The following is a 55802-nucleotide window of genomic DNA, read 5'->3' on the forward strand; positions in this document are numbered from 1 at the left end:
AATTTCATTTTTCACGGCGGAATCCTCAGCAACGGCCGCCCTAACTTTGAACGCCACATTAGGTTCCGCTAAATATTTGGCGGCTCGCTCGTCGTACTGAAAACTTCGCCTTCGCGCTGGTGGGTCATGCGAACGCACGAAGCTTGTTTAGGAAAATTGAAATCTATTTCGCGCGCACATCCAGAAAGGAGGCCGCGATGGGCGATCTTCACGGTCATGTTTTGGCCGAGCAGTCATTTGAAGGAAGCGCTTATACCGATTACCGATCGAGCCATCAGACCACAGGCTATGGGACCGACTACCTCAAAACTTTCCGCTCCGGCTATTATGCCGCGTTGTGGTTGCGCGTCGAACGCCCCCTCATCGAAAGCATTCTGAAGCCTCTTGGCGGGCCGGGCCTTAGCTGCCTCGACTTCGCATGCGGCACAGGCCGCGTAACGAATGTAGCAGCCACACTGTTTGGCGAGGTCGTCGGCGTCGATGTCTCTCAATCCATGCTCGCTTGCGCGCATGTTGCTGGCAACGTCAAGCTGGTTAAAGCGGATCTGACCGTTCACCCCCTGGCCAGACGATTCGACGTGGTGACGGCTTTCCGATTCTTCTTAAACGCAGAAGACTCTCTTAGGCAGGCCGCCCTGTCGGCCATTCATGAGCATTTGAAGGACGGCGGGTTGCTGGTCTCGAACATCCACATGAACGCAACCTCGCCGATGGGGCTGGTCTGCCGCTTTCTCAACCGATGTAGTGGGCGCGTCGTGCGTAGTACGTTGAGCATCCACGCATATCGCCAGTTGCTGGTTGCCAACGGCTTTGCAGTCGAGCGGGTCATCGGCTACGGCTTCTTACCGCGGCCCGGGTGGCTGCTACCAAAGCTTTGCGAAAAGTTGGTCGGACCTGTTGAGACGCTAAGCAGGAGAGCCGGTGTCCCGGCGCGCTCTGCTCAAAATTTCTTAGTGGTCGCCAGAAAGCAATAGTCGCTGATCCCGGTTGCCTCCACCAGGATCGCGGCCCCGCGGATGCGGTGCCAAACGATCTCGCCGGCTAGATGGCCGCGCACTTGCGCCGCGAGGATGACCTGCGGCATGCATCGCTGCAGGATTTCCGCGAGGGCGAGGATCAATAGGCATTTGCTTTTTTGGCGGAACCGAGGGTTTGATTCCGCGTTGCTGCAGACTTAAGTTCTATCTTGGGTAGGACCTTAGTCTGATTCGATGATTTCAAGAAAACTTGCCGCCAGTGCCAAAACCGTCTCCGCCTTTCTCAACTTGATGGGAAATGAGAAGCGGCTTTTGATCATGAACCACCTGGCCGGCGGCGAACTTTCGGTCGGTGTCCTCGCCGAGAAAGTTCAACTCAGCCAGTCGGCTTTGTCGCAGCATCTTGCCAAGCTCCGCGCCTTCGGCCTTGTCGACACCCGACGCGAGGGTCAAGTAATCTACTACTACTGCTCATCCGGCGCAGCGCGCGATTTGCTAGCTACGCTGGACGGCTTCCTGACGACCGGACGACCGCTCGCGGGGCCAGGTCCGCACTACGTTGCCCAAAGACTTCGCAGGGTGCGAATGGCCTGAGAAGGCAAATCTACGACCTAAACGGGGCGACCCGAACCAAGTGGATCGCTAAGGTTCGATGGACCTCACGGGACACGGGCGGCCCGCGTCAGCCTGTGAAGCGGAGCGCGGGCCTCAACCGTCGACATCGGTTGGCAGCGGGACACGCTGCAACCACTCAACTCACGCGCCCGAGGCCTGTTCCCCGGACAGACAAAAAGCCCGCCGCCTATGCTTTTGCGCGCAAATAGTTCGCCCAGTTCACTGGCGCTAGTCGACCATGTCGCGCAGCGGCTTCTTGCGCTTCGGCGGCACGTAGGCCTGCACCAGCCTGACCTTGTCGATGTCGACCGTGACCGGCGGTCCTAGGATAATTGTCACCTTGCCGCCTTCCTCGTCGACATAGGTGACGTTGCCGACGAGTTCGATCTGCTGCCCGCGCTTCACCTTCGTCGTGCGATCGACGATCGAATGCGGGAAGTTGTAGCTGGGTATGCTGACGCTGACGTGGTCCTCGTCGACCCGCCTGCGCACCGTGGCCGTTATCGCCACCTCGTCGCCAATGCCTATTCCCCGAGCCATAAGAGGGATTCTGGAGCTGGCAGCCTGTTAGTCAAGAGATTGCTAATATGCAACCGGAGGCGCAAAGTGTCAGATAGATGAAGCTCTTCTTGATCGCGCTCGCCGTCGCTCATAACTGGTATACCGGCTACCATGATCCGGTCACCGGTTATGAATGCTGCGACAAGAAGGATTGTAGGGTCATCAGCTCGCGCTATGTCGAGCCTTTGCCGGGCGGCGATTTCAACATCTGCACTGGGTCCAAGAGCCGATATTTCATCTCTAAGAAGCGCGTTTTAGAGAGCGAAGATAGCCAGTATCACATCTGCACGTCGCCCCCGAATACGACTATCCGCTGCTTCTTTGCGCCCCACGTGGAGGCGAGCCGATAGCGGCCGATTTCGGTTTCGGGAACCGCAACGAACCAAGGCTCAAGTGTTGCACGAATGAGACAGTAAATCTGTCGAACTCTGGTACATATTAGATCCGGTTAATGTGGGGACGATGATGCGCAGCCTTTCAATTGCAATTGCAGGTATTTTGACGATGCTGGCCGGAGCGGCATTTGCCGCAGACCCGATGGCCATCGTTCCATCTGAAAGCAGCGCCATCAACTGGTCAGGAGCCTATATTGGCGCCGTAGCCGGATATGGTTGGAACAGCGATCACTACGATTTCGGCCCCCCCGGTGTCGATGTTGATTCGGATGGCTTCATTGGCGGCCTGACCGCAGGGTACAATTGGCAGCGGGGCCAGATCGTGTTCGGCGTTGAGGGCGACGTGTCATACGCCAATATTCACGGCAGCGCCCTTGAGGTTCCGTTTGTGCCGCCATGCGGCAATGAAGGCTGTACAGCCGATGTCGACTGGTACGGGACTGGCCGCGTGCGCGTTGGCTATGCGTTCGAGAATTTCCTCCCATATCTCACGGGCGGCTTTGCTGTCGGTAAGGTCAAGGGCACAGCTGACCTGGGAGCCTGCGGCTTTACGCCAACATGCGGCTATGACGAGACCAGGTGGGGCTGGGCGGCCGGCGCAGGACTTGAATGGGCGCTGAACCAGCAGCTGTCGTTCAAGGCTGAGTATATGCACGTCGACCTGGGCACTCCCGAGTTCAACACGCCTTCTTCTGTCCCATCGACCGACAATATCGATTTCGACACGGTCCGCGTAGGCATCAACTATCATTTCTGAGGCTCTATGCCTTTCTGTGGTCGGTTTATTTTGAAGGAGAAAACCTTGGTGAAGAAAATCTATTTGAAGCCGACGTTGGCGAAGCGCGGTAAACTGTCGGCTGTGATCGCTGGCGGTCTATCCTCCCCGGGCCCCGTGGCAACATAAGTTCTGTTACCGCCACATTCCGGGCCCCTTGCGTCCAGCTTGGCGGATTGACTGCTTTACCCCAGCGTGCCAGGAGCTTGAACTGGTGAAGCTCCGCGACCGTTTCGGCCCAGAGGCGCCGGCCATGAGCCGATGACCTCATTCCCAAGCTGAAATGCGCCTAGTGCGGCAGCAAGAAAGTCGGGCTGATCTTCGCGGCCGAACGCCTATGGCAAGGCGAAGGGCAGCTAACGAGCCAGCGCCATTCCAGGGCCAACACCCACGGCCTATGGCGAGGCCAAGGAACAGCTTTGCCGACGAGGTCGAGGGCAATGGCTCGGACAGGGCGCCACACGTCCTGGCGGGGAGCTTTGAGTGCTTCGGAGAGATCGTCAAACATCGTTTCATCGGTCGAGTCTAGATCGAGACAGCGAATCTATGAATCCCCTTGGAACATCGTCGCCTCGAAACTCTTCGGGCGGTCGCACTGTTCCCTTTTCAGTGTCTCCCAAAACTGCCCACTACCTGAACGGTGGTGGGCTTTTTTGTACATTAGCGGAACCTGAAATTTGGGGGCTTGTTGATAGAACGGCAGCGAGTGGGTGATCGCTGCTGGTCGAGGTCCCGCAAGACTCGGCCGGGCTCGCATCACCTGCCCCGGTCGGTGCGAGCCCACCATCGCGCGACCAAGCGAGACTCCCCTGTGTCGGTCCCTATTTGATACTAGGGGGCATCGGCTTCATCATCGCGCTGGTTTATGTCACGTTGTCGAACATGCCGAGCGCCGGGCTCGGGCTGCAGCAAGTGCTGGTCGATAGCGGCGGCCTTGAACGCCGCAAATGCTACGGCCGGACTGCAGCTTCCATCCCTGGCCTCCGCGATCAATCGGCACGCATCCCTATAGCGCCGTGGCACGAGTTCGACTTCATCACCAAGGTCGGCCGCATAGACCACGCCGGAGCTCTCGCAATGTTGCAGAGACATATGGGAGATATAGAGGCGGTCTTTTTCGGAACTGATGTTTTGGCTAAAGCGCTAGACCAGCCTGCCGAGTGACGCTCAGTTAATCCCTATCGCGGCGCCCAGCCTGCCTTTCCGTTGCCGCTCAGTAAGCCGGCACAAGGCGCGTGTTTCGCAACGGCAAGGCCATGGTGAACTGCAAGCCGTCACGATGGTAGTTCAATTCGATCTTGGCGTTGCATTGCACGGTCACGACTTTTTCCAGAAGTGTCGTGCCAAACCCGCGGCGACTGGGCTGCTCGACTTTCGGCCCATCTCGTTCCCGCCAGTCAAGATTGACGATCTGTGTATCGCCGGACCCGCCTAACGACCAGCGGACATCAAGGCGGCCTCCCGTTTGCGAAAGCGCGCCAAACTTCGACGAATTGGAGGCCAGTTCGTGGAAAGCCATCCCGACAGGGACCGCAATGTCGGCGACTAGCGCTACGTTCGGGCCTTCCATAACGATACGCGGCCTGTCGCGCGTCTCATAGTGGGCAAGCTCGCTTTCGAGCAGCTTGTGCAGGGAGGCAGTCTGCCAATAATCGTCGGTAAGCATCGAATGGGTCTGGGCCAGGGAAACGAGCCTGGCTGAAAAATCGCGTACGAAATCATCGACGTTGCCGCTCGACTTGGCCGTCGCGCCCATCATGGCGCGAACGTTGGCCAGCGTGTTCTTGACGCGGTGATGCAGCTCGCGGATGAGCAATTTCTGCCGATCGGCGACCTCCCGCTTCTGTTCGATGTAGGACTGGACCTCGCGCTGGCGGGCGCGGGCACGCACGGCGGAGCGCACCGAGTTGGCGAGGCTCGAAGCCAGAAATGGCCGTTCAAGCACGATCAGATAGCGGTCCAGAAATGCCATCCGCGTGTCGAGTTCGTTCCCCCGCATCGTCAGAAGCACGATCGGAAAATCCGACCATGCGGGTTGGGCTTCAAGCCAGGCCGCAAACTGCGTTCGATCGGAACTGAGCAGGGCCTCCTCGGCCACGACAAGGCACTGAGCCTCGTCGAGAAGCGGCACTGCCTCTTCCAAGCTGCCGCACACACGCGAGGCAATCTGGTTTGTCGCCAGGATGGAGGCCGCGATCCTCGCGTCACGGCCAAGCGGCGCCAGCACGAGAACGGCGGGGCTGGACGACATCACAGCGCCTTGTCCCTCAGAAGGTCTGTCTGCTTGCCTTCAAATTCCGGAGATCCCATCAGGATGCCGCGGAATTGTTCCAGTGGCTCACCTACGGCCACGCCGTTACCGCCGATTTTAAACTCACGAATCGTCTCTTCGTGGGGGCCGACACGTTTCTTGACAACCGAAATCGCGCGTCTCAACTGACCTGCGTTCTCGAAGAAGCGCAGAAGCATGATGGAATCGCAGAGATAGGTCATGTCGACCGGCGCTGCCGTTTGCCCAAACAGCCCGTGATTGGCCAACAGCAGGATCGTCGCCACTGCCTTCTGATTGAGATAGGTGAGGATCTCGTGCATCTGAAGCACCAGATGTTGTTCTTCGGACATGGCATTGAGATAGCCAGTTAGGCTGTCGATCACGACGATCCGCACATTGGATTCTTCGACGGCCGCTTGGATGCGCGAAGACAATTCGCCTGGTGAAAGCTCAGCCGGATTGACAGATTCAAGCATCAGCGTGCCGTCCTCGGCAAACGGCTCCAGGTGCATGCCGAGCCCGGCTGCGCGCGCCAAGAAGATGCGCTTTGTCTCGTCAAACAACAGCACCAGCACACGCTCGCCACGCTTGAGTGCGGCATAGCAATAGGTGCAGGCAATGGTAGACTTGCCAACGCCAGACGGCCCCATCAGCATCGTGCTGGTACCACGGGCCAGCCCGCCGCCAATCAGGGTGTCGATCCGGTTGTTGCTCATGGCCGGCGTATCATGCTCGGCCACCTCATGCTCGGCTGCAACGAGCCGCGGATAGGCGATAACGCCGCCTGGGCGAATTACGAAATCGTGAAAGCCGCCCCGGATCTGCACGCCGCGCATTTTGATCACGCGTAGCCGCCGGCGCTCTCCACCATAGACGGGCGACAGCTGCTCCATCCGAATGACGCCGTGACTGATCGAATGCAAATTGAGGTCATCCTGCTCAGCGGTCAGGTCGTCGAGCATAAGCACCGTCACATTGTTGAGCATGAAGAAGCTCTTCAATGCCAACACCTGGCGCCGATACCGCAGTGACCCTTGCGATAAAAGTCGAATTTCAGAGAGCGAATCGAACACCACGCGATCGGGTCTGACGCGTCCGATCTCGGCCATGGCAGACTGCACGGTTTCGCCGAGTTCCAATTCCGAGGAATGGATCAATGTCTGTAGCTGCGCCGGATCGAAACTGAGCTCCGGCGGCACAAGTTCAAGAATTTGCACCCCCTTCAGGTCCCAGCCGTGACGGCCAGCAACCGAGAGCAGTTCGCGCTTGCTTTCTGACAAAGTGATGTAAAGGCATGTCTCGCCATTCTTGGCGCCCTCGATCAAAAACTGGAGGCCAAGAGTGGTTTTTCCAGAACCTGGTTTCCCTTCGATGAGATGGGAGCGGTTCCTGGCGTAGCCGCCACGAAGAATGTAGTCGAGGCCGCTAACTCCAGTTGTGATCGCCGAGGCGTCGTCTCTGTCCAACTAATCCCCCAATGTAATTTCGAGAACCAGATAACGACGGCCACCTTTCGCGGTTCCACGTCTCTCGGTGAGCGCCCTTGTCGTGAGACTCACGAAAAGGCGACAAGAAACGCGGCAAAAAAGGGCGCCGTACCTCTCGGAGCCCTTTTTCAAGTTCAGTTTGGAACCGGCGACCTACCAGCCTTGCCGGCCATACCAGTCATCGATGTCGCGCCGGGCGCGGTCCTTCTCAATGCCGTAGCGCTCCTGAATCTTGCCTTCCAACTGATCGCGGTTACCGGCAATACGGTCCAGATCATCGTCTGTGAGTTTGCCCCACTATTCCTTGACCTTGCCCTTTACCTGCTTCCAATTGCCTTCGACACGGTTCCAGTCCATGGCACCTATCCTTGTTTGTTTCGGACTGAGAAAAACGCCGTAACGCTACCGGAGTTCCCGTCAAGTTTGAGCAGATCGACCGATCGAAGCGTGGCGAGGTAGGCGGCCCCGAAGCAACCCGCTCTGGAACGCGATGATGGCTTGCCGCGCCGGCCGTGTTCTCCACCGTCTTGGCCACAGTCGCTCGCGAGACCAGCTTCGTTGGACAAACACCGACAGGGATAGCGTGAAGCCAACTATGCTGCGTTCGTCATCCAAGCCTGGCGTCAGATACTAATTCTTTCTGTTGGGAGCCATGTTCCCTGCGGCTTTTGCCCTGAAGCGCCTTACCCGGCTGCGTGTGCCGCAGCTCTCATCCGAGCACCACCGCCTGCGCCCGCCACGCGAGGTGTCGATGAAAAGCCAACCGCAGTTCGGCCCGGTGCACTCGCGCACGCGGCGGCGGTCATTCCTGGACACCAAAAACTCGGCTGTCTCAAAGGCCACGCGGTGGCCGATCGTGTTCAGACTGGCTGCGTCGGTCCACTGCCAAGCGAGGCGGTCGCCGGACGGGAAAAGCGAGCGCTTCGGCAGGGCTAGGGCGACTGCATCGCGCACGATTTGCAAGGCATCGTCCGGCACCCGGGCGCCTGCCGCCTCGGCCTGGAGAGCCGCGTAAACGGCCTCGCGCAAAATCTTGGCCTTTTCCAATGCCGCCTCCGCAACGAGCGGGCGGGCGGAAGCCTCCGCGAGCAGTGCTCGCGCCTCATCGACGTCGATCAAATCGGCACGTCCAGCCCAGACGACCAGGTCGGCATAGGTCTGCAAGAGGTCTGGGCCCCATACATCGCGTCGCGCGTCGACCGTGTTGACGAAGTCCAGGCAGGCGTGACCGCCAACCATGCGCATGTCGACGATAGTCTTCGCACCATCCATCCCGGAAACATCGGTTGGCGGAACCGTATTGGCAAGAGGCCGTTGTAACGAAATAAACGTCCTTTGGCCGTTACGACGAACCAACAACGCCCAGCGAAGGCTGCTTCCGATGAACCGCAACACAGCGACATTTCTGGTTCTATGTGTGATCTGGGGCACCACGTGGATCGGTATCAAGGCAGGGATCGCCACCGTGCCGCCTCTGATGTTCGCAGGCACGCGTTTTACAGTAGCCGGCTTGCTGATCCTCAGCGCGACGCGCCTAAGGGGCGCTGCTCTACCACGGGTGGCGAAAAGGAGTTGGCCGCGTCTTTTCGTTGTTACGTTGTTCATGATTCCGCTTTGCTATGGCCCACTCTTTTGGGGCATGCTCTATGTCGATACGGGCACCGCGGCTGTTCTTGAGCTTTCGCTGACCCCTGTCACGCTGCTTGGATTTGCGTTGCTTCTGGGGGACGAACGCTATGACGGCCGCAGGCTCTTTGCGATTTTGCTCGGTGCGGCCGGTCTGTGCATCCTGTTCGGGCCCGAGGCCTATGCTAGTTGGACACACGCAGACCAGCAGGGCAGGGGGCTCCGGCTGCTGGCGATGACAGCGGTGGCGTCGGCAGCTGTAATCTATGCATGGGGTTCGGTGCTCGCGCGGCCGCTTCTTGAGGTATATTCATCGGACTTCATCGCCGGCTTCACCACCCTTTTCGGGGGCGCATTCCTAATTCTCATCTCACTCGTTGTGGAGCCAGGCGCGGCCGCGGCTCTAAAAGGCGATTGGGGCTGGCCGGCCTGGGTCGGGTGGCTGTTCCTCGTGCTGTTTGGTTCGTTCATAGGCTACACACTCTTTATCCGGCTCCTGCACGAAATCGGCGCCTCGCGCGCCGGAGCATTTGCCTTCGTCTCACCCGTGATTGCCGTCGTGCTTGGCATCATCACCTACGGCGAGGAGGTTAGCCTGATCGACATCATCGGCATGGCTATCATGCTCTTCGCAGCGTTTCTTGCGCTACGCGAGCGCAAACAGGAAACATCATCCGCTTCCCCGCCGTTGATTCCACGCTCCGCGCGGGCCGATGGCAGAATATGAAAGACGGCGCGCGCATCCAGCCGCCAATCAGCCTTGAGATGGAAAAGCACAAGGTTCGCGTCTATGCGAAAAGAGGGCTTTCCCGGCAGCGTATCCCGCCTACACCGGCGGCGAGGAAAGCTCCAGCTCATATGACAACACTAGTCGGCGAGGGATTTTGCCGAGTTGCTGTCAAGATTGCAGGCGGGATTTGATGGAAAAATCGCGAGGCTGCAATCAGCGACCTATTCGTTCCGATCGCGATGCAGGCTATCCGCCAACGCGTCGACAAAGTGTCAGCCGCATCGCTTCAGTTCCGCCACCTGAACGCCGAGACGGAATGCCTGACCATCGGCATAAGAACGTGCATAGCTTTCTGCTTCGAACGGAAACGTCAGGGTGCTGCCGTAGGCGGTGACGCGGACCGTCCACTTCTTGTCGCGAACGAGTTCGACTGAATTGTCGGGCGACGTCATGATTTCCTCCGGCACCAGCAAGGCGAAGGCACGGATAGCGTCGCAAAGGTTGTTTGAATGCAAACAATCCGACACGCTCATGTCGCTTGTTCTATACGTCTCGACTTTCTCTCGATTAGCGTAGCGCCACGGCTGCAATGTTGGTGGCGCTAAGTCCCCTAGCTGCCAAGACCTTTCCCATCGCGTCGGTCCCCTTGCGGCGTCACGCAGTGACCTTTCTGAACCCAATCGCCGAGATCGTCAGCCCGCAGTGTCTTCGAGAGAATAGCCGGCAAGCCGCAGGGTGCGAATGGCAACTCTGCGACGACTGCTTCAACAACTTTCGCGACTGGCTCATGTGAACGTCGACCACCTGGGCGCTCACACTGGCTTTCTGCGACCAGCCAGCTGCGATGAATTCATCACGGCTGATCACCTTTCAGGATTCTCGAGCATGTGGCGCACCAACTTGAACTCGATCGGCCCAAGAGGAATCTCCCCGGTGCTGCAAATACGGTGGTATCGAGCTCCATCTCGAGGTCGCGATGTGTCAGTGGTCTGCGCTTCTGCGCCAATTTCGTGACGGTAGCCCAATCGCGAGCCTTCGCAGGTGGTCGAGGAGCTATTGCGGCGCAAATGGTCTGATGAAGCGTTCGTCGACTCCGGGCTGCAACAGCCCGTGCTGACCTTCAGCACCTGGGGATATCAAGGCGACACAGGGCAGGGAATTGGTCCGGGCATCCCGCTTCAGCCGGCCGCTCCCGTCGCCAGCTCATTGTCTGGCCGACAGTCCAGCACAATTCCCACGCACCGGCCTTTTCGCGGCAAGACCTAGCGCGTCATCGATCGAGCGGGCCAGCTTGCTGCCGAAGCCATCCACCTGCAGAATGTGGCCTAGGAGCAGGTAGAACTCCGCATCCTGCGAGGGAGATGCACCGGCCGCGGCTCCGTCGAACTCCGCGAGGGAAACGGAAGTCAGCTCTTCGCAGTCCAACTTCGAGAGCAGACGTTCCTGGATTGGCCTTGGCACATTTATGAACGGTCGATTCCAATGGCTGTCAAAGAATACGGCGCGACATTGACGGCGCCAGCGAACCAGCTCGAAACCGGTCGAGCTAGTAGCCGGGCCGGGTCAATCCGAGACAATTTCGTAGTGAAGAAGCTGGGCTTCGTCGAGTGCCGACTTCACTCCAGGCGAGATGACGCCGGAGCCGAAGAGGACAATATCTTCACGGCGTACGAATACTTCATGGCCCAGTCCCATGGAAACAAATGTGCCCGAAGAGCTTCGTTCTAGAAGCCGAGCTCTGCCATTCAATATGGTGAAGGCGGCGTGGCGCCTCGATACCCAGGGCCGCTCGACGATGATATCGCATTCCGCCGATCTGCCGATTGTCACGGATTCGCCGTTTCGACAGGATCGCAGCTGATCTCTGTAGCGGATGACCAGATGAATCTGCCGCGGCAGGATCGAGCGTCTATCTGTAGTGGCGCCATGGCTGGTGATCTGCGTACCGGGGGCCCCATCGTCGCTCCACAGGGTATAGACATCGAAGAACTCTTGCTTCCCTTTCAAGGCCATTTTGTCGAGGAGCCGCAGGCCCTTGCGGCTTCTCGGGGAAAGGGCTTCGCAGAAGCTCTGGCTGATCAGCACCTCTCCGGGGTTCGCCGTGGTGGACAACCTTGCGGTGACATTGACAACGTCACCGAATATCGCGCCCCGCGCGCGAATGACCGCCCCGAAATGCAATCCGATACGGGCGCTCAACGGCCCTTTAGTCAGTTGATGGGTAATTTGGCAGACGGCCCTCAGCGCCATTTCCGGGCTCTCGAAGAGGCTGAGTATGTCATCGCCTTTCGAGTAAATGAAATCACCACGGTGCTTGGCGACAATCTCGCGCATTGTGTCCAGGCAATCCGAGACCTGCTGTAGAGCGGCATCGTCTCCGATCCGCTCATAGAGCGGCGTGCTGCCCACGACATCAGCTAAGAGGACTGCGGCAAGAAGCGTCTCCTGATCCATCGATCTCGTGTCCGACCCGAAAACTCAGCGTGCGTGTATAACACACGAGGTCGCCTGCAACATATCTGCTCGAGCGCCTTTGATCGGGGCGATGCTTCAGGTGATCGTCGCGGACGGACGGGCGTATGCCATTCGTCGGCTTCGTGCCGGCGACATCCAGAACCGTCTTCGCCCCAATCGTTCGCGACCTCGGTGCTATGAGTGGACTTGGTCTTTTTAGGTTCGGAAAGGCTGACCGAGTTGCAACGGGCGACGGCCTTCTCATGCACCATCAACCGCGACCCGATCTCGTCCCTCCGACTTCGCACGGAATGGTGCCAGATCGGCGGCTTTGACGAGATCATTCGGGCTCTCGTTCGTATTTGTGACCGGTGGCAACGCCAACGCTGTGCTTTGCGATAAGATCACGGATCCATTGATCAGATTTCAGGTATATTCTCTTTGAAGATGACCTGAAGTCGTGGTTGATGCGGTTCATAGTTCAGGTGCCTGACGGAGTGGCTTAAAATGTTGAGCGCTTCCCGCGCCTCGACGCGCGGATTTTGATCTATGACCGCATCGAGCGTCCCATCCAACAAAAGTTCCTTGGTGCCGTCTGTCACCTCGTGGCCGAGAAAGAGAATGTCTTTGGCGCGTCCACGCTCCTTCAGCGCCCGAGCGATGCCGGTGTTGCCGGCGCCGACATTGTAGATCGCGGCAAGATCGGGGTGCCGGTCCAGAAGCGCTGATGCTTCCGAATAAGCCTTCTCTCGGTCATCCAGCATTTCGCGCATCTCGACGATCTCGAGATTGGGCGACTCCTCGGTCAAGATGTGCCGGAATCCCATTTCGCGTTCCTCATGGCCGCGATAGGACAGCGAGCCGGCGAACAGCGCCACCTTGCTTGGGCGTTCCGATCCCATGAAGCGGTTGAGCAGATAGCCGGCCAGCCGCCCCGCGGCGCGGTTGTCGATGCCGATATAGGCCACTCTCGGAACATGCAGGATGTCGGAGGCGATGGTCACCACCTTGACGTCATTGGCCGACAGCGAGCGGATCGCCTCGCGCACCGTTGGATGATCGAGCGCGATCACGCCGACGCCTTGTGTCTGTCCACGCAATTCTTGCAGCAGGCGGGCGAGCCGGTCGGGGTTGAAGCCCTCTATGGTGGCGATGTGGACGTCGAGATCGGGGCGCGCTAGGGCCTGCGCCTCGATGTGTCGATGCAGCATCTTTATGAAGGAATTGGTGCCGGCCGGCAGAGCGAAGTCGAGACGGATGACCTCTCCAGGTGAGGGCCTGGGCGGCGCTCCGTTCGGACCCTCCGCGATGTAGCCGAGGCGCTGCGCCATTTCGAGCACGATCTCACGAGTGCGCGCCCGCACACCGGGCCTGTTGTTCAGCACGCGGTCGACGGTGGCGGCGGAAACGCCGGCTTCCCGGGCTATGTCAGTCAAGGTGGAACGCACCGTCTTCATCTCCTCAATGCATCAGATCGCACAATGCCGCTAGCCCGTCCGAGGGCCACAGCTGCCAGCCATCAGCGATTCTGATGGGAAATGATGNTCAGATCGCACAATGCCGCTAGCCCGTCCGAGGGCCACAGCTGCCAGCCATCAGCGATTCTGATGGGAAATGATGTATCGAGCCTTAGCCGATGCGCAAGGAGGTTGGGCTAAATCGCGTCGCCCGGCGTGATAGTCGCGTGCCAGAAAGGCAGATTTCCCATCAAATCGAGGCATTGAGCCCGTGTGTCGACCTTTGCATGACGTATTTTCTCCGCGGTTGCGGTGTTACGATGTATTTTGAGTATTTATGATGTTGACAGCCTTCCGGTGCTGCCGTCAATATCCCTCAATGGGCTCGTGGAGGAAACATCGGCCCTGAGGGAGGAATTCCAATGTCTGATTTGATCCGCGTATCGCGACGCGGCTTGTTGGCGTCCGGAGGAAAGGCCGCGGCGTTCGTGGCTGCGGCCGGTATCGCACCGCAATTCATCCGTCCCGGCCGTGCCGTTGCGGCCGACGCGCTGGCGCCAGGCATGGTCGGCGGCCCCACCGGTTTCGAGGGCGCAGAGCGCTATCAATATGGCGCCGACACGCCGGAAGGCCGTGCCGTTGAGGCGGCCAAGGCCTTGAAGGGAGCTGGCAAGGCACCGGCCAAGATCGTGCTTGGCCTGTCGGATGGCTCGATTGGCCAACTCACACAGCCTTTCCCTGCGGGTGCGCCGTCGATCAAGGAGCTGTGGGAAAAGGAGACCGGCATCCAGATCGAGATCGTCGGCCTGCCGAACGGCCAGGAATTCACCAAGACGATGCAGGACATCTCCACCAAGGGTGGGGCCTATGACATCTACTCGACGGAATGGAACCGCCTCGGCGACCTTGCCGAGACCGGCGGCATCGCCAAGCTCGACGACTTCGTCGCCCAGTACAAGCCCGAATGGGACGATCCCAAGACCGGCTATGTCGACGGCGCCAAGGGCGTGTCGCTGCTCAACAAATATCGCGGGTCCAACTATGGCGTGTCGCTGGACGGCGACTTCCAGACCTGGGTCTACCGCACCGACCTGTTCGGCGACGCTGCCGAGCAGAAGGCGTTCAAGGACAAATTCGGCTACGATCTGGCGCCGCCGAAGACCTGGAAGCAGCACAGTGACATCGCGGGCTTCTTCCAGCGGCCCGACAAGGGCCTGTTCGGCTCCACCGACCTGCGCAACCAGGGCTGGGGCTACACCAACTGGTATCAGCGCTATGTCTCGATGGCATCGCCCAACCAGTTCCTGTTCGGCGACGACGGCAAGCCGCTGATCAATTCCGAGCACGGCATTGCCGCCACCAACGAATATGTCGGCTCGCTGGTTCATCACTCGCCGGACGCGATCTCCTGGGGCTGGCCGGAGCAGTATGGAAATTTCGCCAAGGGCGGCGCGGCGATGACCTGCGCCTTCTCGAACCTGCCGAAATTCCTCGACAATGCCGGCAACAAGGATTCTGCCGTCACCGGCAAGATCGGCTCGATGCTGCCGCCCGGCCGCGAAGTCGACGGCAAGCTGATCAGCCGTTCCGTGCTGTGGTTCTCGCTGACCGGCATGGTCTCGTCGCAGTCGAAAAACCAGGAGGTCGCCTACCTTTTGCTGCAGTGGCTGGGCTCCGCCCGCATCTATGCCTGGATGAGCGCCAATCCGGGCGGCTATCTCGATCCGTTCCGGCTCTCGGATTTCTCCGATCCGCTGGTGCGCCAGACCTACCACGCCTACCACATCGACGTGGTGCGCGAGACCGTCGCCCGCACGGTGCCGACGATCAACTATCCCGGCGCCACCGCCTTCCACAACGCATTGGACGAAAATCTGATGGCGTCGCTGACCAAGGCCAAGACAGCGGAACAGGCGATGGCCGACACGGAAGCGGAGTGGAAGAAGATCGCCCGCCGCATCGGCGAGGACAAATTGCTCGAAGCCATCAGGACGAACAAGGAGGCCTGGCCGACGGTTCTCGACCCGATCAGCTGATCCGTCTCCCTGGATCAGCGCTGGAGGGGAGGAGCATCTGTTCCTCCCCGCCGCAGTCAACGCCACCAGCAAAGCAGCCAGATGAAGCGTTCCGTCCCCTTCGAGATATTCCGCTACGCCGCGATCTTCGCGGCGATGGCGGTGACGCTGGTACCGATCCTGTGGATGGTGTCGATGGCCCTTAAGCCGATCGCCGAATGGTCGGCGACCGGCGCCGACCTGACATGGTGGCCGAAGAACCCGACGCTCGGCAATTTCCAGTTCGTCTTCGGCGAGTCCAACAACAATCTGATCGTGGCGCTCGACCGCACCGCGCTGAAGCCGATCCTGTCGTCGCTGCTGTCTTCGGTGTTCGGCACGGCGATCGCAATGTCGGCGGGCACGGCTGCGGCCTACGGGCTGTCGCGTTTCGGCTCCGGCCAGAACCTGCCGCTGGCGCTGATCCAGCTCAGGCTGTTTCCGCCAATGGCGGTGATGATCCCGGTCATGATCATGTGGGCCTTCCTGAACTTCACCGACAGCTGGTTTGGCCTGGCCCTGATCTACGGCATCGTCACCCTGCCGTTCGCTTTCTGGCTCATGAAGACCTTCTTCGACGACATGCCGCGCGAGATCGAGGAAGCGGCGCTTGTCGAAGGTTGTTCGCGGCTGCGCGTCTTCACGCGCATCACGCTGCCGATGATGCGCGCACCGCTGGCCAGCGCCGCCCTCTTCGTCTTCATCCTCAACTGGTCGGACTATCTGATCGCGCTGCTGCTGACGACGCGTGAATGGGTGACGATCCCGGTCTACATGGCCTCGCTGTCCTCCTCGATGACCGGGCAGCTCTATGGCGCCAAGGCCGCGCTCGGTCTTGTCGCCGCGGTGCCGCCGGTCATCATGGGCATCGCTATCCAGCGCCATCTGGTGCGCGGACTGACCTTCGGCGCGCTCAAGCAATGAGCGCGGTGACCGTGACTGTCTCAAAGGACGCAAAGGCCGCGCTTGGCAAGCCCGTGCTGCGGGACGAGGGAACGCGGCTGGGATTCCGGCTGACGCTGCCGGCGCAGATCCTGGTGCTCTTCATCTCCGTCTTCCCGCTGCTGATGCAGCTCTACATCAGCGTCACCGACTGGTCGCCGCTCTCCGGCCTCGGCTGGTGGAACGCATGGGAGATGTGGAACAGCTTCGCCAACTACACCGACCTTGCCGCCGATGCGCGCTTCTGGAGCGCGCTGAGGCGCACGGCCATCGTCATGGTCGTGTGCGTGCCCGTCGAATTCCTGCTTGGCCTGGCATTGGCGACGCTGTTCGCGGACGATTTTCCGGGCAAGCGGATCTTCTATTCGATCCTGCTGATGCCGATGATGGTGGTTCCGGCGGTGGCCGGCTACATGTTCTTCATGCTGTTCCAGTCGGGCGGGCCGCTGAACGACATCCTGTCGGCACTCAGCGGTTCCCGCGTCACCATCGCCTGGCTGTCTGACCCCACACTGGCGCTGATCGCGGTGATCATCGCCGATATCTGGCAGTGGACGCCGCTGATGTTCCTGATCCTGCTTGCCGGCCTGGTCGGCGTGCCGCAGGACCAGATCAAGGCGGCGACCCTGCTCGGCGCCAACCCGTGGCAGCGCTTCGTCAGCATCGTGCTGCCGAAGATGAAGACGATCATCATCATCGCGCTGGCGATCCGCGTCATCGAGAACTTCAAGATCTTCGACACGCTCTACATCATGACCGGCGGCGGCCCCGGCGTCGCCACGGAGACGATCTCCGTCTACATCTACAAGGTCACGACGCAGGACCTGATCTGGGGCTATGTGGCGGCGATCGCGCTGGCCATCCTGGTCGTGCTTTCGATCGTTGCCGTATTCGCCATGAAGCGCATGGCGCGGGCAAGGCTGGTGCCGGCATGAGCGCGATCCAGCTGCGCAACCTGGTCAAGACCTTTGGCGAGTTCACGGCGCTGAAGACCATGGACCTCGACATCGCCGATGGCGAGTTCATGGCGCTCCTCGGGCCTTCGGGCTGCGGCAAGTCGACGACGATGAACATGATCGCCGGCATGGAGGAGCCGACCAGCGGCAAGATCCTGTTCGGCGAGCGCGACATGGCCGGCGTGCCGATGGGCCGGCGCGGCGTCGGCTTCGTTTTCCAGAACTATGCCATCTTCACCCACATGACGGTGCGCCAGAACCTTGCCTATGGGCCGCGGATGCGCGGTGCGGCGAAAGCTGAGATCGACCGCCGCGTCGGCGCCACCGCCGAGCTGCTGCAGTTGACGCCGCTGCTCGACCGCAAGGCCGACCGGCTCTCGGTCAACATCCTGCAGCGGGTGGCAATCGGACGCTCGGCGATCATGGAGCCGGCCATCTTCCTGCTCGACGAGCCGCTGTCCAATGTCGACGCCGCCTTCCGGGCGGTAATGCGGACCGAGCTCAAGCAGCTGCAGCGCCAGTTCAGGCAGACGATGGTCTACGTCACCCATGACCAGCTCGAGGCCATGACCATGGCCGACCGCATTGCCGTCATGGATCACGGCGTGCTGCAGCAGGTGGGAACGCCGCTGGAAGTCTACAACAATCCAGCCAATGTCTTCGTCGCCCGCTTCATCGGCGCTCCGGGCATGAACCTGCTGAAGGGAAGGCCGGCGGAGAGCGACCGGGGCCTGGTGGTCGATCTCGGGCCACTGGGGGTCACGCCGACGCTGCCGGATGCGCTGGCCGCCACCTTGCGCGGATCGCGCTCTGAGGTGCTTTACGGCTTCCGGCCCGAACAGGTGTCGCTGGTGCAGAGCGGGCAGGGCCTCGCCATGCCGGTGAGCTTCGTCGAGCGGATCGGCGCGAGGACCATCGTCCATCTCGGCGATGGCGAGACCGCCGTGAAGGCGGTGTTCGACAATGCTGTCGGACTGTCGATCGGCGAGCTTGCCGTCGTCGCCCCCGTGGCATCGTCCGTGCGTGTCTTCGATGCCCGCAGCGGCATTGCGATGAAGGCAGGTTGACATGGCCGATATCGTCTTTCGCAATGTCAGCAAGCGTTACGGCACGACGCTCGCCGTCGACGACGCGTCGTTCACCGTCAATGACAACGAATTCTTCTGCTTCTTCGGGCCGCCGCTGTCGGGCAAATCGACAATCCTGCGCCTGGTGCTCGGGCTGGAGACGCCTGACGCCGGAGAGATCCTGATCGGCGGCAAACCGGTCAACACCGTCTCGCCGGCCGAGCGCAATGTCGCCATGGTGTTCCAGAACCTGGCGCTGTTCCCCCATATGAGCGCGCGCGAAAATGTGCGTTTCCCGCTGGTCGAGCGCAAGGTCGCCGAGGCCCAGATCGAGAAGCGTGTCGCCGACGTGGCCGCCAAGCTCCACATCGGCCATATCCTGCACAAGCCGCCGGCGCAGCTTTCCGGTGGCGAGCGGCAGCGCGTGGCCATAGCCCGCGCCCTGGTGCGCGACCCGAACGCCTATCTGATGGACGACCCGATCTCTGCGCTCGATGCGCGGCTGCGCGAGGAAACGCGCGTCGAGCTCAAGCGCATCCAGCGCGAACTCGGCAAGACGCTGATCTACGTCACCCATGACCAGGAAGAGGCGATGTCGATCGCCGACCGCATCGCCATTCTGGAGAATGGCAGGATCCGGCAGATCGGCGCCCCGTCCGAGATCTACGACCGCCCGGCGAACACCTATGTGGCGCGACTGCTTGGTTCGCCTGTCATGAACATCCTCAAATCCGTGCGCGGCGACGGTGGCATCGAGGCCGCCGAAGGCGCGGTCAGCATCGACGATCGCGCTGCTCCGGCCGACGCGATCGAAATCGGGCTGAGGCCGGAGGACATCAAGGTCCGGCCCTGGGTCGACGGGGGCGTTGGCCGCCCGGCACGCGTGTTCGAGGTCGAGCCGCTTGGCGGCTACACGGTGGTAACGCTCGCCGCCGGAGAGGCGCGGCTGAAGGCGCTGCTGCGCAGCCAGCCCGACATCAGGCCGGATGCGGCGGTAGCGATATCCTGCGAGCCGGCCCGGGTGCATTATTTCGGGCAGGACGGAGGCGCGTTGGCGAGATGATCGCGGCTGCGAAAACAGAATTGCGGGAGGAAGACATGGCGAGCGAAGGCTTCGAGCCGGACGTGAAGGTCCGCACCAGCGAATACCGGATCGGTTGCATCGGCGCCGGCATGATCATGGCCGAATGCCATCTTGCCGCCTATGCGCAGGCCGGTTTCCCAGTCGTCGCCATCGCTTCGCGCACCAAGGCCAGCGCCGAGAAGGTAGCTGCACGCTGGAGCATTCCGACCGTCCACGACACGCCGGAACAGCTGATCGAGGATTCTGAGGTCGAGATCGTCGACCTTGCCTTTCCACCCGATCTGCAGCCGGCGCTGATCCGCCATGCGCTGAAGCAGCCTCACATCAAGGCGATCCTGGCGCAGAAGCCACTGGCGCTGTCAGTCGATGAAGCCGTGAAGCTGCGCGACGAGGCAGCCAAGTCAGGCAAGATCCTCTCGGTCAACCAGAACATGCGNGCGATCCCGCACTGGCAGACTTTCCTTCAGGACTACGACCGGCTGACGCTCGCCAATATGAGCGTGCATCATCTCGACGTGCTGCGCTTCCTGTTCGGCGATCCCTCGGAAATCACCACGCTGACACGCAAGGACCCGCGCACCACATTCGAGCATAGCGACGGCATCACCGTGTCGACGCTGCGCTTTCCCTCCGGCGTGCTCGCCGTGTCGCTGGAGGATGTCTGGTCCGGACCGCGCCAGGAGGGCTATGAGGACGACCAGCACATCAACTGGCGCGTCGACGGCACCAAGGGTGTCGCGAAGGGCACCATCGGCTGGCCGAAAGGCGCTGCCTCGACGCTGACCTATGCGTCGACCGAGACGACGGATGGCAAGTGGGTCAGCCCGAGCTGGGACACGATGTGGTTCCCGCATGCCTTCATCGGCGTGATGGAGCAATTGCAGCATGCGGTGAAGACAGGCGCGCCGCCGGCGCTCTCCGTCGCCGACAACGTCAAGACAATGGCACTGATCGAGGCCGGCTATCGCTCGATCCACGAGGGCCGCACCGTCAAGCTTTCCGAAATCTCGATAAAATCAGCCAACTGAATCGCTTACAGGGAGGAATTCACATCATGATGCAGGCAGGTATTTTCACGGGCTATTTCCCGTACGGCCTCGAAGAGACGGCAAAGAAGATCCGCGGGCTCGGTTTCAACACGGTGCAGCTCGACCTGCATTTTAGGGATATCGATCTGTCGGCCGGGCAGATCACTGAGGAAAAGGCCAAGCAGGTGCGCGACGTCTTCCGCGACAACAACCTGCCGATCTGCTGCGTGTCGGGCTACACCAACATCATCCATCCCGACAAATCCGAGCGCGACAAGCGCGTCGGCTATCTCAAGGAGATCATCCGCAACGCCCGCAGCTTCGGCTCGCCCTACGTGATCTCCGAGACCGGTACCTACAACACCGAATCCGACTGGGTGCATCACCCGAAGAACAAGACCGAGGAAGGATTCGAGGAATGCCGCAAGGTGATCGCCGAGCTTGCCCAGACCGCCTATGACCATGGCGCGGTCTTCCTCCTCGAGACCTACGTCAACAACGTCGTTGGCTCGGTCGAGGAGACGGTGACGATGTTCGCCCACGTCGACCATCCCGGCCTCGGCCTGCTGATGGATCCGACCAACTATTTCGAAACCCACAACATCGAAAGGATGGACCAGATCCTGAACCAGGTGTTCGATACGCTGACCGACAAGATCAAGATCGCGCATGCCAAGGACGTCAAGCGTTCGGGCAGCGACAAGTCGGAAAAGCATGCCGACATCGGCGACGAGGATGCGATGGAGAGCCACACCTTCCGCGGCGTCGGCGAGATCGAGCTGCCGGCGCCCGGGCTGGGATCGCTGAATTACGATCTCTATCTGCAGCGGCTCNGACCTTCCGCGGCGTCGGCGAGATCGAGCTGCCGGCGCCCGGGCTGGGATCGCTGAATTACGATCTCTATCTGCAGCGGCTGGCGGAAAAGCACCCAAACATCCCGGTCATCATCGAGCATCTCTCGGAAGACGACGTGCCGCGCGCGAAGAAATTCCTCGACGGGAAGTTCCGCGCCAACGGCCTGTGAGCGCCGGTTGCGCCGCCGGCGCATGGCGGCGCAACTCCAACCAAGGGAGGAATGAATGTTGAAATTCGCATTGAAAGTGGCTGCCGCGGCAACGCTGGTGGCCGGGGTCTCCTTGAGCCTGCCGGCATTCGCGCAGGACGGCCAGAAGACCTTCTATCTGCTGTCGCATGGTGGCCCTTCGGACGCGTTCTGGATCGACTGGAATGCCGGCGCGACCAAGGCCTGCGACCAGCTCAAGGTGACCTGCAAGATCTCGTTCAGCGGCGGCGACATGGCGGCGCAGAAGGAGGCTTTCAACTCGGCGCTCGCCGCCAAGCCGGACGGCATCGCCACCACCTCGGCTCAGCCCGGCCTGTGGACGGAGGAGGTGAAGGCCGCCAAGGCCGCCGGCATACCGATCGTGTTCTTCAACACCGACGATCCGGCGACCGGGCGGCAGGCCTATGTCGGGGCCGACCTCAGGGAAGCGGGCGTCATCTGGGCCAAGTATCTCGTCGACCACAAGATGGTGAAGCAGGGCGACAAGGTGTTCCTGCCGGTCGAAGTGCCGGGCGCCAGCTACCAGCAGCTCGAGACCGAGGGCATCGCCAGCGTCTTCGATCCGCTCGGCATCAAGTACGACGTGGTCGATTGCGGCACCGACCCGGCCGGCATCATCGCCAAGATGACCGACTACATGGTCGCCAACAATCCGCCGGCAATCATTGCACTCGGCGATTCCGTGGCAGCAAGCATCAAACGCGTCTTCGACGGGGCCGGTGTGTCGGCCGGCAAGGTCCCGGTCGTCGGCTGGGGCAACTCAAAGGAGACGGCCGAGGCGGTCAAGTCCGGCTTCGTCAATGCTGCGGCCTGGCAGTACCCGTCGGCGCAGGGCTTCATGCCGGTGGCGCTGCTCGGGCTTGCGGCCTCTGGCGAGCCGATCGGCTACGACATTCACACATTCAGCCTCTACGACGCCTCGAGCGTCGAGCCGATCCTGAAACTCTACAACAAGTGACGACAATCGGCGCCCGCCCCGAAATGGCGGGCGCCGGACGAAACGCATGGTCCTGACAGATATGGCAATCACAGCAGACGACGACACGCAGCGAGCGAAGGGCAGGTCTGCGCTGCTGCGTTCGCCGCAATTCTCCTCGCTCATCATCCTCATCGTGCTGCTCGTGGTATTCGCCATCGCCGACGGCAACTTCCTGTCGCCGCTCAACATATCCAACATGATGGCGTTCCTGCCCGAGCTCGGCATCATCGCTCTCGGCATGACGCTGCTGCTGACGGCGGGCGAGTTCGATCTGTCGGTCGGCGCCGTGTTCGGCCTTGCGCCCGTCGTGGTGATGCTGCTGGTGCAGAATGGCGGTATCGACATCGGCGTCGCCCTCCTGGCCGGGCTTGTGCTGTGCATCGCGATCGGCGCCATCAACGGGCTGATCGTCACCAAGATCGGCATTTCCTCCTTCCTGGTCACGCTGTCGATGCTGCTCGTCGTGCGCGGCGCGGCGCTCTACATCACGCAGGGATTCCCCCTGAAGTCGTGGGACCAGCCCGGCTTCTTCGTCACGCTGCTTGCCGGCAGCTTCAATGTAGGCTCGTTCCGGTTCTACACCTCGCTCTGGTGGTTCATCGGCCTGTCGCTGCTGGCGATTTACATCCTGCGCTACGCCAAGCTCGGCAACTGGATCAGCGCCATCGGCAGCAACCGCAACGCAGCGGTGGCGCGCGGCGTGCCGGCCGACGCGGTCAAGATCTGGCTGTTCATCCTGACCTCGGTGGTGGCCGGGCTGGCCGGCATGATCAGCGCGTTCCGGATTTCGGCCGCCTCGCCGGTGGCCGGCACCGGCTACGAACTCGAAGTGATCGCCATGGTGGTGGTCGGCGGCACGGCGCTCACCGGCGGGCGCGGCACCATCCTCGGCACCATCGTCGGCGCGCTGATGCTGCGCGCCATCCGCAACGGCATCGTGCTGATCGGTGTGCCGGGCTTGGCATACAACATCTTCGTCGGCGTCATCATCCTCGCCATGCTCATCCTGCACGCTTTGCTGCAGAAGAACGCCGCAAGGAGCTGAGGATGGAAGTGCTGCGTCTGCAAGACCTGCAAAAGTCCTTCGGCAACGTGCGTGCGCTGAAGAACGCCTCGTTCACCCTCAACGAAGGCGAGGTGGTTGCCCTGCTTGGCGACAATGGCGCCGGCAAGTCGACGCTGATCAAAGCGATCTCCGGCGTCTTCCCGGCCGACCACGGCGACATCTTCGTGCGCGGCGAGAAGGCGTCGATCCGCTCGACGCGCGACGCGATGGACCTCGGCATCGAGACTATCCATCAGGACACATCGCTCGCGCCGGACCTCAGCATCGCGCGCAATCTTTTCTTGGGTCGGGAGCCGGTCAATTTCGGCTGGCTCGGCGTGTTCGCGCCCCTCGACCTCGCCAAGCTTCGCAACGCCGCCTCGGCGCTGCTGAAGCGGGTCGGCATTTCGAAAAAGCTCGATGCCGATGCACTGGTTAGCACGCTCTCGGGCGGTGAGCGGCAATCGATCGCGATCTCGCGCGCCATGCAGTTCGCCGCCAAGGTGATCATACTCGACGAGCCGACCAACAATCTTGGAGTCGAGGAAACCCACGGCGTGCTGCGCTTCGTCAAGGAGGTGCGCGACGCCGGCCACTCGGTGCTGCTCATCACCCACAACATCCACCACGTGTTCCAGGTCGCCGACCGCATCATCGTCATGCGCCGCGGCGAAATCGTCGCGGAACAGACGGTCGCCGACACCGACCTGTTGACGGTGGAAAGCATCATCACCGGCGCCGACATGTCGGCCTTGCTCAAGGAGGCGAGGGCAAAGTGAAGGACGTCGCATGGTAGAGCTTTACGGCAAGACGCTGTCGCGAAGGCAGGTGGCCGAGCGGTCCGGCATGCTGTCGCAGTTTGCCGGCGTGCGGCTGATGACGCTCGGCGACGGCGTGGAGCGCGGCATCCGGATGCTCGAGTTCCGCACCGGCTCCGGCCTGCGCTTCACGGCGCTGGTCGACCGGGCGCTCGATATCGCCGATTGCGACTTCCGGGGCCAGGCGATCGGCTGGCATTCGCCGAGCGGCTTTCGCCACCCCGGACTGCACGAGCATGAAGGGGAGGACGGCTTCGCCTTTGGCCGGTCGTTCTCGGGGCTGCTCGTCACCTGCGGCCTCGACCATATACTGGGCCGGGAAGACGTGCCGGCCGAAAGCTACAATTATCCGGGGCGCAAGCGGGTATTGCATTCGCTGCATGGCCGCATCGGCACCGTGCCGGCGCGGCTGACCGGCTACGGCGAGGCCTGGGACGGCGACCGGTGCGTGCTGTGGGCGGAAGGCATTGTCCAGCAGGCAACCGTGTTCGGCGAGGATCTCCAGTTGCTGCGCCGCATCGAGGCCGATGTCGGCGGCAGCGAGATCCGCCTGTCGGACCGCGTCGTCAATCACGGTTTCAGCCGCACGCCGCATATGTATTTCTATCACGTCAACGTCAGCCATCCCTTGCTCGATGAGGGTTCGCGCTACCTGGCGCCGATCCGGGATGTCGTCTGGGCGGCGCACGCCGGCGAACGCTACGAGGCGCAGAAGGTCGGCTACCGAACCGTGCCGGCGCCGCAGCTCGGATTCAGCGAGCAGGTCTGGGAGCACGAGCTTGGCGCCGATGCGGCGGGCGAGGTGCCGGTGGCCGTCGTCAATGACCACCTGGGCCTCGGCTTCGAGGTCGTTACCCGCAAGGATCAGCTGCCCTGCACCTATCAGTGGCAGAACTTCCAGGCCGGCCTATATGCGTTGGGAATCGAACCCTCGACGCATCATGTTCTGGGCAATCTCGCCGCGCGCGAACGGGGCGAGATGATCTGGCTGGACCATGGCGAAAGCCGCTCCTATGACGCCGTGTTCCGGGTGCTCGACGGTGCCGGTCAGATCGCCCAAGCGGAAGCGAGGATAGGGTCGATCGCCCGGCAGCCGCAACAGGATTACCCTGCGCCGTCGGGCGCTTTTGCGAGACTGCAGGCGTGACCGGCTTGAAACACACGATCGGTTGCCGCGGCGGGCGGGAAGTGCGCCGGAATACGGAAGCAGGCGCGGCCCGGCCGACCCCAGGCGGCCCTTGCGGAGCGCAGGCGGGAAACGGAGATGACGATGACGGCAAGCAGGAAGCGCGACTACAGCCTGGTCGGTGAAAGCACCAAGCGCGCCATCGAGACCGGATTGGCTTCGGCCGAATGGTATCACACCGATGTCCCGCGCAAGGCGATCAAGGAGTTGATGCAACGCTCCGACGGGCCGGCGATCCGCGACACGATCATCTGGGTCGCGGCGATCCTGGTGTCGGCCGCCGGCATCGTATGGTTCTGGGGCACGTGGTGGGTGGTGCCGTTCCTGTTCGTCTATGGCGTGCTTTACGGCTCGTCGAGCGACTCGCGCTGGCACGAATGCGGCCACGGCACCGCGTTCCGGACGCGCTGGATGAACGATGTCGTCTACCAGATCTCAAGCTTCATGCTGATGCGCAACCCCGTGCAATGGCGCTGGAGCCATGCCCGCCATCACACCGATACCATCATCGTCGGCCGCGATGCCGAAATCGCCGTCATGCGCCCCCCAGATCTGCTGCGGGCGGCGCTCGCCTTCACCGGTATTCTCGATTTCCGCTATTCGCTGCCGACGCTGGTGCGCCAGGCGTTCGGCAAGCTGTCCGATGAAGAGAAGAGCTATATCCCCGAGATGGAGCAGCACAAGGCGGTGATCGCTGCGCGCTGGCATGTCGCCATCTATGCGGCGACAGTCGGGCTGGCGTTGTTCACGTGGTCGCTGCTGCCGCTGGTGCTGATCGGCCTGCCGCGCCTCTATGGCAGCTGGCACATGGTGCTGACAGGGTTGCTGCAGCATATCGGCCTGGCCGACAATGTCGTCGACCACCGGCTGAACACGCGCACCGTCTACATGAACCCGGTCAGCCGCTTCATCTACTGGAACATGAATTATNTTGGCCGACAATGTCGTCGACCACCGGCTGAACACGCGCACCGTCTACATGAACCCGGTCAGCCGCTTCATCTACTGGAACATGAATTATCACGTCGAACACCATATGTTCCCGATGGTGCCCTATCATGCGCTGCCAAGACTGCACGAGCTGATCAAGCACGACCTGCCGGTGGCGAACCCGTCGATGTGGCATGCCTATCGCGAGGTCTGGCCGGTGCTGCTTCGACAGCTGAAATATGAGGATTTCTATCTTAAGCGGAAATTGCCGCCGACAGCCAGACCCTATCGCGGCGAATTTCACCAGGTGGATATGTCGGCGGCCGCTGAATAGCGACAGCGAATTTTGCCGGAGCCGGAGATTGCTGACTGGATCGAAGCGTGCGCGGTGGACGACATCTCCAAAGAGGATGTCATCTGCTTCGATCCTCCCGGTTTGCCGCTCGCCCGATGACGAGTTCTTCGCCACCGACGGATATTGGACGCATGAGAAGGCGCATGCGGCCGAAGGGCTGGTGATCGACGACGTCATCGAATGCCTTGAAGCATATTGGCCGCTTCAACTGCGGCCGGCCAGGCCAAGGGCGCGCCGGGTCTGCGTCAATCTCGCGATCTATCCGGTGAGAATCGAGGCCGGCAACGTGATGATCCAGATCTGACGCGTGGTAACCGGTCCAGCACCGCGTTTAGCAAAGCAGAGTGACGTTTTCATAGCCGAAAGAGACGGACCGTGGCCGACGGGCGCGCCATGGAGGGTAAGCGCCAGCTGACCATGCTGCGCGTGCTGGTCATGGACGTGGCCGAGGGCGGCCGACCGGGCTGAGGTCGATCGTCTCGATGCCGCCGGAGTTGTGCTGAACCCTAGATCGCGATGCGGCCCCCAGCCTGTTCACCGTGCCGGGCTAGAATTTCTTCGAGATCGGCACCGCCGACTGTTTTCTTAGTTGGGCTTTCCGGCTCCACAAGACGGGCACCGACGCCGTCATTGCAGCGCCGGCTATGCTACGGTCACCGTGCCCAGACATATGTGCTTGGCCCTTTGACCTTGATCGACGAGGTCCTGATTCACTGCTGCTTCTGCTGATCAGCTTTGAGGTGCTGATTGTGCGGTTTGATCTGGCAGCGTTGCTACTGGGCGCTACCGCGATCGAACGCGGAAGGACAGCGCCTACCGCAGCGGCAAAACGACCGCCTGAACAAGATCAGTATCAGTGTGAGGGAAGGAGATGGAATTTATTGGTGCGCAGCGAGCGCGGCAAAGCTGCGCAGGTGATCGTGGCTGGAAAGCGTCGCTACAAAGGCGGTGCGTTGTCAGTTTGGAAGCGACACGCGTCCGGCAGACGACGGTGATCTCGCTGGCTGACTGCGGCGCGGGATTATTATTGAACGACGGCAGGAAGTAGGCTCGGTGCCACGCCGTGCGTCCAGGACTCGGGTTGGAGTGGATTATGGTTCGGGGTGACGATAGCCGATCTGCGCAGCCTCGAACCTCCAGCGCTTGCCGCATGTTGGGCAGGGGTACAATTGTCACTTTCACGCTCGACCTGCTCCGCGTGTGCGTCAGGATGATGCTACACTCAAATTCTCACCACGGCTCAAGGTTCTCCTCGGCAGCGAGGCTTCATGCCGTAAGCGAGCCGCCCCGGGAAACTGATTTCAATTCCTTCGCAGCCGCAACGAGGCGCGGTCATTCCCGACGGCTTTGATGAGCTCCATCACCTGCTCAGGCGTGATGCCGTTCTGCTGGGCAAAATGGAAGAGTTCGTTGCGTTCGTTGGACGAGACCCGGTTCCTGTCGCGAAAATCACGCTCGGTTTTGTTGTCCGTCATCATCTTCTCCTTTCAACCTCAATTCGCCGGCCCGAACCGCCCGCTGGAGCAAAACTTCCGAGACCGCCGAACGCGGAGGCTGATCGAGCCTCGCTAGGGCTGCTGCGAGTAGACGAAAGCTCCAACTGGCGAAAGCTGGGGGAGCTTGTCCAATGCCGGGGTGGGCTCGGTGCACGCCGCGGCATCGCTTCGGCGACTTTAACCACTTGCCCAGAACACGGATGGGAGCAGCCTCGGAAAGATCCGCCCACCAGGCAATGAAGCTACGCGAACACCGAGTTCCTCGTCCTGTAGCATCAGCAGACGCTCTCGTGGATGTCTTACCCGGCATTCTCGCCGGAATGATCGAAGTGGATGGCGAGGCCAAAGGCGAGCGCTCGCTCGGCGATCATATTGACAAGATGGCTTTCGCCGATCGACAGCGCCGGGACGGCCTCTTTCAACGCCTCGAGAGCATGCCGTATCGACAAAAGACCCCGCCGCTTGCGGCTGCTCACATATTGATCGATCAGGGATTCCAGTGGCATCTGCCTGCCTCCGCTTCGGACAGGATCTCGCAGCGTGGCTGCGGAGCAACAGCATTCACATTGGTTAAGAGACGGCGGCGAACGCCATCATGCATGCCGCCAACAGACGGCGGTGGGGCTGATTTACGCCGGGTTGGAGCGCTATCCTAGGGTAAGCATGGCGCGACCGTCGCGCCGGGTTCGGACATTTTCGGTGCTACTGCTCCGGTACCGCGGAGGTTTGTGGATGGTTGCGTGCCGCCTCGGCGATTTCCGGAATGAACTTCGTCGCGGTGCAGCTTCGGTTTACATTGGCGCGGGCGGTAAATACCTCTTGCCCGCAGACTTGCGAAGCGAGCGCGATCGGCACATGCACCGCCAGTGGTAACTCGGTCTCAGCCACTCCTAGATGTCTTGCAACCTGTTGCTTCACCTCCGGCCGGCCGAGCGAGACGTCAACGCCGACATCATCCTTGGCGGTCGGCGACGATCCTTGCGCCGGCAGACGATCGTGCTTGCCTGTTTGCGATGAGTCGNCATCATCCTTGGCGGTCGGCGACGATCCTTGCGCCGGCAGACGATCGTGCTTGCCTGTTTGCGATGAGTCGCCGGATTGTTGAGCCGGCTGACTTGTCTGCGCAGATGCCTGGGCGCCCAAAATCAGCGAGGCCCCCAGCCCCAAAAAAGCCCGGAGCCCCAAAGACACAATCCGAAGTCCGAATGTGCTCATTGTCATGTTCCTCACCGTGGGTTCAAACTTGGNCCCGGAGCCCCAAAGACACAATCCGAAGTCCGAATGTGCTCATTGTCATGTTCCTCACCGTGGGTTCAAACTTGGCGCCGCTCAGAGGTCGGTGTTGCTTCGGCCTCTTTCGAAGACAGGGATGTCTTCTTCGTCCTCATCATTGTCACCGGTTGGTATGTCCTCGGCGTAGCTGCGGGTCAGTTCCTCGGTTTCGCTTAAGCCGTCCATCGTCTCATTGGCGCCTGCCCCTTCATCATGACGACCGGTAATTTCGCTGCGGGGCCTTGCGCCGATCGACTGGTCGACATCGTCGGCTCCCACGAAACCTGGCTCCGCGCCGTGCCTGTCTTCGTGGCCCACGGGGCTGTCCAACACGGCGGCATCCTCCGGGCGAATGGGTTCATCATTGGCGAAGTCACTTCGTCTCGAATGCGAGGTCTCGTTTTGCTTTGGCATGTCAGGTCTCCTGTTCGTTTGGCAAATTCGACGACGCTGGTGCTTGCACGCGGACTACCTGAGCGACGCACCCTTTAGAGTTCCTGCATCGACGACCGCTTGAAGGTTGCAGCGTCCCTGGGGGCGGAGGCAGTGCCAGAGGGTTGGCACAGACTCCACAGCGCCGCGAAGAACCAACGTCGTGGCCAGATCCACTCAGCACTGAGAACCGCTCTTGCTCAGTTGCTGGGCAAGTTTGAAATGCTGCCGGATCACCGGCGCGGTCTTTTTCGCATGGGCCGCCAGATGTTTTGCCTGACCGTTTTCTGCATAGGAGGTCATCAGCGTCAGGGCTTCCTGGTGCGCTGCCACCTGGGCGTCGATATAGGCGTTATCGAACGCCCCGCTGCTGTCGTTGCTCAATNTTCCTGGTGCGCTGCCACCTGGGCGTCGATATAGGCGTTATCGAACGCCCCGCTGCTGTCGTTGCTCAATGCTTCCAATTGGGCAGCATGCTTGCTTGTCATCTCCGGTGCCACTGCGACGTCGTCCTTCTTTGCCGCCGCAATGAGCCGCTTGGAAGAAGTCGTGTGGTCCTTGATCAGCATGCGAGCGAATTCCTTCACTCGTGATGTCTTCGATTTCCGCAGCGCCAACTCACTCGACTGGATCTCGAACANCATGCGAGCGAATTCCTTCACTCGTGATGTCTTCGATTTCCGCAGCGCCAACTCACTCGACTGGATCTCGAACATGTCTGAACTCGCAGCCGCAGCCAAAAGCACTTTGACGAAATGCATGTTGTGCTCCTGCAATATTGCTTAACTGGCCCAACACGGCCGAGCTGCCGTTGTTCCCCTTTTTGACTGCGCGGAGCTCAGCGCGGTTCTCCGATAAGGCACTATGATCGCAGAGCAGCCGACCGACTTCGTAAGCCCAGTGGATGCGCAGGAGTGCGCTGTTTGCCGACCCGTCGCCGTGGGTCACGCCGTCGTGGCAGACCTGTCCGACAGGCCCATGAAAACTTCTGCAAAGCTGCGATGATGATGGGCAAATAGGCCCAGCACCTAGCTTAGTATAATACGCGCCCGCTGGCCCGGCCGGCCGGCTTTTCGTTTGCCCTCGGAACCTGGTCAATTCGCACAGTTGCTCCCCTGCGATGGCGCGGGCCGCCTCGAATCTGAGATTCTGTCAATCGCCCGACGCGGCTGCTGCCCTCCCTGCCGCGAGCCGGAATGCGTAACGATTGCGGATGTGGCTGTTAAAATAAACGCCCTTGGCAAAGGCAGCTTTGAACGCGGCAAACGCCTCAGCAGGTACATCCAAAAACTCGTAATGATTCCCGCTTGCCACAAACCAGACGGAGAGAACCCTGGTGTTGGGGTCATAGTCGAACTGTCGTATCGAGGTCGACGGCATGGTATGCCATTCAAAAACTCAGCTAGCCGAGTTGGATCGCCAGCTACAGGCTGAAACTGTATTCGAACATGTGGCCGCGCTTTTCGTCGGCAACCCTGATCCAGATCGGCTCGCTCGTGCGCAGAGTGACGTCGCGCTCCGTCGCTTCCCGCGCCGCCCTGATCGGCGTTGTCGCGTGGACGATGTGGGTAGCCGTCACGGTATCGCCATCCATTTCCTCAACGTGGTATTTCGGCACTTGTGTTCCTAAGCGTCTAGTTCGAGCGGCTCGTGCTCCGGATCGGCATGATAAGCGACCTGGCGAAAGTCGCGCACATCGATCTGTTGGCCGCAAACAGGGCAAGGCATGAAATGATCGAGCTCGCTCGCGGGCGGGCCTTCATGTCGGTGCCCAATTATTGGTCTGCCGAGATCCGATAGCCTGGTCATTATTTCCGCAGAGCCTTCGCTTCTCGCTCCAGCGTTTCGCGTTGGTTGCCGTGCTTCGCGATCAATTCCTTGACCTGCTGCGGGGTGATCCCCGGCCTTGGCTGCGAAATACTCGACTTCATAATCCTCATCGGCCGAGACACGGTCCCGATCGCGAAAATCCCGCTTGCTCTTGTCGTCGGCCATATCGATTCCTCCTTCGCTCATCCCGCAACGCTGAGTTGACGTGTTTGTTGCACCCAAGAGGCTGATTTCCGGTTTCGGAACTATTTTAGCTTAATCTTATCGAATCGCCGGAGGGCGGATCAGTGCATGCGTTTGAAGTTCATCGAGCCGTTGATGCCGACCCTTGTGGAGAAGCCTCCCGAGGGTGAAGGCTGGACTCACGAGGTCAAGTTCGACGGCTACCGATCGCAGATGATCATCGATGAAGACGGCACACGCATTTATACGCGCAACGGCCACGACTGGACCGCGAAATATCGCGACCTGGTGGGGGAGGCAAAGAGTCTTGGTGCCGAAAGCGCGATTGTCGACGGTGAGATCATCGTCTTGAACGAAGCTGGCCTTTCGGACTTCGGCGATCTGCGCAAAGCGATCACCCGCCGACAGCAAGACCTCTATTTCGTCGCCTTCGATCTATTGCACCTCAATGGGCACGATCTGCGCGACATGGCGCTTGAGGAGCGGCGCGAGATCCTGGCCAGCATGATCAAGCCCGGGCGGCGTATTCAGTTCAGCGAGCCTCTGCCCGGCGAAGCCAAGGCGATCCTCCACTTGCTCGACCAAGCCGGACTTGAAGGCATGGTGTCGAAGCGGAAGGACAGCAAATACCGCAGCGGTCCGTCGGCCAACTGGCTGAAGGCCAAGTGCTATGCGATCGACGAGTTCGATCTGCTCGGCGTCGAGCGTGAAGCGGGCAAGCCGGCTTTCGCTCTCATGGCCGAGCGGGGCACAGGGCGCTATGTCGGCAGCGCGTTCGTCACCTTGAACCGGGAAATGCGCGAGAGGCTATGGAAACGCGTCCAAGAGCACCCAGGCACGGCGCCCAAGGGCGTCATGAAGCGGCCTGCGACGCAATGGGTCAAGCCGGGGCTGATCGGCCGCGTAAAGCACCTGCGCGGCGAGGATGACCTGCGCCACGCCTCACTGCAGGACTTCCGAGAGGATGACACAGATGGCCGTGGCTAGGAAAGATCAGGAGCGCGCCACCTACGCCTGGATGTACGCCCAAGCGAGCAAGGATGGCAAGGAGACGTGCGGTGCCAGCCTACTGGGAGAGCATACCGACGCGTGGCTGCAGGGCTTTGACGGTGAGCCGGTGGCCGCCTTCGGCAAGACCAAGACTGTAAACGACGAAATGGAAGCCGAGGTCGACGAAGCTGCCGTCGAGCGCCCTGCTGGAACCTAAGCGCTGGATCGAGCTTAGGCTTCATGAGCACACGCGGCGTCAACTTTCTCGATCGCTGGATCGGCAACAATTTCCCCGAAACGGCTAAGACCGACGCCGTTTCGGTAAGTGAGTACATACACAAATTGTATGCCGACGCTAAAGCCTTGACGATCGAGCGCGAAGAGATCGACGAAGAGGTTGATAGCCTATATCGGACGCTGGTCGATGCCGTCGTGCACTTTGCCCCAGGTGTTCCCGAATGAGCAAGCCGGCCGTCCTATTTTTGAACCAATGGATAAAAAAACACGATCTATCCGACGCCGGTGCGCCGAAAGAGCGAGCGGAGATCGAGCAGCTCGCAAAGCGCCTAATCGCCGACGCGGAGGCTGAGGGGATTGCGGAAAGCGAGCTGACCGAGGCGTTCGACGACAAGGAGGTCGACAGCCTTTATCGTACCCTCCTCGATGTTAATTCTGGGATACCGGAATGAGTGTTCCCGGCCTGAAGGTTCTGGACAGTTGGGTGGCCGAGCAGTTGCCCACTGTGGCGAGGGCGATCCGATCGCCACCAGCGAGTTGGCATACGTATGCTGCCGATGCCATCGTTGCAGAGGAGCAAGCCATAGTTGCATCCGAAAGCAGACACTTCCGCCACCGGCCACCTTTGCGCTTACCGGCTATCCCAACGGAGCAACAGGCGGTTACGCTCGCCGCCGCTCGGCGCCTCGGTAATCGACGCTCTTCAAAATTCAGACTGGACCGGTGCCCCTACTGACGAAGCCAGTAGCACTAAGGCCTTCCCGCCCTGGGCCGCGTTCGCTATGTCTGGCCGCGCCGTCCGCCTTGGATCCACCTGATGTGCCCAGGACAGCTTGTATGACCACAAGCTAATATGCTACCTTGCACAATGCGCGGATTGCTGGCACTTGGAATGCTGGTTTTGGCGGCTACAACAGCAGCCGCAGGTGAGCAGTTGTTCGACTCCATCGCCGCCGGCGACAAGGGTGCCGTGGAGCAAGCCCTGGCAGGCGGTGCCGACGTCGACAGCCGGGCGCGCGACCAGGCAACGCTGCTCATCGCTGCAGCGCTCGATAACCAGCCGGAAATCGCCGACTTCTTGCTGGCCAAGGGTGCCGACATCATGGCGCGTAACTCGGGCGGCTTTACCCCGCTTCATGCGGCGGCCTTCTCGGGCAGCCTGCCGATCGCCAAGCTGCTGCTGGAAAAAGGCGCGGTGCTCGACGATGCCGCCAACAAGGCGGGTGCTACGCCGTTGCTGGTGGCCGGCGAGGAAAACCACATTGAACTGGCCGAGTTCCTCATTGCGAAAGGTGCCAATGTGAACCATGCCGAGGGGCATGGCTACATGCCGATAACGCGCGCATTCTGGAAGGGCAACACGGATATCATACGACTTTTCAAACGCCATGGTGCTACCTGCCAAGCCAAAATTCTTGGCGAGGCGAACGCGGCGAAGTGCGCCGAGATCCACGATTAACGGAGGATACAGATGAGCACGATGATCAAGCCACGACTGGTTCGGAGTTTGGGGACGGCTGCCCTGGTCGCGGTAGCTGTGGTCGCCGGCGCGGGATCGGCATGTGCCGACGATTCGGTAAACACCGGCTATTTTGGTGGTGTGGCGATCATGGGCTACGACACGGTCGCTTACTTCACTGACGGCAAGGCCGTGAAGGGCTCCGAAGAGTTCACTTATGAATGGCTGGGGACACCTTGGCATTTCGCCAGCAAGAAACACCAGGAAATGTTCATGAGCGAACCGGTCAAGTACGCTCCTCAATATGGCGGGTACTGCGCCGGCGAAGTCGTGGGCGGGGGGGTCACGGTCAATGTCGATCCTGAGGCATTCAAGATTATCGACGGCAAGCTCTACCTGATCTACGACGTCGACAATGCGGATGATTTCGCCGCGCATGCAGCTGAAAATATCCCGAAAGCCGATGCCAACTGGCCGAAGGTCGCGGCCAATTTGGAACTCGATCACTATCATTGAGACGCGCGTGTGCGTCTACCGAACCACGGTGAAGTGAAACACCTTGCTTGTATTGGCATAGGAGTAGCTTTTGCCGGCTGCGTCGTTGCGTCTGTAGACGGGACCACAGTCGGGGCGACCGAACAGGTTCTCGCTCTGCTCGCACAACAGATCGCCATCGACGTAGACGGTCTCGGTGACTAGCCGCGTCGTAGAGCGGAAGGCCGCCTTGCCGTCGCTTCCGATCTGAAGGAAGGCTGGTTGGAGACCGGGTTCGATCTGGCCTTGCAGTGTATGGCCAATGACGAGGGACGCGATATCGGCACCCTTTAACTGGTCCTGTTCGGCCGGGGTAAAGCCGAAGCGCCATTGGGGTAGGCCCGCCTGGCGCAGTGCGGCGACGAGTATCGCCAGATCCTGCGGATTCCGAAAATGTGCATGAGTCATCTCCCACCCAGCCAAAGAGTCCACGTAGCTGGACCCTGCTACGAGGCGGAGCCCCTCGGCGATTGCGGCTTTCGCATCCGGTAGGCGGCCGCCGCGGACATACGCCGCAGCGAGCGTAAACCGAAAGTTGCCAACCGTGGACGCATCGTCGCGTGTGTGCTCGAGAGTCTCGATCGCTTTCTCGACATTGCCCTGGAGCAGAAAAACCAGCCCAGCAGTTTCCCGGTTGATCGCTGAGAGGTCGGGGTCGAGCCTGAGCGCCGTCTCGACCGCAGTGGCTGCCTCGGCATGATTGCCGGCGTATAACTGAACATATCCAAGGGCTGCTTGCGCCTCTGCATCGCCCGGACCGATTGAAACAGCCTTCTTGGCAGAGGCAATCGCATCTTCGTAGCGGCGATTCACGACCTGCATGATCCCAAGAATAGCATAGGGCGACGAAAGGTCAGGGTCGAGTTCCAAAGCTCGGCTCGCCTTCTCATAGGCTCTCTTTCGTGCTGGCGCGCTCTGGATAACGTCGTTGAAGGCCTCCCGNACGAAAGGTCAGGGTCGAGTTGCAAAGCTCGGCTCGCCTTCTCATAGGCTCTCTTTCGTGCTGGCGCGCTCTGGATAACGTCGTTGAAGGCCTCCCGCCAGATATAGACTGTGGTGCGCGCGTCGGCCGCGAAGGCTTCGGCAAAGGCGGGGTCAAGCTCCTCCGCCTTGTCGTAGAGCGCAAGCGCCTCCCGCAGCCCGGCCTGCAGGACGCTGCGTGACGCCGTCTCGGCTTGTAGATAGTAATCATAGGCCTCGAGATTGCTCGTCGGCGGCCGCGCCATGCGCTCGCTTTCCGCTGCCGAAGGTTGCATGCCAAGCGCCTTGGCGATCTCGCCGCTCATCTCGTGCTGGACGGCAAACACGCCGGCCATGCCACGGTCGAACCGGTTGGCCCACAGATTGTCGCCCGTTGCCGTATCGATGAGCTGGGCATTGAGGCGGATCTGCTCGCCGGTGCGGCGGACGCTCCCCTCGACAACGAAGCGGACGCCAAGGTCGCGCGCGACGTCCGCCAGCGCTGCAGGCTTGTTCTTGTAGGCGAACACCGAGTTGCGCGCGATGACGTCCAGACCGGACAGCTTGGTGAGGTCGGTGATCAGATCCTCGGTGATGCCGTCAGCGAAATAGTCCTGGCCTGGATCGCCGCCGAGGTTTGCAAACGGCAGCACGGCAACCGATGGCCGCGATGGCACTGAGAACTTCTGCCATGCGAAAATGCCGGCAATCGCGGCGATCGCCAAGGCGGCGGCGCCTGCCAGGATGATGACGCGCGAGCTCGGCCGGTGTGGCGCGGCCGTGACCTTTCCCGATGCTGCGGGATCCAGCAGCANTCGATAGGCGCGAACCGGATCGGCGATGTTCTTGAGGCGCTGCTCGCCAAGACTGGCAAAGCCGACATCAACCTTGTGAACGGCATGATCAAATGCGGTTCCGGAGATACATACACCCCCCGGCTCGGCCATAGCCTCGAGGCGCGCGGCGATGTTGACGCCATCGCCGTAGATGTCATTTTCCTCTACGATGACATCACCGAGATTGACGCCGATGCGAAACCGGATGTGGCGGGGGTCGGAGGTGCCCGGGTCTCGGACAGCCATCCGGCGCTGAATCGCGGCAGCGCATTGGACGGCATCAACGACGCTGGCGAATTCGACCAGCGCCCCGTCTCCCATGAGCTTGATAATCCGACCGTGGAATTCCTTGATCGCGGGGTCGACCAGTTCTCGACGGCAACCCTTCAGTCGTTCGAGCGTGCCGACCTCATCCTCGCCCATGAGCGTGCTGTAGCCGACCACGTCGGCAGCAAGGATCGCGGTAAGCCTTCGCTCCATGTGCGGTTTGTCCTGCCTCCCTAGCTCAAAGCTTCGCTGAGCGTATTCGACTGGCGTTTCGAATGCGAGCATGCTTGGCCTACTGGACAGCGATAATGCAACCACGTCGTTTTGAAGACATTGCCCTCATGGCTTAGCCTTGTGCGAAACCGGATGTTGCCGCATGGCTGATGTGGGTCGAGATCGGCCTCTGTCGTTCTTAACTGGCCACAAGCGGACTTACTGGTCCCGGCCCCAAGGCTGCCGGTCAGCAATGCGCCTCAGATAGGTCTTTGAGCTGGCCCCAGCGGAATCCCAAAAGCAGAAATTCGAGCGTACAGGCGAACCGCACGATCCCACCCCAGAAAAGGACGCCAGCAGGTCATTAGCAAATTTCCAGCTACCCGCCTTTTCCCACTCGTCCGATCGGCTGTTCTGAGCGGCATAGAGGGTGCGCCAATTTGCTGCAGGAGGACGGCGGCTCGGTCCTCAATGGGATGAACGTCCGCCCAATCTTGTCGACCGGCCTGGCCGCCTTTCGGCTGAGATAAATGCTCTCACTTACGGAACATCGCAGGTTCGTCGAAGTTGGAAAGCTACGGAGGACGTGCACATGAACAGTGTNAATGCTCTCACTTACGGAACATCGCAGGTTCGTCGAAGTTGGAAAGCTACGGAGGACGTGCACATGAACAGTGTAATCTATCTTATCGGCCTTATCGTCGTCGTGCTCGCGGTCCTCTCCTTCCTCGGTTTTCACTAGGTGGCCTCATGCAGCATGAGAAGGATCAGGGCGGACAGCCCACCGAATTCGACAAGGCGAAAAGCGACGTCTCCGAAAGACTTCGCCAGGAAAATGAGCGTGCCAGCGAGTTGCTTCACGACGCGCGGGACGAGGTGACCCGTAAGGCTGGCGACTATGCATCTGAAGCCACGCAGGTCATCTCCGACAAGGCGGAGGAGGCGCAGCGCGACATCGGATCGAGCTTGGCGGCGTTGGGTGGTGCACTGCGAGCGGCCAGCGATCACCTTGCCAGCAACGATGAAAGGAACGCATCGAAGTTCGCTTTGGATGCTGCCAGTGGCCTTGAGCGGCTTTCATCGTCCTTGAAACAGAAGCCCTTTAGCCAAGTCCTTGATGACGTGCAGTCCTTCGGCCGGCAAAATCAGATCGGAAGAGCGNTTCGCTTTGGATGCTGCCAGTGGCCTTGAGCGGCTTTCATCGTCCTTGAAACAGAAGCCCTTTAGCCAAGTCCTTGATGACGTGCAGTCCTTCGGCCGGCAAAATCCCGGTGTCCTGCTTGCGGGATCGGTGTTGGCCGGATTGGCTCTCGGGCGGTTCATCAAGGCTTCTCCGCCGGCAACGCCCGATTCTGAGGCCGCTCCGGGAGGCCTCAGATCACACACCGATCAGCCACAGGGTTGGTCCGCTGATCGTCCACAAGATTTTGGCGTGGTCGGCGATGATGGNGCCACGCAGATCGCGGAGCAGGACAGATGAACAACCAGGACAATCCCAGCCTTGCCGGGCTAGTCACCGATTTGGCCCAGAATGTCACCACTCTGGTGCAAACCGAGGCGAGGCTGTTTCGGGCCGAGCTCTCTGAAAAGCTTACCAAAGCCGGAGCAGGTGCCGCGGAAGTGCTGGGCGGCGCGATTTGCCTGCTCGCCGCGCTCTTGGTGTTGCTGCAGGCGCTCATTATCGCACTGACGCGGGCAGGGCTTGGCGCGGGGTGGTCTTCCCTGCTGGTCGGTGTGGTCGTGGCGGTCCTCGGCGTCATCCTGCTGCGGACCGGGACGGCCAGCATGGCGCCTTCGGAACTTACCCCCGACCGGACCCAGGGACAGCTCAAGCGCGACGCGAGCGCGATTAAGGAACAGGTGAGATGAACGAGAAATCCGCAGCCGAACTTGAACGCGAGGCCGAGGCTGCTCGCGCTCGGGTGATGGAGACCGCCGAATCCATTCGAGGCAAGATGACGCCTGGACAATTGCTGGATGAGTTCACCGGGCTGTTCTCGGGAGGGGAGAGCGCGGCCATGCTCAGCAATCTCAGAACGCAGGTCCGAGACAATCCTTTGCCGGTCACCATGGTGGGCGCAGGTCTGGCCTGGCTGATGTTCGGCAGCGGTATCTCAAACACCGCCCACCGTTCGGCTGGCTATCCATTGCCTTCAGCGCCGGGACGACATGATGTAGCAGGGGAGCGCGGCGGTTTGGGCGGCACGCTCTCCGACGCCGCGGAATCGCTCTCCTCGAGCGCTACCAGCGTCGGCGACACCATATCGAGCACCGCAAGAGCCGCTGCGGCGGGTCTGACGGGAAGCGCTGCCAATGCAAGCTCGACGACTGGGGACATGGCGGCGAAAGCCAGCCGCTCCGCGCAAGATCTGTTGGAGGACCAACCCTTGGCCGTAGCGGCCGTCGGTCTCGCCATCGGCGCCGCTATAGGTGCAATGCTGCCCCATACCGCAACGGAGGACGAGCAACTAGGCGCCTATGGCGACAAGCTTCGCGATTCCGCCGAAACTTTGCTCAATAGGGGCCTCGATGAGGCCAAGCAGGTCGCCGCCGAAGCCTATGAGACCATCAAGCAGGAAGCTGGCCGGCAAGATATGGAAGCAGACACGATAGCCGATCAGCTCGGCGAGATCGTGAAGTCCACAGCAGACAAGACCGAGCATGCCGTGCGCGAACGAATTTCCGATACGTCTCAGCGCCAAACCTAGCTTGATGATCCTGGATCAACGATAGCCGGCCTCTCCAGAAAGGGGCCGGTGTTGTCCGTCAAACGGTGACCCGCTCGAGTCACTTCAGAGCCGTGTGCGGACTGATGTCCCTTGCCGATAGTAATCCAGCGGATCAGGTTCTCTGGATTGTTGGCCCCCGCCGCCGATAAGACGCGGTCAGCAAAACTGGCATCTAGGCGAGGACCGACATTGCACTTGAAGTTCGCAGACCGAGGATGCCGGTCCGCTCTGGGACGTAGGGCGACACCCCACTTCACCCCCCAGCCAGCCGCGGCAGCAGAAAAATCTCCGCCCCCGGCGGCAGTTCCTTCGACCACGTATCGCGATAAATCGTCCCGTCGATCGCCACCGCGATGCCCTTCTCGATCCAGGGCTCGATGCCGGGATACTGTTCAGCCAGTTTCCTGAACAGCTCCCTGATGTCCTTGGCCTCGACCTCGACCTTGCTCTGGCCGCCGGCGAGCTGGCCCAGCGCGCCCCAGAGCGTCACTTCGACCATTAGGGCAAGAACCTCATTTTTGCCCTAGCCTCCCCGTTCCGCCTCGATCGCGGCGAGGACCCTTGGCGGCGACATCGGGATGTGGGTCATGCGCACGCCGGCTGCGTTGGAGACGGCATTGGCGATCGCCGCCAGCGGCGGCACGATCGAGGTTTCGCCGACGCCGCGCACGCCATAGGGGTGGTTGGGGTTGGGTATCTCGAGGATCTGCGTGTCGATCATCGGCAGGTCCGAGCAGACCGGGATGCGGTAGTCGAGGAAGCCGGCGTTCTGGAGACGCCCATCCTTTCCGTAGATGTACTCCTCGTTGAGCGCCCAGCCGATGCCTTGCGCGGCGCCGCCCTGGTACTGGCCCTCGACATAGGTCGGGTGCACCGCCTTGCCGGCATCCTGGATCACCGTGTAGCGGATCACCCTGGTCGAGCCGGTATCGGGGTCGACCTCGATGTCGCAGATGTGGGTGGCGAAGGAGACGCCGGCGCCGTCGGCGACGAGCTCGCTGTGGCCGGCGATCGGCCCGCCGGTCTTGCCGGAAGCGGCGGCGATCTCCTTCAGCGACAGGGCTGCAAGATTGCCGTACTTCTCGCCTTTGGCGATGGCGTGGCCGTTTTCCCAGACCACGTCGTCGACGGGGATGTCCCACGTCTGGGCGGCGCGCTCACGCAGGATCTTGATGGCGTTGCGGGCAGCCGAGATGGTCGCCATCGAGGACGAGAAGGTGCCGCGGCTGCCGTCGGTCATGTCGTTGTAGCCGAGCGAGGACGTGTCGGCGACCACCGCCTTGAGCTGGGCATAGTCGATGCCGAGCTCCTCCGCCGCCACCAGCGACAGCGACGCGCGCGAACCGCCTACGTCCACCGTGCCGACGGCCAGCGACACCGAGCCGTCCATGCCGATGTTCAGGTCCACGCAGGTCTGGCCACCGAAGTTGAACCAGAAGCCGCAAGCCATGCCGCGGCCCTGGTTCTTGCCCAGCGGCGCCTTCATGTGCGGATGGTGCTTGGCCGCCTCCAGCGTCGGGCCGATGCCGATCGGGCCGTAGACGGGGCCATAGGAAGAGCGGGTGCCTTCCTGCGCGGCGTTCTTGATGCGGAACTCGACCGGGTCCATGCCGAGTTCCTTGGCCAGCTCATCCACAGCGCTTTCCACCGCGAACGCCGCCATCGGTGCGGAGGGTGCGCGATAGGCCGCGGTCTTCGGCCGGTTGACCAGCACTTCGAAGCCGACCGTCTTGACGTTATCGAGCTTGTAGCAGGCGAAGGCCGTCATGGCGCCGATCTCGGCCCATGTGCCGGCATAGGGGCCGCTGGTGTAGCGCAGCGTCGCTTCGGCGGCGGTGATGGTGCCGTCCTTGCGGGCGCCGATCTTGACGTCGATCGAGGTGGCGCTGGTCGGACCCGAGGCGCGGAACACCTCGTCGCGGGTCATCACCAGCTTCACCGGCCGTCCTGCCTTGCGCGACAGAGCGAGTGCCACCGGCTCGGCCCAGACGTGGGTCTTGCCGCCAAAGCCGCCGCCGATTTCAGACGAGGTGACGCGCAGCTTCGAGGCTTCCAGCCCGAGCAGTTGCGCGCAATGCTGGCGGTAGACGAAATGGCCCTGCGTGCAGACCCATAGGTCGGCGGTGCCGTCGGACGAGACGCTCGCCACGCAGGCATGCGGCTCGATATAGCCCTGATGCGTCTGCTCGGTCTTGAAGGAGCGCTCGACGATGACATCGGCGTGGCCAAAGCCCTGATGGACATCGCCATGGCCAAACTGGCTGCGCTTGGTGACGTTGGACGGCTTTACCGGCTTTTCCTCGAGCCCCTCGGTGAAGATGGTGTCGTTGATCAACGGCGCGGTGTGCTTCATCGCCTCGTCGACATCGGTGACATGCGGCAACAGCTCGTATTCGACCTCGATGAGCTTCAGCGCCTGCCTGGCCGTGCGGGCATCGACGGCGGCGACCGCGGCCACCGCATGGCCGTCATAGAGCGCCTTGCCGCGCGCCATGCAATTGTCGAGGACGTCATACATGGCGGCATCGCCATCGGTGAGATCGGGCAGGTCGGCGGCGGTGATCACCGCTTTCACGCCGGCGAGCTTTTCCGCTTTCGAGGTGTCGATCTTGAGGATCCTGGCATGCGCATGCGGACTGCGCAGGACACGCCCGACCAGTTGTCCCGCCATGTTGAAGTCGGCGCCGTAGCGGGCGCGTCCCGTCACCTTGTCGATGCCGTCTGGGCGGATGGGGCGGGTGCCGACGGATGAGAATTTGCGGCCCGAAAAGCGTGGATCGAAGTTCATGCGTGCGCTCCCTTCATCACATTGGCCGCATCCTGGACCGCGCGCACGATCTTGTCGTAGCCGGTGCAGCGGCAGAGGTTGCCGGCGAGGCCGAAGCGGATTTCTTCCTCGGTAGGATCGGGGTTCTTGGCCAGAAGATCCTTGGCCGCGATGAGGAAGCCCGGCGTGCAGATGCCGCATTGCAGGGCCGCATGCTCGAGGAATTTCTGCTGCAGCGGATGCAACTGATCGCCATGCGCCATGCCTTCGACGGTCTCGATATGCCGGCCTTCGGCTTCAGCGCCAAGCACCAGGCAAGAGCAGACCAGCCGGTTGTCGAGGATGATCGAGCAGGCGCCGCAGTCGCCCGTGCCGCAGCCTTCCTTGGCGCCGGTCAGCCCGAGCCGGTCGCGCAGGACGTCGAGCAACGTCTCGTCGGGCTGGCAAAGGTATTCGACGTGATCGCCGTTGATTGTCGTTGAAACTGCTACACCGGCCATCATTTGCCTCCTGCGCGTGCGTAGGCGGTCGTCGCGGCCCGTCCGGCCAGCACGCCCGCAACTTTTCGTCTGAACTCGATGGTGCCGCGCTTGTCGTCGATGGGGCGGCAGGCCCCAGCGCAGATCTTGGCGAGCCGCTCAAGTGCCGCCTCATCCAGCTTCCTGCCGATGAGTGCCTCGGCTCCTTCTTCCACCAGAAGCACGGTCGGGGCCGCGGCGCCCAGCGCGACGCGGGCGGCTGTTATGACGCCATGCTCGTCGAGCGTCAGGTTCACGCCGGCGCTGACCACCGCGATGTCCATCTCGGTGCGCGGAATGAACCTGAGATAGGCGTCGCCCGAACGCGGCGCGCGATTGTCGAGCAGGATCGCCTCGACGATCTCACCCTTGGTGAGCGAGGTCTTGCCAGGCCCGATCGGCACAGCCTCGACCGGAATGGTGCGCTTGCCCGACGGACCGGCAACCACGGCCTTTGCGGCGGCGGCCACCAAGGCCGGGACGCTGTCGGCGGCCGGCGATGCGTTGCACAGATTGCCAACGATGGTGCAGCGGCCCTGGACCTGTTTCGAGCCGATCAGCTTCGACGCTTCGACGACACCGGGCCAGGCCTTCTTCAGAACCGAGCTCTCGCCCAGGACGGCGCAGGGGACGGTGGCGCCGATGCTGAAGCCGTCGGCCGTCCCCCTGATCTCGCTCAAGCCCTCGATCGCCTTGATGTCGACGATCAGGTCGGGATCGACAAACCCGCCCTTCATCCGAACGAGGAGGTCACTGCCTCCAGCGAGAATGGCTGATGTGCCGGAAGCGTCGGCCAGCAGGCCAACGGCGTCTTCGATTGAAAGCGGACGTATGTAACGCATCGTCTCCCCTTGGTGATGGTGATCTCGCCGACCGTTATAAACAGTCTCCTCATAATGACCATCCGGTTGCTGATTTCCAGCGATTGGGCCAGCACCGCGAGAGAGATTTTTGTCTAAAGTCTTTGTTTTGATGCATGTCGTTGTCCCAGAACCGCGCACACTTCTGGGCGACATGCATTTAAGCGGCGTCTTTTGCACGGTCGAGGCTGATGCCGATGTCCTTCAAGGCCTCGGCCACGGCCTCGTCCAGCGGGGTGTGCGGGACTTCGCCGATGATGCCTTCCAGCCGGTCGGACACGAGCCGGTGCGGTTCGAAGCGCAGATAGGACATCGAGACGATCTCGCGCCACATCGCCACGAACGGGCTGCCGGCGCGCAGCACCCACCAAGGCATGAAGGTCAGTTTCAGCGGACGTCCCAACGCTTTCTCGGCCGCGGCCTTTATGTCCATGTCGGTGACGGCGTGGCCGGGGAAGTTGAGCGCCTCAAAGAAGCCGAGCTTGCCCTGATTGCGCGCCAGGCCGACGAAGCCGATGGCGAAGTCCGGCAAATAGGCCCATTCGTGCACGAGGTTGGCAGGGCCAGGCGCGGTGTAGACGCCCTTGTTCATCTTGGCGGCGACGACGAGGTCGAACCATGATCCGCTGCCGGTGCCGCCGAAGAAATCGCCGGCGCGCAGGATGATGGTGCGGACGCGACCGGCATCGGCCTCGCGGCGAAACAGCGCTTCCATGGCGCAGCGGATGCGGCCCTTCTCGGTCGTTGGGCGGAACGGCGTGTCTTCGGTGACGAGTTGAGGCATCGGCGAGCCGTAATTGTAGACAGTGCCGGGGAAGAGATGCAGCGCGCCATTGGCATGGCAGGCGGCCACGACGTTTTCCGCCATCGGCAGGCATTTGCTCCAATCGGTGTAGATCGGGTTGAGACCGTTGAAGATGATGTCGACGCCTTGCGTGGCGCGGATCAGCGCCTCGCGGTCGAGCGCATCGCCGGCGACGGCGGTGGCGCCCTTGAGTTCGGCCGGGACCTTGCCGGTGCGGGTGACGGCGCGGACATCGAAACCGGCGTCGATGAAGGCTTTGCCAACCACGCGGCCGAGCCGGCCATTGGCCCCCAGAATTGCGATCTTGGTCATTTTTCTTCTCCGTGTCTGTGTTTGCACGGCGAATATGATGCGTTCATACGCGAATGAAAATTGACTATGGATGCAGATTCGTTATTCATAAATGAATGGAAGACATCGACTGGAACCTGATCAAGAGTTTCGTCACCGTGGCGGAGACCGGCAGCCTGTCGGCCGCGGCGCGCAAACTGTCGGCCAGCCAACCGACGCTCGGGCGTCACATCGGTGAGCTCGAACAGGCGTTGGGCGTCACCTTGTTCCGGCGCGGGCGGCGCGGCTATGCGCTGACGGAAGCAGGCGCCACGCTGTTCGAACGCGGCAAGGCGGTGAGCGAGCAGGCGAGCGCGTTCTCACTATTGGCATTGGGCTCGGTCGAGGCGATCGAAGGCACGGTGCGCATTGCCGCCAGCGAGGTGGTGGCGGCCTATGTGCTGCCGAAGATGACGGCGCGGCTCGGCATCGAGGAACCCGGCATCGAGGTCGAGATCGTCGCCTCGAACCAGGTCGAGAACCTGCTGCGAAGGGATGCCGATATCGCCATCCGCATGGTCAAGCCGGCGCAGAACGAGCTGACGGCGCGCAAGGTCTGCGATATCAAGCTCTGCTGCTGCGCGGCGAAATCCTATCTCGGCAGGCACGGCCGCCCGCTCAAGCCCGCCGATCTTCTCGACCATCCGCTGATCGGCTTCGACCGCAGCGACGAGATGATCCGGGGCTTTACCCAGGCCGGCATCCCCGTCACCCGAAGCAGCTTCCGCTTCAGGGCCGACAACCAGATCGTTCTGTGGGAAGCGCTGCGGGCGGGAAACGGCGTCGGTCTCGGCCAGGAGCCGCTGGCCGACAGCGACCCCTTGCTGGAGAAACTCCTGCCCGGCCTGCCATTGCCCAGCCTGCCGGTGTGGCTGGCCATGCATCGCGACGTGCGCACCAGCGTGCGCATCCGCCGCGTCGCGGATTTCCTCTATGAGGAGCTGAAGCGCTATTCGGCGGGGGCGGCCGCGAATTCGGCGCGGTGAGCGAGCCCGGCCATCAACAGCACGACGATCAGCAGCGCCGACATGGCGACGAAGATCGGGCCGAAGCTCGAATGCTCGGCGACGAAGCCGATCGCCGACGGCGCCACCAATATGCCGGAATAGCCCATGGTGGTGACGACGCTCATGCCGGTGCCCGACGACATGCCTTCCTGATTGCCGCCGGCCGAGAAGATGATCGGCACCATGTTGGCGATGCCGAAGCCGCAGAGGGCAAAAGCGGCGATGGCGATCCAGGGCGAGGGCGACAGGCCGGCGACCAGCATGCCGGCGGCGGCCACGATGGCCGAACCGCGCAGCGTCGCCACCGCGCCGAAGCGGTTGCGCACGCCGTCGCCGAAAAAGCGCATGACAGCCATGACGCCGGAGAAGGCGGCGTAGGCAAGGCCGGCGATGGCGAGGTCGGCGCCGAGCTCCTGCCGGAGATAAAGCGCTGCCCAGTCGAGCACGGCGCCCTCGGAAATCATCGTCAGCAGCGCCATCAGCCCGACAAGATAGACCAGCGGGTTGGCCGGCAGCGTTAATCTGTGATGCTCGACGGCCTGCGGCTTGTCCTCGGCGATGAGGTAGCCGACCGCCACGGCAATGACGGCAAAAGCTATGACCGTGACCACAGCCGCATGGGCGAGGTGGCCGTAAGTCTGGATGGCGTAACCGCCCAGACCGCCACCGGCGAAACCGCCGAGGCTCCAGAAGCCGTGCGAGGACGACATGATGGCGCGGGACAGCCGGCGCTCGACCACCACGGCATTGGCGTTCATGGCGACATCCATGCCGCCGATCGAGCCGCCGAAGATGATCATGGCGATCGACGCCAGCGGCACGTTGGGCGCCAGCGCCACGATCAGCAGGCCGAGGCTGCCGCACAGGCCGAACCAGCGCAACACGGTGCGCGAGCCATGCCTGGAGATCAGATGGCCGCACCAGCTCATGGCCGCGACCGCGCCGACGCCGAACAGAAGGATCAGCAGGCCGAGGGTGAATTTCGAGATGTCGAGCCGGGTCAGGAACACCGGAATCTGCGGCGCCCAGCTGCCGGTCAGGAAGCCGTTGGCGAGGAAGATCGCTGCTACGGCCCATCGCCCCTGAAGGGCGCTCTGCATGGTGTTTTGCGCGTTCATGGCCCGAATCCGGTCAAAGAATGGCTTTGCGCGGCAAATTAGATCGATTCAATTTCTCGTCAAGCGCTTGGCTGCGAAAAGCTTGTGGGCCACATCTAAGGGGAAACCGTTAGGCGCTGTCCCGCCGACGTCAATCCTGTGAACCGCGCGCTACTTCAGTGATCCCTCGGCCGTCTTGCCTCGAACTCCGCTTTCTTGGCGTCCGAAGCCTCGGTCTGGTTCAGCGCCTGCCATTGCGCATAGGGCATGCCGTAGACGATTTCGCGCGACTGATCCTTGCCAAGATCGACGCCCTCAGCCTCGGCCGCTTCGCGATACCAGTTCGACAGGCAGTTGCGGCAGAAGCCGGCGAGGTTCATCAGGTCGATGTTTTGCACATCGCTGCGCTCGCGCAGATGATCGACCAGCCGGCGGAAGGCCGCGGCCTCGAAATCGCGTTTCTGGTCATCGCTGAGTTCGGTCATTGCCTTGGATCCTCACAGCGGCCCGGTGCGCGAGCCGAACATCTTCACCTGATGTATATCGGGACGGCGGTCGATGGCGTCAACGATCGGCGCCAGCCGTTGCGCCCAGGCCAGCGCCCCGTTGCTGTCTGATATCAGGTCCTGGCGGATCTCGATCAGCGCATGGGCAAAGCCGTTGACGATGGCGTGCTTGAACATGGTGTCGCCGCGCAACGCGCCGTCATAGGGTTCATTGTCGCCGACGACGAGGTTTTTGTCCTGCGCCAGCATGTCGATCAGCGGCCGCGCCACGCGGTCGTCGAGGTCCCACAATATGCCGACATGCCAAGGGCGGATGAAGCCCTGCATGACAGGGGTGAAGGAGTGTACGGAGAAGATGAACGGCGCTTTGCCTGAGGCGTGCGCCACCGACGCGATCATGGCGCCGACCGCGTCCTGATAAGGCCGGTAGAAGCCGTCGAGCCGCCTTTCGCGTTCGGCCGGTGCCATAGGGTAGTTTCCCGGCACGACAGTGCCGTCATAGAGCTGGCGGATCAGCGTCGGGTCGTCCTCGCCGCGATTGGGATCGATCAGCAGCCGCGAAAAATTGGCGATCACCGCCGGCACGTCGAGCGCTGCGGCCAGTTCGCGCGTCACCGTCTCGACACCGATGTCGTAGGCGATATGGCGATCGAGTTCCGCCGCCGGCAAGCCGAGACTGCCATACTCCTCCGGCAGGTCGCGGCGGGCATGGTCGGCGACAAGCACGATGCCTCGCTTGCGGTCGCCTTCGACGATATCGAAAGGCGCGAAAACTGTGGATCGGGTCATTGGCTGGAAAGGTCTGTTCGCTGGCTTCCGGGGAGGGTGGTATCGTCATTCCCACGAAGAGGAGTGTTGCGCAATGCCGTTGTTTGGCCACGGTTTCTGCGAAAATCCTGTGACGCGCGGCGTATCGCGTGTCGGGGGCCTTTCTAAATCGATTGGAATTGGACAGAACGGCGCGTTGACATGCGCCCGGACTTTTCCGAAAAGGGGCGTTGAGAGATGCAGATGACGTTATTGAGGGGTTTCGGGATGGGTTCCGCCGGCAGGCCGCGTGCGCGCACCGCCTTTGCCGTGCCGCTCCTGACCCTGACGCTAGGGCTCACCGCGCTGGTCGCGGCTTCGCCTGCCCGCGCCGATTTCCGCGTCTGCAACGCCACGCAGAACCTGGTCGGCGTCGGCATCGGCTACCGCGCCAAGGCAGGCTGGATCACCGAGGGGTGGTGGCACATCGAAGGATCGAGCTGCAAGACGCTGATCGAAGGTCCGCTGTCATCGAGGTTTTACTATCTTTATGCAGAAGACGCCGAGCGCGGCGGGCGCTGGGATGGCCCGATCAACATGTGCGTGGCTGAAAAAGAGTTCAAGATCGCAGGCGTTACCGATTGCGTCGCCCGGGGCTTCCAGCGCGCCGGATTCCAGGAATATGACACGGGCGAGCAGGCAAGCTGGATGGTCCAGCTGACCGATGAGTCCACAACGGGAGGCGCTCCAGCCGCCCCGGGAACAAACAGTCAATGAGACGTAGCCGCAAGGTCAAGATCCTCGCCACCATCGGTCCTGCCTCCTCGTCCGAGGAGATGCTGCAGAAGCTGTTCGAAGCCGGCGCCGATGTCTTCCGCATCAATATGAGCCACACCGATCACGAGCTGATGCGCACGCTGGTCGGCCGCATCCGCGCGGTCGAGGAAAAGGTCGGCCGTCCGATCGGCATCCTGGCCGATTTGCAGGGACCGAAGCTGCGCGTCGGCAAGTTCGCCAACGGCAAGGAGGTTCTGACGCCGGGCCGGACCTTCACCCTCGACAATAATCCCGAGCCCGGCACGTCGACCCGGGTCTACCTGCCGCATCCCGAAATCCTGAGCTCGGTCGAGGCCGGCCACCGTCTGTTGATCGACGACGGCAAGCTGGAGCTCAGGGCGGTGAAGAGCGACGGCAAGTCTATCACCTGCACCGTCGTCGCCGGCACCACCATTTCCGACAAGAAGGGCGTCAGCCTGCCCGACACCGACCTGCCGGTCGGTGCGCTGACCGAAAAGGACCGCAAGGACCTCGATGCGGTGCTGGCGGAAAGCGTCGACTGGGTGGCGCTGTCCTTCGTGCAGCGGCCGGAGGATTTGGCGGAAGCCCGCAAGATCGCGCGCGGCCGGGCACTGATCATGGCCAAGATCGAAAAGCCGCAGGCCGTCGCCCGGCTGGCCGAAATCATCGAACTCTCCGACGCGCTGATGGTCGCCCGCGGCGATCTCGGTGTGGAAATGCCGCTGGAAGCGGTGCCCGGCATCCAGAAGCAGATCACGCGCGCCGCGCGCCGCGCCGGCAAGCCGGTGGTGGTCGCCACGCAGATGCTGGAATCGATGATCACCGCGCCGGTGCCGACCCGCGCCGAGGTCTCCGACGTGTCGATCGCCGTGTTCGAGGGCGCCGACGCCATCATGCTTTCAGCCGAATCCGCTGCCGGCGCCTATCCGGTCGAGGCGGTGGCGATGATGAACCGCATCGCCACCAAGGTCGAAACCGACCCGACCTATGCCGGCATCATCAACGCGCAGCGCTCGGAACCGGAAGCAACCGGCGCCGACGCCATTTCGCTCGCCGCCCGCGAGATTGCCGAGACGCTGAAACTGTCGGCGATCATCACCTATACGGCGTCGGGCACCACGGGCCTGCGCGCCGCGCGCGAGCGGCCGCAAGTGCCGATCATCGCGCTGTCGCCGATCCTCAACACGGCGCGGCGGCTGTCGCTCTTGTGGGGCACGCATTGCGTCGTCTCGCCCGACGCCAGCGACCTCGACGACATGGTCGACCGCGCCTGCCGCATCGCTTTCGAAGAGGGGTTCGGTCAGCCGGGCGACCGCGTCATCATCACGGCGGGCGTGCCGCTGAGGACGCCGGGTTCGACCAACATGCTGCGCATCGCCTATGTCGGGTCGGACGTGCAGGCCACCCGCAACATAGGTTGACAGAGGCTTCAACTCATCACAGTTCGCAGCGCTCTTGCCGCACCTTCGGCGTGATCGATACGCTGAAGGAAGCGGTGTGCGCGAGGAACGGGGTCGTGCAGGTACTGGTCCGGACCCAGCATCTTTCGCCGGTTGAGTTCGACTGTGTCGAGCAGATCGAAATCGACCGTGGCGATCGTGCAGTGCCACCCGGGATTGCGCGACGCCCAGCCCCTCTTGTGGTGTTTTAAAAGCCGCTCGCGGGCTGAATAGCCGTGGTAGTCGAAGGCGATCACGCCGTTCGTCGCGTAAATATGGTTCCCGGAAAAGCCCTCGCCAGGAATGATCCGTTCGCCGTAAAAGCCGTCCAGAGGAGGACGCTCGAGAAAGGCGCCGGCAAGAATGGCGCACGCGCCATAGCCGAAGAAGATGCGGTCCGGCAACGCCCATCGCTTCTCCGGGTTTCTCTTGATGCCGTGTTTCAGGACATACATTGCGATCAGGTCGGGGCCAGTTCCGCGTCGGGCACCGTAATGTCGGGGCACTGTGCATCGTTGTAGGCATCGCCGGCGATGCGTGCTTCCACGGTTTTTGCCATTGCCTGCAGGTCGACGACCTTGCCGGCGACTTTCTCGATCGCGCCGACGACGAGGTCGGAGGCGATCCAATCCGGCTTGTGGCCCAGATTGTGGACCCAGATCAGTTCGGCGCCGGGGATGTCCCTGACCAGGCCGACCGAATGGATCGAGGCATAGACCACCTTGTCGCGGTCGCCCGTGATGACGATCGTCGGCGCTGTGATGTCGCGGTAATGCGGCGCGGCCTTAAGCGTATAGTCGTAGAGGGCGGCGACATCGATGGCGTTGGCGCGGAAAGCGCCGGGACGCAGCACCAGCGGAATCGAGGCATTGTCGACGTAGCCTTCCGGCACCTTGTTGGGAGAAAACACGCAGGCCGTGGCGCTGTCCATCTGCAGCGTGCCTGCCGGATAGGTCAATGTCTCCGAGAACAGCCAGCCGATGATGGGGGTGGCGGTCAGCTTGTAGTACCAGGCGGTCGCGCCGCCCGGCCAGGGGTGGCTGACCGGCGACAGAAAGACCAGCCCGAGCGTCTTCTCCGGGTGTTCACGGCCAAAGGCGGCGGTGATCACGCCGCCAAAGGAATGGCCAACCATGATCGCATTGTGGATGCCGAGACGGTCCATCAACCTGGCGATGGTGTCGGCCTGCGCCGACGGGCTCTCATTGCCGGGGCCGCGCGCCGACCAGCCGAAGCCCGGCCGGTCGAGGAAGACCATCTCCGCGCGGCCTTCGAGCAAAGGCCTGATCGGCAGCATCTGATCCCTGAGGTTGGCGCTGGCGCCATGGATGAAGACGATCGCCGGCAGCTCGGCATTTTGTGGCGCCGGCACGTGGACATAGTGGATGCGGGTGGCGTCGATGTCGGCAAATTCGCCGGCCGGCAGGTTCCGCCACTCGATCAGCCACGCGCCGGCGCGGGTGACACCGGCCAGGGCAAAGACGAGCGCGAGGAGCAAAGCACAGGCGGCGTAAATGTGGTTCATGCGCGGAGATACGGGGGTGGAGGGGGATAAGTTCTAGGGAGTAGGGAGTAGGGAGTAGGGAGTAGGGAGTAGGGAGTAGGGAGGTGGCGTCTCGACCAATCTTCTCTACTGACTACTGACTAATCCCTAATTCCTACTGCCTAATCAAATTCCTTCGCCGGCAAGCTCTTCCGAAATTGCCGCGACCTGGTCCTGGGCGCTGCGCATCATCGGATAGATGGTAAGCACCTTCTGCCAGGCTTCGAGCGCCGATTGCTTGTGGCCGGTGGCGGCCATGATCTGGGCCAGGCCGGAAAGCGCGCCGAAATGGCGTGGTTCCAGCTGCAGCGTCTGGTCGATGTCGGACATCGATTTCCCGAAATTCTTCATCATGTAATGCACGGTGGCGCGCCGGTTCCAGCCTTCGGCATATTTTGGCTGCAGGACGACGACCTGGTCGAGGAAGTCGAGGGCGACGTCGAACTTCTGGTCGTCCATCGCCTTTTGCGACCATTGCATCATCAGGTCGATCGAGGCGCTGCCGGACTGGAACCATTCGCCCCAGATGCGCCCGGCGATGCGCTCGGCCGCCTTTTCGTTGCGCTCGCGCTTCAGCTCGGCAAACAGTTGGTCGAGCCTGGCTTCCCTGGTCAGGGCAACCGGCGGCTTTGCCGGCGGATCGTCCGCCGACGCCGGAGCGACGCCGAAAAGAAAGAGGGTCGCCAAAAATGCAAAAAGAATCCGCATCACCGGAATCTAACCCCGGACGGCGGATCGTCAAACTGAAATTAGCGTGAAAGTGCCTGAAACCAGGCAATTACCATCATATGGACGGAGGCAACGAGCCCCCGGCCGAACGCTCAGCCCTGGCGCGCCTTGTAGCGCGGAGCGGTCTTGTTTATGATGTAGACGCGGCCCTTGCGGCGAACCAACTGGTTGTCGCGGTGACGCGCCTTCAGCGCCTTGAGCGAATTCTTGATCTTCATGGTCTTGCCCGTCGGTCTGGGCCCTGTCCGGGCCGAATTATTAAGGCGCGCCTGAAAAGCGCGCCTTTGAACTTGCGGTGGCTCATAAACGAGGAGCCTTGCCCGTGTCAACCGCAAGCGTGCTGGATAGAGGCCGAGAATGGCTTTGGCAATCAAATATCCGCCATCTCGGCTCCACGCCATTGCGCGGCCGAAGGCGGGCTGGAATGGTGCGGCACCCGCAAGCCGATTTGGAGACCTCCATGCGCCTGTTGTTTGTGTCCGCCTGCCTTGCCGTTGTGGCAGCGGCATCCACCGCGCAGGCGCAGGAATGCGACCGCAACGACGACAGCCAGCAGATGATGAACATCTGCGCCGGCGAGGACTATCAGGCGGCAGATGCCAAGCTCAACCAGGCCTACAAGGATCTCGTCGGTCACAACGACGACAAGAGCAGGAAGCTGCTGCAGGTCGCGCAACGCGCCTGGATCGCCTTCCGCGACGCCGAATGCGCCTATACGACGACAGACAGCGAGGGCGGCTCCATCCATCCGATGGAGGTTTCACAATGCCTGACCCAACTGACTGACCAGCGCATCAAACAGCTCACCGCGGGCGCCAATTGTAGGGAAGGCGATGCGAGTTGCGCCAGCCCCGACGAGGACGGGGATCTGAACGACGAGCTGCAATAGGGCTCGATCCACGCCCTCACGCAAAGTGCTGGAATGGCTTAGCTACGGCTGATGCGCGTGAAATGGCCCATCTTGCGGCCTGGGCGCGCTTCCGCCTTGCCGTAGAGATGCAGCATCAGATCGGGCTCGGCGAGCAAAGCGGGCACCCGCAGCACATCGTCGCCGATCAGATTTTCCATGATGCAGTTTGAATGCCGGCCAGGGTTGCCCAGCGGCAGGCCGGCAATGGCGCGGATATGCTGCTCGAACTGCGAAACGATGCAGGCGGCTTCCGTCCAGTGGCCGGAATTGTGCACGCGCGGCGCCATTTCGTTGGCCAGCAGCGTACCATCGGCAAGAACGAAGAACTCGACGCCGATGACGCCGACATAGTCGAGGGCCGACAGGATTTTCGCTGCCGACCCCTGTGCCGTCGCCGCCGTCTCCAGCCTGATCTGGGCCGGCACGGTCGAGGTATGCAGGATGCCGTCGCGGTGGACGTTTTCGGCCGGATCGTAGGCGGCGACCGCGCCGTCCAGCCCGCGCGCGGCGATGACCGAGATTTCGCGCTCGAAAGCGACGAAGGATTCGAGGATCAGCGGCACATTGCCCATGGTCTCGCATGTGCCGGCAAAGCCGCCCGTCTCCATGTTGCGGAAGGCGCGCTGGCCCTTGCCGTCATAGCCCATGCGGCGGGTTTTCAAGATGCCGCTGCCACCGAACTCTCTCAGCGCCGCCGTCAGCTCGTCGTCATTGTCGACGGAGCGGAAATCCGCTGTCCTGATGCCGATGCCGTTCAGGAATAGCTTCTCCGCCACCCTATCCTGGGCAACTTCCAGCGCTCGCGGCGGCGGATAAACCGGGACCTTGGCAGCAAGTGCGCCGGCGGCCGCCACCGGCACATTCTCGAATTCGTAGGTGACGAGGGCGCTGACTGCCGCCAGTTCGGCAAGGGCGTCCGCATCGTCATAGGCGGCGGTGATCTGGCGGTTGGCGACCTGAGCCGCCGGGCAATCGGCCTGCGGTTCGAGGATAATTGTGCGGTAGCCGAGGCGCGCTGCGGCAACAGCCAGCATGCGGCCGAGCTGGCCGCCGCCGATAATGCCGATGCTCGATCCCGCGGGCAGGCTCACGGCGCATCCGTCGGTTCGGTGGCGACCCTGGCGGTTTGGGCGGCGCGCCAGGCATCCAGGCGGGCGGCAATTTCTTCGTCGTTCAGCGCCAGCACGGCGGCCGCCAGAAGGGCGGCGTTGGCCGCACCCGCCTTGCCGATGGCAAGCGTGCCGACCGGAATGCCGGCCGGCATCTGGACGATGGAGAGCAGCGAATCCTGGCCTGACAGCGCCTTCGATTCGACCGGCACGCCGAACACCGGCAGCGGCGTCATCGCCGCCGTCATGCCGGGCAGGTGGGCGGCGCCGCCGGCGCCGGCGATGATCACCTTGTAGCCGGCCGCCTTGGCGCCTTTGGCGAAATCATAGAGGCGGTCCGGGG

The 55802-nt window shown here is 61.9% G+C and carries 57 protein-coding genes and 6 pseudogenes (1 of these 63 running past the window's edge); 31 read left to right on the forward strand and 32 right to left on the reverse strand.

Annotated features, from left to right (window positions below; genetic code table 11):
- The first annotated feature begins 197 nt into the window (after nucleotides 1-197).
- Complete coding sequence (locus X730_RS147560; protein ID WP_023826676.1) at nucleotides 198-974, forward strand: class I SAM-dependent methyltransferase; 777 nt, start codon at nucleotides 198-200, stop codon at nucleotides 972-974.
- On the opposite strand, the gene X730_RS1000000167565 is transcribed toward X730_RS147560, so the two are convergent.
- Complete coding sequence (locus X730_RS1000000167565) at nucleotides 941-1120, reverse strand: hypothetical protein (RefSeq protein WP_155922464.1); 180 nt, start codon at nucleotides 1118-1120, stop codon at nucleotides 941-943. The genes X730_RS147560 and X730_RS1000000167565 overlap by 34 nt on opposite strands.
- A gap of 91 nt (nucleotides 1121-1211) precedes the next feature.
- Here X730_RS1000000167565 and X730_RS1000000166310 point away from each other — a divergent pair, with 91 nt between their 5' ends.
- Complete coding sequence (locus tag X730_RS1000000166310) at nucleotides 1212-1571, forward strand: metalloregulator ArsR/SmtB family transcription factor (protein WP_081731600.1); 360 nt, start codon at nucleotides 1212-1214, stop codon at nucleotides 1569-1571.
- Nucleotides 1572-1820: 249 nt separating this feature from the next.
- On the opposite strand, the gene X730_RS147550 is transcribed toward X730_RS1000000166310, so the two are convergent.
- Nucleotides 1821-2132, reverse strand: a complete 312-nt coding sequence (locus X730_RS147550; RefSeq protein WP_023826678.1) for a hypothetical protein — start codon at nucleotides 2130-2132, stop codon at nucleotides 1821-1823.
- Between the two features lie 89 nt (nucleotides 2133-2221).
- Between X730_RS147550 and X730_RS147545 the strand changes: the two genes are divergently transcribed.
- The 3 genes from X730_RS147545 to X730_RS1000000167570 all read left to right on the forward strand — a co-directional run bounded on the left by X730_RS147545 (nucleotide 2222) and on the right by X730_RS1000000167570 (nucleotide 4487).
- A complete protein-coding gene (locus X730_RS147545) occupies nucleotides 2222-2503 on the forward strand; it encodes a hypothetical protein (protein WP_155922465.1) in 282 nt (93 codons plus the stop codon).
- A 112-nt stretch (nucleotides 2504-2615) separates the two neighbouring features.
- Entirely contained in the window at nucleotides 2616-3305 is a 690-nt protein-coding gene (locus X730_RS147540; RefSeq protein WP_081731601.1) for an outer membrane protein, read from the forward strand.
- A gap of 843 nt (nucleotides 3306-4148) precedes the next feature.
- Nucleotides 4149-4487 (forward strand): hypothetical protein, encoded by a 339-nt coding sequence (locus tag X730_RS1000000167570; RefSeq protein ID WP_023826681.1) that lies wholly within the window; start codon nucleotides 4149-4151, stop codon nucleotides 4485-4487.
- Between the two features lie 49 nt (nucleotides 4488-4536).
- Here X730_RS1000000167570 and X730_RS147530 read toward each other — a convergent pair whose 3' ends face one another.
- From X730_RS147530 to X730_RS1000000168690, 4 genes and pseudogenes are all read right to left on the reverse strand, one after another.
- Complete coding sequence (locus tag X730_RS147530) at nucleotides 4537-5574, reverse strand: sensor histidine kinase (protein WP_031197087.1); 1038 nt, start codon at nucleotides 5572-5574, stop codon at nucleotides 4537-4539.
- Nucleotides 5574-7061, reverse strand: coding sequence for an ATPase domain-containing protein (locus X730_RS147525; RefSeq protein WP_023826683.1), 1488 nt, complete (start codon nucleotides 7059-7061; stop codon nucleotides 5574-5576). The genes X730_RS147530 and X730_RS147525 overlap by 1 nt, the downstream gene beginning before the upstream one ends.
- 174 nt (nucleotides 7062-7235) lie before the next feature.
- Nucleotides 7236-7439, reverse strand: a pseudogene (locus X730_RS01000000164535) (CsbD family protein).
- Between the two features lie 273 nt (nucleotides 7440-7712).
- Complete coding sequence (locus X730_RS1000000168690) at nucleotides 7713-8354, reverse strand: CGNR zinc finger domain-containing protein (protein WP_023826684.1); 642 nt, start codon at nucleotides 8352-8354, stop codon at nucleotides 7713-7715.
- Nucleotides 8355-8463: 109 nt separating this feature from the next.
- Between X730_RS1000000168690 and X730_RS147515 the strand changes: the two genes are divergently transcribed.
- The gene (locus X730_RS147515) at nucleotides 8464-9435 is read left to right on the forward strand and encodes an EamA family transporter (protein ID WP_023689436.1); all 972 of its coding nucleotides are present in this window, start codon (nucleotides 8464-8466) and stop codon (nucleotides 9433-9435) included.
- 275 nt (nucleotides 9436-9710) lie between these two features.
- On the opposite strand, the gene X730_RS0133965 is transcribed toward X730_RS147515, so the two are convergent.
- The 3 genes from X730_RS0133965 to X730_RS147505 form a co-directional block, all read right to left on the reverse strand.
- On the reverse strand, nucleotides 9711-9971 hold the full coding sequence (locus X730_RS0133965; protein WP_023682263.1) for a hypothetical protein: 261 nt from the start codon (nucleotides 9969-9971) through the stop codon (nucleotides 9711-9713).
- Nucleotides 9972-11001: 1030 nt separating this feature from the next.
- Entirely contained in the window at nucleotides 11002-11892 is an 891-nt protein-coding gene (locus tag X730_RS147510; protein ID WP_023826687.1) for an adenylate/guanylate cyclase domain-containing protein, read from the reverse strand.
- Nucleotides 11893-12311: 419 nt separating this feature from the next.
- Complete coding sequence (locus X730_RS147505; protein WP_023697399.1) at nucleotides 12312-13340, reverse strand: LacI family DNA-binding transcriptional regulator; 1029 nt, start codon at nucleotides 13338-13340, stop codon at nucleotides 12312-12314.
- A gap of 431 nt (nucleotides 13341-13771) precedes the next feature.
- On the opposite strand from X730_RS147505, the gene X730_RS147500 reads away from it, so the two are divergent.
- From X730_RS147500 to X730_RS01000000164555, 13 genes and pseudogenes are all read left to right on the forward strand, one after another.
- Nucleotides 13772-15385, forward strand: a complete 1614-nt coding sequence (locus tag X730_RS147500; protein WP_023826688.1) for an extracellular solute-binding protein — start codon at nucleotides 13772-13774, stop codon at nucleotides 15383-15385.
- 81 nt (nucleotides 15386-15466) lie between these two features.
- Nucleotides 15467-16327, forward strand: a complete 861-nt coding sequence (locus X730_RS147495; RefSeq protein WP_023697398.1) for a carbohydrate ABC transporter permease — start codon at nucleotides 15467-15469, stop codon at nucleotides 16325-16327.
- On the forward strand, nucleotides 16324-17280 hold the full coding sequence (locus tag X730_RS147490) for a sugar ABC transporter permease (protein ID WP_023826689.1): 957 nt from the start codon (nucleotides 16324-16326) through the stop codon (nucleotides 17278-17280). The genes X730_RS147495 and X730_RS147490 overlap by 4 nt, the downstream gene beginning before the upstream one ends.
- Nucleotides 17277-18368: an ABC transporter ATP-binding protein gene (locus X730_RS147485; RefSeq protein ID WP_023731703.1), complete on the forward strand. Its 1092-nt coding sequence runs from the start codon at nucleotides 17277-17279 to the stop codon at nucleotides 18366-18368. Before X730_RS147490 ends, X730_RS147485 begins: the two co-directional genes overlap by 4 nt.
- A 1-nt stretch (nucleotide 18369) precedes the next feature.
- Nucleotides 18370-19431: an ABC transporter ATP-binding protein gene (locus X730_RS147480; RefSeq protein WP_023826690.1), complete on the forward strand. Its 1062-nt coding sequence runs from the start codon at nucleotides 18370-18372 to the stop codon at nucleotides 19429-19431.
- A 35-nt stretch (nucleotides 19432-19466) separates the two neighbouring features.
- Nucleotides 19467-20480, forward strand: a complete 1014-nt coding sequence (locus X730_RS147475; RefSeq protein ID WP_023826691.1) for a Gfo/Idh/MocA family oxidoreductase — start codon at nucleotides 19467-19469, stop codon at nucleotides 20478-20480.
- A 26-nt stretch (nucleotides 20481-20506) separates the two neighbouring features.
- A pseudogene (locus X730_RS01000000164545) lies at nucleotides 20507-21504 on the forward strand (sugar phosphate isomerase/epimerase).
- 55 nt (nucleotides 21505-21559) lie between these two features.
- A complete protein-coding gene (locus X730_RS147470; protein WP_023689426.1) occupies nucleotides 21560-22501 on the forward strand; it encodes a substrate-binding domain-containing protein in 942 nt (313 codons plus the stop codon).
- 61 nt (nucleotides 22502-22562) lie between these two features.
- Nucleotides 22563-23567, forward strand: a complete 1005-nt coding sequence (locus tag X730_RS147465) for an ABC transporter permease (protein ID WP_050586906.1) — start codon at nucleotides 22563-22565, stop codon at nucleotides 23565-23567.
- Nucleotides 23564-24346, forward strand: coding sequence for an ATP-binding cassette domain-containing protein (locus tag X730_RS147460; protein WP_196814833.1), 783 nt, complete (start codon nucleotides 23564-23566; stop codon nucleotides 24344-24346). The genes X730_RS147465 and X730_RS147460 overlap by 4 nt, the downstream gene beginning before the upstream one ends.
- A gap of 10 nt (nucleotides 24347-24356) precedes the next feature.
- On the forward strand, nucleotides 24357-25532 hold the full coding sequence (locus X730_RS147455; protein ID WP_023819389.1) for an aldose 1-epimerase family protein: 1176 nt from the start codon (nucleotides 24357-24359) through the stop codon (nucleotides 25530-25532).
- Nucleotides 25533-25649: 117 nt separating this feature from the next.
- Nucleotides 25650-26835, forward strand: a pseudogene (locus X730_RS01000000164550) (fatty acid desaturase family protein).
- Between the two features lie 27 nt (nucleotides 26836-26862).
- A pseudogene (locus X730_RS01000000164555) lies at nucleotides 26863-27160 on the forward strand (Rieske 2Fe-2S domain-containing protein).
- 997 nt (nucleotides 27161-28157) lie between these two features.
- On the opposite strand, the gene X730_RS1000000166330 reads toward X730_RS01000000164555, so the two are convergent.
- From X730_RS1000000166330 to X730_RS01000000164565, 8 genes and pseudogenes are all read right to left on the reverse strand, one after another.
- Nucleotides 28158-28331, reverse strand: coding sequence for a DUF3606 domain-containing protein (locus X730_RS1000000166330; protein WP_023731698.1), 174 nt, complete (start codon nucleotides 28329-28331; stop codon nucleotides 28158-28160).
- Between the two features lie 320 nt (nucleotides 28332-28651).
- Nucleotides 28652-28858, reverse strand: coding sequence for a hypothetical protein (locus X730_RS147450; RefSeq protein ID WP_023673164.1), 207 nt, complete (start codon nucleotides 28856-28858; stop codon nucleotides 28652-28654).
- 823 nt (nucleotides 28859-29681) lie between these two features.
- Entirely contained in the window at nucleotides 29682-30038 is a 357-nt protein-coding gene (locus X730_RS147440) for a hypothetical protein (RefSeq protein WP_023739471.1), read from the reverse strand.
- Between the two features lie 195 nt (nucleotides 30039-30233).
- Nucleotides 30234-30440, reverse strand: coding sequence for a DUF4142 domain-containing protein (locus X730_RS1000000165370; RefSeq protein WP_023826694.1), 207 nt, complete (start codon nucleotides 30438-30440; stop codon nucleotides 30234-30236).
- Nucleotides 30437-30817, reverse strand: a complete 381-nt coding sequence (locus tag X730_RS1000000165375) for a DUF4142 domain-containing protein (RefSeq protein ID WP_023826695.1) — start codon at nucleotides 30815-30817, stop codon at nucleotides 30437-30439. Before X730_RS1000000165375 ends, X730_RS1000000165370 begins: the two co-directional genes overlap by 4 nt.
- 391 nt (nucleotides 30818-31208) lie before the next feature.
- Entirely contained in the window at nucleotides 31209-31436 is a 228-nt protein-coding gene (locus X730_RS147435; RefSeq protein ID WP_023826696.1) for a KTSC domain-containing protein, read from the reverse strand.
- A 43-nt stretch (nucleotides 31437-31479) separates the two neighbouring features.
- On the reverse strand, nucleotides 31480-31674 hold the full coding sequence (locus X730_RS1000000167580; protein WP_155922468.1) for a hypothetical protein: 195 nt from the start codon (nucleotides 31672-31674) through the stop codon (nucleotides 31480-31482).
- Nucleotides 31675-31864: 190 nt separating this feature from the next.
- Nucleotides 31865-32051 (reverse strand): annotated as a pseudogene (locus X730_RS01000000164565) (DUF3606 domain-containing protein).
- Nucleotides 32052-32177: 126 nt separating this feature from the next.
- Between X730_RS01000000164565 and X730_RS147430 the strand changes: the two are divergent.
- The 6 genes from X730_RS147430 to X730_RS147405 all read left to right on the forward strand — a co-directional run bounded on the left by X730_RS147430 (nucleotide 32178) and on the right by X730_RS147405 (nucleotide 35271).
- Nucleotides 32178-33056: an ATP-dependent DNA ligase gene (locus X730_RS147430; RefSeq protein ID WP_023826700.1), complete on the forward strand. Its 879-nt coding sequence runs from the start codon at nucleotides 32178-32180 to the stop codon at nucleotides 33054-33056.
- On the forward strand, nucleotides 33043-33276 hold the full coding sequence (locus X730_RS147425) for a hypothetical protein (RefSeq protein WP_023826701.1): 234 nt from the start codon (nucleotides 33043-33045) through the stop codon (nucleotides 33274-33276). The genes X730_RS147430 and X730_RS147425 overlap by 14 nt, the downstream gene beginning before the upstream one ends.
- A gap of 23 nt (nucleotides 33277-33299) precedes the next feature.
- Complete coding sequence (locus X730_RS147420; RefSeq protein WP_023734069.1) at nucleotides 33300-33521, forward strand: DUF768 domain-containing protein; 222 nt, start codon at nucleotides 33300-33302, stop codon at nucleotides 33519-33521.
- Nucleotides 33518-33748, forward strand: a complete 231-nt coding sequence (locus tag X730_RS147415; protein ID WP_023673149.1) for a DUF768 domain-containing protein — start codon at nucleotides 33518-33520, stop codon at nucleotides 33746-33748. The genes X730_RS147420 and X730_RS147415 overlap by 4 nt, the downstream gene beginning before the upstream one ends.
- Nucleotides 33749-34164: 416 nt before the next feature.
- A complete protein-coding gene (locus X730_RS147410; protein WP_023695862.1) occupies nucleotides 34165-34755 on the forward strand; it encodes an ankyrin repeat domain-containing protein in 591 nt (196 codons plus the stop codon).
- Nucleotides 34756-34767: 12 nt separating this feature from the next.
- Nucleotides 34768-35271: a YHS domain-containing (seleno)protein gene (locus X730_RS147405; protein ID WP_023707420.1), complete on the forward strand. Its 504-nt coding sequence runs from the start codon at nucleotides 34768-34770 to the stop codon at nucleotides 35269-35271.
- Between the two features lie 15 nt (nucleotides 35272-35286).
- Here X730_RS147405 and X730_RS01000000164570 read toward each other — a convergent pair.
- A pseudogene (locus X730_RS01000000164570) lies at nucleotides 35287-37565 on the reverse strand (adenylate/guanylate cyclase domain-containing protein).
- A gap of 1476 nt (nucleotides 37566-39041) precedes the next feature.
- Between X730_RS01000000164570 and X730_RS147400 the strand changes: the two are divergent.
- Together X730_RS147400 and X730_RS147395 are read left to right on the forward strand one after the other, a co-directional pair.
- Nucleotides 39042-39434, forward strand: coding sequence for a phage holin family protein (locus X730_RS147400; RefSeq protein WP_023693628.1), 393 nt, complete (start codon nucleotides 39042-39044; stop codon nucleotides 39432-39434).
- Between the two features lie 56 nt (nucleotides 39435-39490).
- On the forward strand, nucleotides 39491-40273 hold the full coding sequence (locus X730_RS147395; RefSeq protein ID WP_245261379.1) for a hypothetical protein: 783 nt from the start codon (nucleotides 39491-39493) through the stop codon (nucleotides 40271-40273).
- 274 nt (nucleotides 40274-40547) lie between these two features.
- On the opposite strand, the gene X730_RS147390 is transcribed toward X730_RS147395, so the two are convergent.
- From X730_RS147390 to X730_RS147370, 5 genes are all read right to left on the reverse strand, one after another.
- Entirely contained in the window at nucleotides 40548-40793 is a 246-nt protein-coding gene (locus tag X730_RS147390) for a MoaD/ThiS family protein (protein ID WP_023684042.1), read from the reverse strand.
- Nucleotides 40794-40817: 24 nt separating this feature from the next.
- The gene (locus X730_RS147385) at nucleotides 40818-43082 is read right to left on the reverse strand and encodes a xanthine dehydrogenase family protein molybdopterin-binding subunit (RefSeq protein WP_023826703.1); all 2265 of its coding nucleotides are present in this window, start codon (nucleotides 43080-43082) and stop codon (nucleotides 40818-40820) included.
- A complete protein-coding gene (locus X730_RS147380; RefSeq protein ID WP_023684040.1) occupies nucleotides 43079-43561 on the reverse strand; it encodes a (2Fe-2S)-binding protein in 483 nt (160 codons plus the stop codon). Before X730_RS147380 ends, X730_RS147385 begins: the two co-directional genes overlap by 4 nt.
- Nucleotides 43561-44421, reverse strand: a complete 861-nt coding sequence (locus X730_RS147375; RefSeq protein WP_023826704.1) for a xanthine dehydrogenase family protein subunit M — start codon at nucleotides 44419-44421, stop codon at nucleotides 43561-43563. The genes X730_RS147380 and X730_RS147375 overlap by 1 nt, the downstream gene beginning before the upstream one ends.
- A gap of 178 nt (nucleotides 44422-44599) precedes the next feature.
- Entirely contained in the window at nucleotides 44600-45556 is a 957-nt protein-coding gene (locus X730_RS147370) for an SDR family oxidoreductase (protein ID WP_023826705.1), read from the reverse strand.
- Between the two features lie 95 nt (nucleotides 45557-45651).
- Here X730_RS147370 and X730_RS147365 point away from each other — a divergent pair, with 95 nt between their 5' ends.
- Nucleotides 45652-46560 (forward strand): LysR family transcriptional regulator, encoded by a 909-nt coding sequence (locus X730_RS147365; RefSeq protein ID WP_023826706.1) that lies wholly within the window; start codon nucleotides 45652-45654, stop codon nucleotides 46558-46560.
- On the opposite strand, the gene X730_RS147360 is transcribed toward X730_RS147365, so the two are convergent.
- The 3 genes from X730_RS147360 to X730_RS147350 form a co-directional block, all read right to left on the reverse strand.
- On the reverse strand, nucleotides 46524-47699 hold the full coding sequence (locus tag X730_RS147360; RefSeq protein ID WP_023826707.1) for an MFS transporter: 1176 nt from the start codon (nucleotides 47697-47699) through the stop codon (nucleotides 46524-46526). The two genes, X730_RS147365 and X730_RS147360, sit on opposite strands and share 37 nt — an antisense overlap.
- Nucleotides 47700-47854: 155 nt before the next feature.
- The gene (locus X730_RS147355; RefSeq protein WP_023673120.1) at nucleotides 47855-48163 is read right to left on the reverse strand and encodes a DUF1244 domain-containing protein; all 309 of its coding nucleotides are present in this window, start codon (nucleotides 48161-48163) and stop codon (nucleotides 47855-47857) included.
- Nucleotides 48164-48175: 12 nt separating this feature from the next.
- Nucleotides 48176-48973, reverse strand: coding sequence for an N-formylglutamate amidohydrolase (locus tag X730_RS147350; protein WP_023826708.1), 798 nt, complete (start codon nucleotides 48971-48973; stop codon nucleotides 48176-48178).
- A gap of 246 nt (nucleotides 48974-49219) precedes the next feature.
- Between X730_RS147350 and X730_RS147345 the strand changes: the two genes are divergently transcribed.
- Nucleotides 49220-49708 (forward strand): DUF1036 domain-containing protein, encoded by a 489-nt coding sequence (locus X730_RS147345; protein ID WP_023673118.1) that lies wholly within the window; start codon nucleotides 49220-49222, stop codon nucleotides 49706-49708.
- Nucleotides 49705-51150 (forward strand): pyruvate kinase, encoded by a 1446-nt coding sequence (gene pyk, locus X730_RS147340; protein ID WP_023826709.1) that lies wholly within the window; start codon nucleotides 49705-49707, stop codon nucleotides 51148-51150. The genes X730_RS147345 and pyk overlap by 4 nt, the downstream gene beginning before the upstream one ends.
- A gap of 8 nt (nucleotides 51151-51158) precedes the next feature.
- Here the strand turns inward: pyk and X730_RS147335 are convergent, their stop codons facing one another.
- The 4 genes from X730_RS147335 to ykgO form a co-directional block, all read right to left on the reverse strand.
- On the reverse strand, nucleotides 51159-51623 hold the full coding sequence (locus X730_RS147335; RefSeq protein WP_023826710.1) for a hypothetical protein: 465 nt from the start codon (nucleotides 51621-51623) through the stop codon (nucleotides 51159-51161).
- 5 nt (nucleotides 51624-51628) lie between these two features.
- A complete protein-coding gene (locus X730_RS147330; protein WP_023826711.1) occupies nucleotides 51629-52693 on the reverse strand; it encodes an alpha/beta hydrolase in 1065 nt (354 codons plus the stop codon).
- A 144-nt stretch (nucleotides 52694-52837) separates the two neighbouring features.
- Complete coding sequence (locus X730_RS147325; protein ID WP_023711628.1) at nucleotides 52838-53419, reverse strand: hypothetical protein; 582 nt, start codon at nucleotides 53417-53419, stop codon at nucleotides 52838-52840.
- A gap of 113 nt (nucleotides 53420-53532) precedes the next feature.
- On the reverse strand, nucleotides 53533-53658 hold the full coding sequence (ykgO, locus tag X730_RS147320) for a type B 50S ribosomal protein L36 (protein WP_006327841.1): 126 nt from the start codon (nucleotides 53656-53658) through the stop codon (nucleotides 53533-53535).
- Nucleotides 53659-53900: 242 nt separating this feature from the next.
- Between ykgO and X730_RS147315 the strand changes: the two genes are divergently transcribed.
- Entirely contained in the window at nucleotides 53901-54329 is a 429-nt protein-coding gene (locus X730_RS147315) for a lysozyme inhibitor LprI family protein (protein WP_023826712.1), read from the forward strand.
- Nucleotides 54330-54367: 38 nt separating this feature from the next.
- Here the strand turns inward: X730_RS147315 and X730_RS147310 are convergent, their stop codons facing one another.
- Nucleotides 54368-55441 carry a 5-(carboxyamino)imidazole ribonucleotide synthase gene (locus X730_RS147310; RefSeq protein WP_023826713.1) on the reverse strand — a complete coding sequence of 358 codons (1074 nt, stop codon included), beginning with the start codon at nucleotides 55439-55441 and terminating at the stop codon, nucleotides 54368-54370.
- Nucleotides 55438-55802 carry the 3' portion of a 5-(carboxyamino)imidazole ribonucleotide mutase gene (gene purE, locus X730_RS147305; protein ID WP_023822296.1) on the reverse strand. Its footprint extends 133 nt past the window's final position, so the window shows 365 of its 498 coding nt (coding positions 134-498); its start codon lies off the right edge, out of view; its stop codon occupies nucleotides 55438-55440. Before purE ends, X730_RS147310 begins: the two co-directional genes overlap by 4 nt.

Source organism: Mesorhizobium sp. L103C131B0 (assembly GCF_000502275.1).
Classification (GTDB): domain Bacteria; phylum Pseudomonadota; class Alphaproteobacteria; order Rhizobiales; family Rhizobiaceae; genus Mesorhizobium.

Coding starts and splice junctions, on each gene's coding strand:
- X730_RS147345 (WP_023673118.1), top strand. CDS start 49,220: ATGGGTTCCGCCGGCAGGCCGCGTGCGCGCACCGCCTTTGCCGTGCCG.
- X730_RS147490 (WP_023826689.1), top strand. CDS start 16,324: ATGAGCGCGGTGACCGTGACTGTCTCAAAGGACGCAAAGGCCGCGCTT.
- X730_RS147405 (WP_023707420.1), top strand. CDS start 34,768: ATGAGCACGATGATCAAGCCACGACTGGTTCGGAGTTTGGGGACGGCT.
- X730_RS147500 (WP_023826688.1), top strand. CDS start 13,772: ATGTCTGATTTGATCCGCGTATCGCGACGCGGCTTGTTGGCGTCCGGA.
- X730_RS1000000168690 (WP_023826684.1), bottom strand. CDS start 8,354: ATGGATGGTGCGAAGACTATCGTCGACATGCGCATGGTTGGCGGTCAC.
- X730_RS147360 (WP_023826707.1), bottom strand. CDS start 47,699: ATGAACGCGCAAAACACCATGCAGAGCGCCCTTCAGGGGCGATGGGCC.
- X730_RS147470 (WP_023689426.1), top strand. CDS start 21,560: ATGTTGAAATTCGCATTGAAAGTGGCTGCCGCGGCAACGCTGGTGGCC.
- X730_RS147365 (WP_023826706.1), top strand. CDS start 45,652: ATGGAAGACATCGACTGGAACCTGATCAAGAGTTTCGTCACCGTGGCG.
- ykgO (WP_006327841.1), bottom strand. CDS start 53,658: ATGAAGATCAAGAATTCGCTCAAGGCGCTGAAGGCGCGTCACCGCGAC.
- X730_RS147435 (WP_023826696.1), bottom strand. CDS start 31,436: ATGCCGTCGACCTCGATACGACAGTTCGACTATGACCCCAACACCAGG.
- X730_RS147375 (WP_023826704.1), bottom strand. CDS start 44,421: ATGCGTTACATACGTCCGCTTTCAATCGAAGACGCCGTTGGCCTGCTG.
- X730_RS147425 (WP_023826701.1), top strand. CDS start 33,043: ATGGCCGTGGCTAGGAAAGATCAGGAGCGCGCCACCTACGCCTGGATG.
- X730_RS147380 (WP_023684040.1), bottom strand. CDS start 43,561: ATGGCCGGTGTAGCAGTTTCAACGACAATCAACGGCGATCACGTCGAA.
- X730_RS147540 (WP_081731601.1), top strand. CDS start 2,616: ATGATGCGCAGCCTTTCAATTGCAATTGCAGGTATTTTGACGATGCTG.
- X730_RS147430 (WP_023826700.1), top strand. CDS start 32,178: ATGCGTTTGAAGTTCATCGAGCCGTTGATGCCGACCCTTGTGGAGAAG.
- X730_RS147390 (WP_023684042.1), bottom strand. CDS start 40,793: ATGGTCGAAGTGACGCTCTGGGGCGCGCTGGGCCAGCTCGCCGGCGGC.
- X730_RS147325 (WP_023711628.1), bottom strand. CDS start 53,419: ATGCGGATTCTTTTTGCATTTTTGGCGACCCTCTTTCTTTTCGGCGTC.
- X730_RS147495 (WP_023697398.1), top strand. CDS start 15,467: ATGAAGCGTTCCGTCCCCTTCGAGATATTCCGCTACGCCGCGATCTTC.
- X730_RS1000000166310 (WP_081731600.1), top strand. CDS start 1,212: ATGATTTCAAGAAAACTTGCCGCCAGTGCCAAAACCGTCTCCGCCTTT.
- X730_RS147455 (WP_023819389.1), top strand. CDS start 24,357: ATGGTAGAGCTTTACGGCAAGACGCTGTCGCGAAGGCAGGTGGCCGAG.
- X730_RS147510 (WP_023826687.1), bottom strand. CDS start 11,892: ATGGATCAGGAGACGCTTCTTGCCGCAGTCCTCTTAGCTGATGTCGTG.
- X730_RS147480 (WP_023826690.1), top strand. CDS start 18,370: ATGGCCGATATCGTCTTTCGCAATGTCAGCAAGCGTTACGGCACGACG.
- X730_RS147485 (WP_023731703.1), top strand. CDS start 17,277: ATGAGCGCGATCCAGCTGCGCAACCTGGTCAAGACCTTTGGCGAGTTC.
- X730_RS147335 (WP_023826710.1), bottom strand. CDS start 51,623: ATGTATGTCCTGAAACACGGCATCAAGAGAAACCCGGAGAAGCGATGG.
- X730_RS147560 (WP_023826676.1), top strand. CDS start 198: ATGGGCGATCTTCACGGTCATGTTTTGGCCGAGCAGTCATTTGAAGGA.
- X730_RS0133965 (WP_023682263.1), bottom strand. CDS start 9,971: ATGAGCGTGTCGGATTGTTTGCATTCAAACAACCTTTGCGACGCTATC.
- pyk (WP_023826709.1), top strand. CDS start 49,705: ATGAGACGTAGCCGCAAGGTCAAGATCCTCGCCACCATCGGTCCTGCC.
- X730_RS147355 (WP_023673120.1), bottom strand. CDS start 48,163: ATGACCGAACTCAGCGATGACCAGAAACGCGATTTCGAGGCCGCGGCC.
- X730_RS147395 (WP_245261379.1), top strand. CDS start 39,491: ATGGAGACCGCCGAATCCATTCGAGGCAAGATGACGCCTGGACAATTG.
- X730_RS147385 (WP_023826703.1), bottom strand. CDS start 43,082: ATGAACTTCGATCCACGCTTTTCGGGCCGCAAATTCTCATCCGTCGGC.
- X730_RS147415 (WP_023673149.1), top strand. CDS start 33,518: ATGAGCAAGCCGGCCGTCCTATTTTTGAACCAATGGATAAAAAAACAC.
- X730_RS147450 (WP_023673164.1), bottom strand. CDS start 28,858: ATGCCACTGGAATCCCTGATCGATCAATATGTGAGCAGCCGCAAGCGG.
- X730_RS147440 (WP_023739471.1), bottom strand. CDS start 30,038: ATGCCAAAGCAAAACGAGACCTCGCATTCGAGACGAAGTGACTTCGCC.
- X730_RS147350 (WP_023826708.1), bottom strand. CDS start 48,973: ATGACCCGATCCACAGTTTTCGCGCCTTTCGATATCGTCGAAGGCGAC.
- X730_RS147465 (WP_050586906.1), top strand. CDS start 22,563: ATGGCAATCACAGCAGACGACGACACGCAGCGAGCGAAGGGCAGGTCT.
- X730_RS147420 (WP_023734069.1), top strand. CDS start 33,300: ATGAGCACACGCGGCGTCAACTTTCTCGATCGCTGGATCGGCAACAAT.
- X730_RS1000000166330 (WP_023731698.1), bottom strand. CDS start 28,331: ATGACGGACAACAAAACCGAGCGTGATTTTCGCGACAGGAACCGGGTC.
- X730_RS147530 (WP_031197087.1), bottom strand. CDS start 5,574: ATGTCGTCCAGCCCCGCCGTTCTCGTGCTGGCGCCGCTTGGCCGTGAC.
- X730_RS147515 (WP_023689436.1), top strand. CDS start 8,464: ATGAACCGCAACACAGCGACATTTCTGGTTCTATGTGTGATCTGGGGC.
- X730_RS147370 (WP_023826705.1), bottom strand. CDS start 45,556: ATGACCAAGATCGCAATTCTGGGGGCCAATGGCCGGCTCGGCCGCGTG.
- X730_RS147400 (WP_023693628.1), top strand. CDS start 39,042: ATGAACAACCAGGACAATCCCAGCCTTGCCGGGCTAGTCACCGATTTG.
- X730_RS147315 (WP_023826712.1), top strand. CDS start 53,901: ATGCGCCTGTTGTTTGTGTCCGCCTGCCTTGCCGTTGTGGCAGCGGCA.
- X730_RS147330 (WP_023826711.1), bottom strand. CDS start 52,693: ATGAACCACATTTACGCCGCCTGTGCTTTGCTCCTCGCGCTCGTCTTT.
- X730_RS147550 (WP_023826678.1), bottom strand. CDS start 2,132: ATGGCTCGGGGAATAGGCATTGGCGACGAGGTGGCGATAACGGCCACG.
- X730_RS147410 (WP_023695862.1), top strand. CDS start 34,165: ATGCGCGGATTGCTGGCACTTGGAATGCTGGTTTTGGCGGCTACAACA.